The sequence below is a fragment of the Streptococcus sp. Z554 genome, from assembly GCF_053010305.1.
This window is the reverse complement of the sequence record NZ_JBRKNV010000001.1, coordinates 344,902-402,572: the sequence shown is the minus strand read 5'-3', so window position 1 is coordinate 402,572 and position 57,671 is coordinate 344,902. Positions and strand designations below refer to the sequence as shown.

The 57,671-nt window shown below is 38.3% G+C and carries 56 protein-coding genes, 1 tRNA gene, 1 riboswitch and 1 other annotated feature (1 of these 59 running past the window's edge); of the genes, 46 read left to right on the top strand and 11 right to left on the bottom strand.

Annotated features, from left to right (window positions below):
* Positions 1–33 precede the first annotated feature (33 nt).
* The 5 genes from rplL (at position 34) to ACVC7R_RS02065 (ending at position 5,127) form a co-directional block, all read left to right on the top strand.
* Positions 34–402: a 50S ribosomal protein L7/L12 gene (gene rplL, locus ACVC7R_RS02085; RefSeq protein WP_001196963.1), complete on the top strand. Its 369-nt coding sequence runs from the start codon at positions 34–36 to the stop codon at positions 400–402.
* Positions 403–774: 372 nt separating this feature from the next.
* A complete protein-coding gene (locus ACVC7R_RS02080) occupies positions 775–1,341 on the top strand; it encodes a hypothetical protein (protein WP_447263321.1) in 567 nt (188 codons plus the stop codon).
* A 332-nt stretch (positions 1,342–1,673) separates the two neighbouring features.
* The gene (gene glyQ, locus ACVC7R_RS02075) at positions 1,674–2,591 is read left to right on the top strand and encodes a glycine--tRNA ligase subunit alpha (protein WP_316108606.1); all 918 of its coding nucleotides are present in this window, start codon (positions 1,674–1,676) and stop codon (positions 2,589–2,591) included.
* Positions 2,592–2,803: 212 nt separating this feature from the next.
* Positions 2,804–4,840 carry a glycine--tRNA ligase subunit beta gene (gene glyS / locus ACVC7R_RS02070; RefSeq protein WP_447263320.1) on the top strand — a complete coding sequence of 679 codons (2,037 nt, stop codon included), beginning with the start codon at positions 2,804–2,806 and terminating at the stop codon, positions 4,838–4,840.
* Between the two features lie 29 nt (positions 4,841–4,869).
* Positions 4,870–5,127: a DUF896 family protein gene (locus ACVC7R_RS02065; protein ID WP_447263319.1), complete on the top strand. Its 258-nt coding sequence runs from the start codon at positions 4,870–4,872 to the stop codon at positions 5,125–5,127.
* Between the two features lie 84 nt (positions 5,128–5,211).
* On the opposite strand, the gene ACVC7R_RS02060 is transcribed toward ACVC7R_RS02065, so the two are convergent.
* From ACVC7R_RS02060 to ACVC7R_RS02050, 3 genes are read right to left on the bottom strand one after another with little or no spacing between them, the layout of a single operon-like run.
* Entirely contained in the window at positions 5,212–6,450 is a 1,239-nt protein-coding gene (locus ACVC7R_RS02060) for an NAD(P)H-dependent oxidoreductase (RefSeq protein WP_447263318.1), read from the bottom strand.
* An 18-nt stretch (positions 6,451–6,468) separates the two neighbouring features.
* Entirely contained in the window at positions 6,469–7,074 is a 606-nt protein-coding gene (locus ACVC7R_RS02055) for an NADPH-dependent FMN reductase (RefSeq protein ID WP_447263317.1), read from the bottom strand.
* A 33-nt stretch (positions 7,075–7,107) separates the two neighbouring features.
* On the bottom strand, positions 7,108–8,028 hold the full coding sequence (locus ACVC7R_RS02050) for an FAD:protein FMN transferase (RefSeq protein ID WP_447263316.1): 921 nt from the start codon (positions 8,026–8,028) through the stop codon (positions 7,108–7,110).
* A 317-nt stretch (positions 8,029–8,345) separates the two neighbouring features.
* On the opposite strand from ACVC7R_RS02050, the gene nox reads away from it, so the two are divergent.
* Positions 8,346–9,725: a H2O-forming NADH oxidase gene (gene nox / locus ACVC7R_RS02045; protein WP_447263315.1), complete on the top strand. Its 1,380-nt coding sequence runs from the start codon at positions 8,346–8,348 to the stop codon at positions 9,723–9,725.
* 61 nt (positions 9,726–9,786) lie between these two features.
* On the opposite strand, the gene ACVC7R_RS02040 is transcribed toward nox, so the two are convergent.
* Positions 9,787–10,647, bottom strand: coding sequence for a YitT family protein (locus tag ACVC7R_RS02040; RefSeq protein ID WP_074324730.1), 861 nt, complete (start codon positions 10,645–10,647; stop codon positions 9,787–9,789).
* Positions 10,648–10,709: 62 nt separating this feature from the next.
* Entirely contained in the window at positions 10,710–12,362 is a 1,653-nt protein-coding gene (locus ACVC7R_RS02035) for an Rqc2 family fibronectin-binding protein (RefSeq protein WP_447263314.1), read from the bottom strand.
* 104 nt (positions 12,363–12,466) lie between these two features.
* Here ACVC7R_RS02035 and ybeY point away from each other — a divergent pair, with 104 nt between their 5' ends.
* From ybeY to ACVC7R_RS01870, 33 genes are all read left to right on the top strand, one after another.
* The gene (gene ybeY / locus ACVC7R_RS02030) at positions 12,467–12,964 is read left to right on the top strand and encodes an rRNA maturation RNase YbeY (RefSeq protein ID WP_447263313.1); all 498 of its coding nucleotides are present in this window, start codon (positions 12,467–12,469) and stop codon (positions 12,962–12,964) included.
* A complete protein-coding gene (locus tag ACVC7R_RS02025; RefSeq protein ID WP_447263312.1) occupies positions 12,945–13,340 on the top strand; it encodes a diacylglycerol kinase family protein in 396 nt (131 codons plus the stop codon). Before ybeY ends, ACVC7R_RS02025 begins: the two co-directional genes overlap by 20 nt.
* A gap of 18 nt (positions 13,341–13,358) precedes the next feature.
* Entirely contained in the window at positions 13,359–14,258 is a 900-nt protein-coding gene (gene era, locus ACVC7R_RS02020; protein WP_447263311.1) for a GTPase Era, read from the top strand.
* A 48-nt stretch (positions 14,259–14,306) separates the two neighbouring features.
* Complete coding sequence (gene mutM, locus ACVC7R_RS02015) at positions 14,307–15,131, top strand: DNA-formamidopyrimidine glycosylase (protein ID WP_447263310.1); 825 nt, start codon at positions 14,307–14,309, stop codon at positions 15,129–15,131.
* Entirely contained in the window at positions 15,131–15,724 is a 594-nt protein-coding gene (coaE, locus tag ACVC7R_RS02010) for a dephospho-CoA kinase (RefSeq protein WP_447263309.1), read from the top strand. The genes mutM and coaE overlap by 1 nt, the downstream gene beginning before the upstream one ends.
* Before the next feature lie 84 nt (positions 15,725–15,808).
* Positions 15,809–15,958 carry a 50S ribosomal protein L33 gene (rpmG, locus tag ACVC7R_RS02005; protein WP_042898781.1) on the top strand — a complete coding sequence of 50 codons (150 nt, stop codon included), beginning with the start codon at positions 15,809–15,811 and terminating at the stop codon, positions 15,956–15,958.
* 39 nt (positions 15,959–15,997) lie between these two features.
* Positions 15,998–16,231, top strand: a complete 234-nt coding sequence (gene secG, locus ACVC7R_RS02000; protein ID WP_000282517.1) for a preprotein translocase subunit SecG — start codon at positions 15,998–16,000, stop codon at positions 16,229–16,231.
* Between the two features lie 251 nt (positions 16,232–16,482).
* Positions 16,483–18,825, top strand: a complete 2,343-nt coding sequence (gene rnr, locus ACVC7R_RS01995; protein WP_447263308.1) for a ribonuclease R — start codon at positions 16,483–16,485, stop codon at positions 18,823–18,825.
* Positions 18,788–19,255 carry an SsrA-binding protein SmpB gene (smpB, locus tag ACVC7R_RS01990; protein ID WP_001051741.1) on the top strand — a complete coding sequence of 156 codons (468 nt, stop codon included), beginning with the start codon at positions 18,788–18,790 and terminating at the stop codon, positions 19,253–19,255. The genes rnr and smpB overlap by 38 nt, the downstream gene beginning before the upstream one ends.
* A 12-nt stretch (positions 19,256–19,267) precedes the next feature.
* Complete coding sequence (tehB, locus tag ACVC7R_RS01985) at positions 19,268–20,128, top strand: SAM-dependent methyltransferase TehB (RefSeq protein WP_447263307.1); 861 nt, start codon at positions 19,268–19,270, stop codon at positions 20,126–20,128.
* Between the two features lie 337 nt (positions 20,129–20,465).
* On the top strand, positions 20,466–21,614 hold the full coding sequence (locus ACVC7R_RS01980; protein WP_447263306.1) for a hypothetical protein: 1,149 nt from the start codon (positions 20,466–20,468) through the stop codon (positions 21,612–21,614).
* A 239-nt stretch (positions 21,615–21,853) separates the two neighbouring features.
* Complete coding sequence (locus tag ACVC7R_RS01975) at positions 21,854–22,810, top strand: competence protein CoiA (protein WP_447263305.1); 957 nt, start codon at positions 21,854–21,856, stop codon at positions 22,808–22,810.
* 18 nt (positions 22,811–22,828) lie between these two features.
* Complete coding sequence (pepF, locus tag ACVC7R_RS01970; protein ID WP_447263304.1) at positions 22,829–24,631, top strand: oligoendopeptidase F; 1,803 nt, start codon at positions 22,829–22,831, stop codon at positions 24,629–24,631.
* A 1-nt stretch (position 24,632) separates the two neighbouring features.
* Positions 24,633–25,346: an O-methyltransferase gene (locus tag ACVC7R_RS01965; RefSeq protein ID WP_447263303.1), complete on the top strand. Its 714-nt coding sequence runs from the start codon at positions 24,633–24,635 to the stop codon at positions 25,344–25,346.
* 74 nt (positions 25,347–25,420) lie between these two features.
* On the top strand, positions 25,421–26,410 hold the full coding sequence (gene prsA, locus ACVC7R_RS01960) for a peptidylprolyl isomerase PrsA (protein WP_447263302.1): 990 nt from the start codon (positions 25,421–25,423) through the stop codon (positions 26,408–26,410).
* Positions 26,411–26,623: 213 nt separating this feature from the next.
* Positions 26,624–27,835 (top strand): cell division peptidoglycan polymerase FtsW, encoded by a 1,212-nt coding sequence (gene ftsW, locus ACVC7R_RS01955; RefSeq protein WP_447263301.1) that lies wholly within the window; start codon positions 26,624–26,626, stop codon positions 27,833–27,835.
* Positions 27,836–27,858: 23 nt separating this feature from the next.
* A complete protein-coding gene (gene ppc, locus ACVC7R_RS01950; RefSeq protein ID WP_447263300.1) occupies positions 27,859–30,684 on the top strand; it encodes a phosphoenolpyruvate carboxylase in 2,826 nt (941 codons plus the stop codon).
* Between the two features lie 88 nt (positions 30,685–30,772).
* Positions 30,773–30,994: a binding site (T-box leader), on the top strand.
* A gap of 132 nt (positions 30,995–31,126) precedes the next feature.
* A complete protein-coding gene (gene trpX, locus ACVC7R_RS01945) occupies positions 31,127–32,125 on the top strand; it encodes a tryptophan ABC transporter substrate-binding protein (RefSeq protein WP_447263299.1) in 999 nt (332 codons plus the stop codon).
* 60 nt (positions 32,126–32,185) lie between these two features.
* The gene (locus tag ACVC7R_RS01940; protein ID WP_447263298.1) at positions 32,186–33,052 is read left to right on the top strand and encodes an ABC transporter permease; all 867 of its coding nucleotides are present in this window, start codon (positions 32,186–32,188) and stop codon (positions 33,050–33,052) included.
* A complete protein-coding gene (locus ACVC7R_RS01935; RefSeq protein ID WP_447263297.1) occupies positions 33,049–33,807 on the top strand; it encodes an ABC transporter ATP-binding protein in 759 nt (252 codons plus the stop codon). The genes ACVC7R_RS01940 and ACVC7R_RS01935 overlap by 4 nt, the downstream gene beginning before the upstream one ends.
* A 242-nt stretch (positions 33,808–34,049) precedes the next feature.
* On the top strand, positions 34,050–34,367 hold the full coding sequence (imm40, locus tag ACVC7R_RS01930) for an Imm40 family immunity protein (protein WP_447263296.1): 318 nt from the start codon (positions 34,050–34,052) through the stop codon (positions 34,365–34,367).
* A gap of 279 nt (positions 34,368–34,646) precedes the next feature.
* Complete coding sequence (locus ACVC7R_RS01925; RefSeq protein ID WP_447263295.1) at positions 34,647–34,955, top strand: hypothetical protein; 309 nt, start codon at positions 34,647–34,649, stop codon at positions 34,953–34,955.
* A 223-nt stretch (positions 34,956–35,178) separates the two neighbouring features.
* A complete protein-coding gene (locus ACVC7R_RS01920) occupies positions 35,179–35,610 on the top strand; it encodes a hypothetical protein (protein WP_447263294.1) in 432 nt (143 codons plus the stop codon).
* A 180-nt stretch (positions 35,611–35,790) separates the two neighbouring features.
* Positions 35,791–37,551, top strand: a complete 1,761-nt coding sequence (gene dnaG / locus ACVC7R_RS01915) for a DNA primase (protein WP_447263293.1) — start codon at positions 35,791–35,793, stop codon at positions 37,549–37,551.
* Positions 37,552–37,553: 2 nt separating this feature from the next.
* Positions 37,554–38,663, top strand: a complete 1,110-nt coding sequence (gene rpoD, locus ACVC7R_RS01910) for an RNA polymerase sigma factor RpoD (RefSeq protein WP_447263292.1) — start codon at positions 37,554–37,556, stop codon at positions 38,661–38,663.
* A 16-nt stretch (positions 38,664–38,679) separates the two neighbouring features.
* Positions 38,680–39,009 (top strand): metal-sulfur cluster assembly factor, encoded by a 330-nt coding sequence (locus tag ACVC7R_RS01905; RefSeq protein WP_447263291.1) that lies wholly within the window; start codon positions 38,680–38,682, stop codon positions 39,007–39,009.
* Positions 39,010–39,118: 109 nt separating this feature from the next.
* Positions 39,119–40,162 carry a glycosyltransferase family 4 protein gene (locus tag ACVC7R_RS01900; RefSeq protein WP_447263290.1) on the top strand — a complete coding sequence of 348 codons (1,044 nt, stop codon included), beginning with the start codon at positions 39,119–39,121 and terminating at the stop codon, positions 40,160–40,162.
* A gap of 8 nt (positions 40,163–40,170) precedes the next feature.
* The gene (locus ACVC7R_RS01895; protein ID WP_447263289.1) at positions 40,171–41,487 is read left to right on the top strand and encodes a glycosyltransferase family 4 protein; all 1,317 of its coding nucleotides are present in this window, start codon (positions 40,171–40,173) and stop codon (positions 41,485–41,487) included.
* A 26-nt stretch (positions 41,488–41,513) separates the two neighbouring features.
* Positions 41,514–41,705 (top strand): PspC domain-containing protein, encoded by a 192-nt coding sequence (locus ACVC7R_RS01890; RefSeq protein ID WP_080980049.1) that lies wholly within the window; start codon positions 41,514–41,516, stop codon positions 41,703–41,705.
* Between the two features lie 145 nt (positions 41,706–41,850).
* Complete coding sequence (locus ACVC7R_RS01885) at positions 41,851–42,300, top strand: hypothetical protein (RefSeq protein ID WP_447263288.1); 450 nt, start codon at positions 41,851–41,853, stop codon at positions 42,298–42,300.
* 169 nt (positions 42,301–42,469) lie between these two features.
* On the top strand, positions 42,470–42,604 hold the full coding sequence (locus tag ACVC7R_RS01880; protein ID WP_045615867.1) for a DUF4044 domain-containing protein: 135 nt from the start codon (positions 42,470–42,472) through the stop codon (positions 42,602–42,604).
* Positions 42,605–42,682: 78 nt separating this feature from the next.
* The gene (gene obgE, locus ACVC7R_RS01875; RefSeq protein WP_447263287.1) at positions 42,683–43,993 is read left to right on the top strand and encodes a GTPase ObgE; all 1,311 of its coding nucleotides are present in this window, start codon (positions 42,683–42,685) and stop codon (positions 43,991–43,993) included.
* 9 nt (positions 43,994–44,002) lie between these two features.
* On the top strand, positions 44,003–44,170 hold the full coding sequence (locus tag ACVC7R_RS01870) for a hypothetical protein (RefSeq protein WP_006150597.1): 168 nt from the start codon (positions 44,003–44,005) through the stop codon (positions 44,168–44,170).
* A 43-nt stretch (positions 44,171–44,213) separates the two neighbouring features.
* On the opposite strand, the gene ACVC7R_RS01865 is transcribed toward ACVC7R_RS01870, so the two are convergent.
* On the bottom strand, positions 44,214–46,493 hold the full coding sequence (locus ACVC7R_RS01865) for a Xaa-Pro dipeptidyl-peptidase (protein ID WP_447263286.1): 2,280 nt from the start codon (positions 46,491–46,493) through the stop codon (positions 44,214–44,216).
* A 171-nt stretch (positions 46,494–46,664) separates the two neighbouring features.
* Between ACVC7R_RS01865 and mutY the strand changes: the two genes are divergently transcribed.
* The 4 genes from mutY (at position 46,665) to ACVC7R_RS01845 (ending at position 50,751) form a co-directional block, all read left to right on the top strand.
* Positions 46,665–47,828 (top strand): A/G-specific adenine glycosylase, encoded by a 1,164-nt coding sequence (mutY, locus tag ACVC7R_RS01860; RefSeq protein WP_447263285.1) that lies wholly within the window; start codon positions 46,665–46,667, stop codon positions 47,826–47,828.
* Between the two features lie 65 nt (positions 47,829–47,893).
* On the top strand, positions 47,894–48,598 hold the full coding sequence (gene yycF / locus ACVC7R_RS01855; RefSeq protein ID WP_447263284.1) for a response regulator YycF: 705 nt from the start codon (positions 47,894–47,896) through the stop codon (positions 48,596–48,598).
* Complete coding sequence (vicK, locus tag ACVC7R_RS01850) at positions 48,591–49,940, top strand: cell wall metabolism sensor histidine kinase VicK (protein ID WP_447263283.1); 1,350 nt, start codon at positions 48,591–48,593, stop codon at positions 49,938–49,940. The genes yycF and vicK overlap by 8 nt, the downstream gene beginning before the upstream one ends.
* 1 nt (position 49,941) lies before the next feature.
* Positions 49,942–50,751 carry an MBL fold metallo-hydrolase gene (locus ACVC7R_RS01845; protein ID WP_447263282.1) on the top strand — a complete coding sequence of 270 codons (810 nt, stop codon included), beginning with the start codon at positions 49,942–49,944 and terminating at the stop codon, positions 50,749–50,751.
* A gap of 37 nt (positions 50,752–50,788) precedes the next feature.
* On the opposite strand, the gene ACVC7R_RS01840 is transcribed toward ACVC7R_RS01845, so the two are convergent.
* Together ACVC7R_RS01840 and ACVC7R_RS01835 are read right to left on the bottom strand one after the other, a co-directional pair.
* Complete coding sequence (locus ACVC7R_RS01840) at positions 50,789–51,136, bottom strand: thioredoxin (protein WP_447263281.1); 348 nt, start codon at positions 51,134–51,136, stop codon at positions 50,789–50,791.
* A 109-nt stretch (positions 51,137–51,245) separates the two neighbouring features.
* The gene (locus ACVC7R_RS01835) at positions 51,246–52,964 is read right to left on the bottom strand and encodes a phospho-sugar mutase (RefSeq protein ID WP_447263280.1); all 1,719 of its coding nucleotides are present in this window, start codon (positions 52,962–52,964) and stop codon (positions 51,246–51,248) included.
* Positions 52,965–53,116: 152 nt separating this feature from the next.
* Between ACVC7R_RS01835 and ACVC7R_RS01830 the strand changes: the two genes are divergently transcribed.
* On the top strand, positions 53,117–55,018 hold the full coding sequence (locus ACVC7R_RS01830) for an ABC-F family ATP-binding cassette domain-containing protein (protein ID WP_447263279.1): 1,902 nt from the start codon (positions 53,117–53,119) through the stop codon (positions 55,016–55,018).
* A gap of 62 nt (positions 55,019–55,080) precedes the next feature.
* Here the strand turns inward: ACVC7R_RS01830 and ACVC7R_RS01825 are convergent.
* The 3 genes from ACVC7R_RS01825 to ACVC7R_RS01815 form a co-directional block, all read right to left on the bottom strand.
* A tRNA-Arg gene (locus ACVC7R_RS01825) sits at positions 55,081–55,152 on the bottom strand.
* Positions 55,153–55,259: 107 nt separating this feature from the next.
* The gene (gene mscL / locus ACVC7R_RS01820) at positions 55,260–55,637 is read right to left on the bottom strand and encodes a large conductance mechanosensitive channel protein MscL (RefSeq protein WP_447263278.1); all 378 of its coding nucleotides are present in this window, start codon (positions 55,635–55,637) and stop codon (positions 55,260–55,262) included.
* A 79-nt stretch (positions 55,638–55,716) separates the two neighbouring features.
* Positions 55,717–56,151 carry a GtrA family protein gene (locus ACVC7R_RS01815; protein WP_447263277.1) on the bottom strand — a complete coding sequence of 145 codons (435 nt, stop codon included), beginning with the start codon at positions 56,149–56,151 and terminating at the stop codon, positions 55,717–55,719.
* A gap of 28 nt (positions 56,152–56,179) precedes the next feature.
* Positions 56,180–56,277: riboswitch (PreQ1 riboswitch) on the top strand.
* Between ACVC7R_RS01815 and ACVC7R_RS01810 the strand changes: the two genes are divergently transcribed.
* Positions 56,275–56,784 (top strand): QueT transporter family protein, encoded by a 510-nt coding sequence (locus ACVC7R_RS01810; protein WP_447263276.1) that lies wholly within the window; start codon positions 56,275–56,277, stop codon positions 56,782–56,784. (Overlaps the previous riboswitch by 3 nt.)
* Before the next feature lie 600 nt (positions 56,785–57,384).
* Positions 57,385–57,671, top strand: the start of a protein-coding gene (locus tag ACVC7R_RS01805) for a hypothetical protein (protein ID WP_447263275.1). It continues 355 nt past the right edge of the window; the window shows 287 of its 642 coding nt (coding positions 1–287); its start codon is at positions 57,385–57,387; the stop codon falls past the right edge of the window.

Genomic DNA, 57,671 nt, shown 5'->3' with positions numbered 1-57,671 from the left:
AATTAAATTTAAACTTATTTGGAGGATATAACAATGGCATTGAACATTGAAAACATTATTGCTGAAATTAAAGAAGCTTCAATCCTTGAATTGAACGACCTTGTAAAAGCTATCGAAGAAGAATTTGGTGTAACTGCAGCTGCTCCTGTAGCTGTTGCTGCAGCTGGTGCTGCTGACGCTGGTGCTGCTAAAGACTCATTTGACGTTGAATTGACAGCTGCTGGTGACAAAAAAGTTGGCGTTATCAAAGTTGTACGTGAAATCACTGGTCTTGGACTTAAAGAAGCTAAAGAACTTGTTGATGGTGCACCAGCACTTGTTAAAGAAGGCGTTGCAACTGCAGAAGCTGAAGAAATCAAAGCTAAATTGGAAGAAGCTGGAGCTTCAGTTACTCTTAAATAATAGAGCGACTACATTTGTAGCTTAAAAACATGATTAAACCGCTATTCTTAGGAGTAGCGGTTTTTCTTTATAATTAAAAAGAGAAAATTTATAAAGTGTCTCCAGTTGTTCCATAAGATTTTCATCATAAAGTTCTGGAGTTTGATTAGAGAACCATGTCAATCAAACTCCAGCGCTCGATAAAGCGATGATGTATTTGTGGAAGGAGATTATGTTTGCTAAGGTATTTTTTGCAGAAATAGTGGTACAATATCCTTAGAATAGTTCAAAATTTATCTTTGCTAGGGGAAAGGGAGATTGAACTCCCTGATGCATCCGTCTTAGTATGGGATTAATGTCCTATAAAAAGGAAATGTTATAAAGGTGATATTGATGGAAAGATATGAATTTACAGCGACAACAGCAAAATCAGATATAATAATTGGTATCCTTTTTCCCATGTTCCTCATGCTTCCTGTATTGGGAATACAGTTGGCTACATTCTATTTAAAACTGAATGATTTTTTTAAATCACAACCTCTTTTTCTTTATACGATAGTATTAGTATCTTTTGGTATTAGTTTTCTTTTAATTAAAAAAATACAAGGTAGTCTAGTGAAGAATTTTGTCGTAGAATTATCTGGAAGAAATATTAGGATTCGGTGTGATGGAAAGGAGATTGTATCAGGAGAAGTTATTTTCTGTAGGATAAAAAATAAGGAGCCTAAACTGGGGGCGAGAGCCTTAAATGTAGACATAGACACCAAGGGGGATAACATTAAATTTCGAGTTCGGTCTAAGGAATATGAAAATTTATCATCTTCTACTTGGAATCCTCTCGGGACAAGCAACCCCTCTGATGTAGAAACGTTATTATCTTTGGGCAAAAAAATAAAAAATGTTATGGAAGAAGAAGTTTTGATAGAAGATGAAGCTTCAAAAAAAACTCGATCGTTTTGATTGAGGTTTTTAGCATATTTCTTAAACAATACCTTGTGCAATTTTAAATGTTTTAGTAAAGATTCCTTATAAAAAATTTTACTTCTTAATTACTTTTTGATATAATAAACGGAAGAAAGAATATCTTATCGGTAAATCTTAAGCGAGCCTGAGATAGTGAGAGTCAGGTGATTGAGAGATGAGTGTGGCACTTTTGGTAAATTTTAAAAAATAATGAAGTAATAAATTAGGGTGGAACCGCGTTTCTGACGCCCCTAGGTCACTTGACTTAGGAGCAAAGACTCGGTTCTTTTTGTATCCAAAGTCTCAAGAATTAAAAAAAGGAGTAAAACATGTCCAAAAAATTAACCTTCCAAGAAATTATTTTGACCTTGCAACAATACTGGAATGACCAGGGTTGTATGCTTATGCAGGCTTATGATAATGAAAAAGGTGCGGGTACGATGAGTCCTTACACCTTCCTTCGTGCCATTGGTCCTGAACCATGGAATGCAGCTTATGTAGAGCCATCTCGTCGTCCAGCAGATGGTCGTTACGGAGAAAACCCTAATCGTCTTTACCAACACCACCAATTCCAAGTGGTGATGAAACCATCACCTTCAAACATTCAAGAGCTTTACCTAGAGTCGTTAGAAAAATTAGGGATCAATCCATTGGAACACGATATCCGTTTTGTTGAAGATAACTGGGAAAATCCATCAACTGGATCTGCAGGTCTTGGTTGGGAAGTTTGGCTTGACGGGATGGAAATCACTCAGTTTACCTACTTCCAACAAGTCGGTGGTTTGGCAACTGGTCCTGTTACCGCTGAGGTGACTTATGGATTGGAACGTTTGGCTTCTTATATCCAAGAAGTAGACTCAGTTTATGATATCGAGTGGGCTCCAGGTGTTAAATATGGAGAAATCTTCCTTCAACCAGAATATGAGCACTCAAAATACAGCTTTGAAGTTTCTGACCAAGACATGCTTCTTGAAAACTTTGAGAAATTTGAAAAAGAAGCAGGACGAGCGTTGGAATTGGGTCTTGTACACCCAGCCTATGACTACGTTTTGAAATGTTCACATACCTTTAACTTGCTTGACGCTCGTGGTGCCGTATCTGTTACAGAACGTGCCGGTTACATTGCCCGCATTCGTAACTTGGCCCGTGTAGTAGCTAAAACTTTCGTAGCAGAGCGCAAGAAACTCGGATACCCACTGCTAGACGAAGCAACCCGTGCTCAACTTCTAGCAGAAGAGGAAGAATAGACAGAATTACAGGAATAAATGACTGAAAGTCGACCGTAGGTCGCTAAATAAAACAAGACCGCTGTAGTGAAAGTCGGATAAGAAGTTTCTTATCCGACTGGGGAACTGACGAGACTTAAGGCTTGGCAGTTAGCAATGAAACCGAAGGTTTGCTTACGTCCCCCACTACTAAAGGTCTTGTTGAAGAAAATTAATTTTGTAAAGGAACAAACATGACAAAAAACTTATTAGTAGAACTAGGACTCGAAGAGTTACCAGCCTACGTTGTCACACCAAGTGAGAATCAACTGGGTGAAAAAATGGCAGCCTTCTTGGATGACAACCGCCTTTCATACGAAGGAATTCAAACTTTCTCAACACCACGTCGTTTAGCTGTTCGTGTACTTGGTTTAGCGGACCAACAAACAGATTTGACTGAAGATTTTAAAGGACCTTCTAAGAAAATTGCTTTGGATGCAGAAGGAAATTTCTCTAAAGCTGCCCAAGGATTTGTCCGTGGAAAAGGCTTGACGGTAGATGACATTGAATTCCGTGAAATCAAAGGTGAAGAATACGTCTATGTAACCAAACATGAAGCTGGAAAACCAGCTGAGGAAGTATTGACAGGAATTCCAGAAGTCTTGGCTAGCTTAAGTTTCCCAGTAACCATGCACTGGGCAAACAATACTTTTGAATATATCCGTCCAGTCCACACTTTGATAGTGCTTTTGGATGATGAAGCTCTTGACCTAGATTTCTTAGATATTCATTCAGGCAGAGTCAGTCGCGGACACCGTTTCCTTGGTCATGAAGTAGAAATTCGTCATGCTGATAGTTATGAAGAAGACTTACGCAAAGTCTATGTCATTGCTGATAGCATTGAACGTGAAAATATGATTCGTGAACAAATTAAGGAAATTGAAGCAGAACAAGGCGTTCAAGTACAGATTGATGAAGGACTTTTAAACGAAGTCTTAAACTTGGTCGAATATCCAACTGCTTTTATGGGTAATTTTGATCCTAAATACCTAGAAGTTCCAGAAGAAGTTTTGGTTACTTCAATGGAAACTCATCAACGTTATTTTGTAGTGCGTGATCTTGATGGAAATCTAAAACCAAACTTCATTTCAGTTCGTAACGGAAATGCTGAACATTTGGAAAATGTCATTCGAGGAAATGAGAAAGTCTTGGTTGCCCGCTTGGAAGATGGAGAATTCTTCTGGCGTGAAGACCAAAAACTCAAGATTGAAGATTTAGTTGCTAAACTTTCACACGTTACCTTCCATGAAAAGATTGGTTCACTTCGTGAACACATGATTCGTACAGGGCAAATTGCTATCCTGCTAGCAGAAAAAGCTGGTCTATCAGTTGATGAATCTATTGATCTTGCTCGTGCTGCAGCCATCTATAAATTTGACCTCTTAACTGGTATGGTTGGGGAGTTTGATGAGCTTCAAGGAATTATGGGTGAGAAGTACGCCCTTCTTGCAGGAGAAAATGCTGCAGTGGCTCAAGCTATTCGTGAGCACTATCTTCCAGATTCAGCTGAGGGAGCTCTTCCTGAATCTAAAGTTGGAGCTATTCTTGCACTAGCTGATAAATTAGATACTCTCTTATCTTTCTTCTCTGTCGGTTTGATTCCATCTGGTTCAAACGACCCTTATGCCCTCCGTCGTGCAACACAAGGGATTGTTCGTATCTTAGAAGAATTTGGTTGGAATATTCCAATGGACGAGTTGATTGCAAGTCTTTATGCCTTATCGTTTGATAGTTTAACCTACGATAACCAAGAAGAAGTGCTTAACTTCATCAAAGCTCGTGTTGATAAGATGATGGGGGCTACAGCCAAAGATATTAAAGAAGCTGTTCTAGCAAGTTCAAACTTTGTTGTTTCTGATATGATTGAAGCTGCAGAAGCTTTAACTGAAGCTGCAAAATCTGAAGATTACAAATCATCAGTTGAGTCTCTATCTCGTGCCTTTAACCTAGCAGAAAAGGCAGAAGGTTCAGTCAAAGTTGATGCAAGTCTCTTTGAAAATGAACAAGAAAAAGAACTAGCCCAAGCAATAGAAAGTCTTGAATTGAAAGGTTCGGCTAGCGATAAATTAGCACAACTATTTGCTCTTAGTCCTGTTATTGATGCATTCTTTGACAATACAATGGTTATGGCTGAAGATGTTGATGTTAAGAATAATCGTTTGGCTATTCTAGCTGAACTTGTGAATAAAGCAAAAACAGTGGCTGCTTTTAATCTTCTTAATACAAAATAGAAATTACAAAGTAGATTGGAGGTTCAAACATGACACCAGAAAAAATTGCTCGTATTAATGAGCTTGCTAAAAAGAAAAAGACAGAAGGCTTGACTCCAGAAGAAAAAGTAGAGCAAGCCAAACTTCGTGAAGAGTATATCGAAGGCTATCGTCGTGCAGTTCGTCACCATGTTGAAGGTATTAAAATCGTGGATGAGGAAGGAAATGACGTGACTCCTGAAAAACTTCGTCAAGTGCAACGCGAAAAAGGCTTGCATGGTCGAAGTATTGATGATCCAAATTCATAAATAAAACAAGACCTCGGTTAGTAAATGATAACCGAGGTTTTTCTTATAAAAAAGGAACCAAGAATGGTTCCTTTTTGTTACTTATTAGTTACTTGCGCCTGAAGTAGCGTCTGCATCTCCATGGCCACCATTAGCTGAGTCAGAAGCGCCTGAAGTAGCATCAGCGTCGCCATGACCACCAGCAGCTGGAGCAAAAGGTCCGCTACCACCTACCAAGCGTTGACCTGTTTCTTTCAAGTACCAATCAAGCCATGGTTGGAAGTTAAAGACAATTTCATTAATACCAGCATATGAACCATCAGGATAGTACATTGCTTGGTAGTTGTGAGTGTTGATAACACCAGCAGGTGAACCTGGAACAATTGTACGTACGTAATCTTGGTTACCGTTTCGAAGTGTTCCAATAACCCACTCAACGTTTTTCATACGTGCTGGTGGAAGTGAATCGTGAATGGTTGACATACGGCTACCAGATTGAGATGGTACACGTTTTGCAAACATTGTATCAGGGTCTTGGTGAGCGTTGTTGTAGTAGAGGAATTGGTTGTTATCGTCAGCGTATGTCAATTCAAAAGGCATAGCTTTCAAGAACATATCAATTTGGTTAACTGTAAGGATACCATGGTCAAGCTTAACGTACGTATCACCGGATACAGCCCCTGTAATTTCTGCAACTTTTTCTACCCATTCTGGATCATCAGGGTCAACTTCTGTAATCGTTGTAGCGATTGGTTTTCCACAATCCAAGTCTTCTGGTTCAATTGGTTTTGGTTTTTTCAATTTAGAAACGACTCCTACGTATTTGACAAAGTTATCTAAGCAAGTTTCAAGGAACTTAACGGTTCCTTCATTAATAATATCTCCATTTGCATCAAAAGCTTCTTTAGCTTTTCCAAGGAGGAATTCATTACCAGGTAATGTGTAGGCATTAACGCCTGGTGCATCAAGAATTTTACGAAGGTGAACTTGAGCACGTGATGTTCCTTGGTCATAGTATGAAGCACCCACAATCATGACTGGTTTATTTTCAAATGGATGTACTTCGTATGAAAGCCATTCAAGTACAGACTTAAGTGAAGCTGAAATAGTGTGGTTATGCTCAGGAGTAGCAATAATGACACCATCAGCACGAGTAATTTTATTGTAAAGAAGGCGCAACTGGAAGCTATCGTCCCATTTTTCATCTTGGTTAAACATTGGAACTTCATCGATTTCCAAAAGCTCTAGTTCAAATTTAATTTTAAACTGACGGCGGATGAATTCCAAGAGTTTGCGGTTATATGATTGATCGTAGTTTGATCCAACAAGTCCAACAAATTTCATTCTATTTTGTCTCCTATCTTACAAATTTTCCCAGTCAAATTCTTCTGCATCTTTGCGAAGAAGCTCTTGTGCGTTACGCAATTTTTCAGTAACTTTAACAAAGATGCGGAAGTCATCAAAGATGGCATCCAATTTATTAATGACATCAAGATCTACCAAGTCACCGTTCTTATCAAATGCTTGAAGAGAGTGAGAGAGTAAGAATTCATCAGGAAGAACTGTTGCTTTAATCTCAGGAGCATTCAAAATTTGACGAAGTTGCAATTGAGCGCGTGAAGAACCAAGTGTACCATATGAAGCACCTGTAATCATAACAGGTTTGTTCAAAAGTGGGAATACTCCGTAAGAAATCCAAGCTAGGGCGCTCATAAGAACAGCTGGAATTGAGTGGTCGTATTCAGGAGTACCGATGATCACACCATCAGCTGCTTCGATTTTAGCTACGATTTCCATAGCTTCAGCCGGAATTTGTTTGTCGGCTGGTTTGTTAAATACAGGTAGGTCTTTGATTTCTACCAATTCGATTTCTGCTTTATCAGCAAAGTGTTTCTGCATATATTGAAGCAGTTGACGGTTTGTGGAACGTTTAGAGTTAGTTCCTACAATAGCAATAAGTTTAAGCATGGGCTTTCCTTTCTCTTTTGCGTTATTAATTATTTACTGTTGGATACCAGATGAACAAAAAACGTGTCCATCTTTGTCAATGAGGATGGCTTCAATACCTTCAATATTTTCGACTTGCCACATAATAGAAGCGCTACGTTCGCCAAATAATCGTGTGGTCCATATCTCCCCGTCAACTGAGCGGTCAGATATTATGGTTAAACTCGCTAAGTCCGTTTCGATTGGATAGCCTGTTTCACTATCAAAAATATGATGATAATCCTTACCGTTGATTTCAAGATGCCGTTCATAAATTCCAGAAGTAACAACTGATTTTCCAGTAATGGATAAGGTCATCAGGTGATTACCACGTGGGTGAGTTGGATCTTGAATACCGATTTGCCAAGGTTGACCGCTTTTTGCTTGGTTATTACCAATTGTGAGGATGTTTCCTCCAAGATTGATAAGAGCAGAAGTAACGCCATTCTCTTTCAAGAAAGTGGCAACCTTATCCGCGCTATAACCTTTTGCTAAACAACCCAAGTCGATTTTCATTCCCTTTTTTTCAAGGTAGACAGTTGAATGAACTGAATCGAGTTTAATCATATGAGGGTCTATTAGTGGTAAAACTGAAGCAATTTCTTCAGGACTTGCAACCTTTGCATCGGAAAATCCGATACGCCAGGTTTGAACCAAGGGACCGATACTGATATTGAGATGACTTCCAGGCGCTAAACTATGGTCTAAACCTAAGGAAATCAGTTCAAATAAATCAGGGTGGACTTTAACTGGAGCAATACCTGCCTGATAGTTAATTTCCATTAATTCGGATTGAGCACTATTCGCATTAAAGCGAAATTCAAGTTCCTTTAGCAAATCAAAAGCTTGACGGAGAAGATTGTCCGCTTGTTCATGTACTAAGGAAATAGTAATTGTAGTTCCCATTAATCGCTCAGATGATGAACTGAGAGGCAAAGAATCAACTCCCTTCAAATCACTCGGAAATAGCTACAAATCTTGTATGTATCACAATTTAAGAATTTATATTTTATTTCCATATAAATAGAATATCATAAAGTCAGCGTTTTCACAAATTATTTTTTACAAAAAGTCAAGAAATATGCTTAAAAAATTAAAAACAGCTCCAAATCAATGAGGACTCTTTGAAAAAAATTGATATATCTTTCAAAAACTTTCTTAAATGACACCAAACGGGTCAAAAGTCTTGAAAACGTTCACAGATAATGGTATACTTGAGAGGTAAATAAAAAAATAAAGGTAGGATTTATCTTATGAGTAAAATCGTAGTCGTGGGTGCTAACCACGCTGGAACTGCATGTATCAACACTATGTTGGACAACTTTGGAAACGAAAACGAAATCGTTGTATTTGACCAAAACTCAAACATTTCATTCCTTGGATGTGGAATGGCTCTTTGGATTGGTGAGCAAATCGACGGTCCTGAAGGATTGTTCTACTCTGATAAAGAAACGCTTGAAGCTAAAGGTGCGAAAATTTACATGAACTCACCTGTACTTTCAATCGACTACGATAACAAAGTTGTTACTGCAGAAGTTGAAGGAAAAGAACACAAAGAGTCTTATGACAAATTGATTTTTGCTACTGGTTCAACTCCAATCTTGCCACCAATCGAAGGTGTTGAAATTGTCAAAGGTAACCGTGAGTTCAAAGCAACTCTTGAAAACGTACAATTCGTTAAATTGTACCAAAATGCTGAAGAAGTTATCAACAAGCTTGCTGATAAGAGCAAACACCTTGAACGTATCGCTGTTGTCGGTGGTGGATACATCGGTGTTGAGCTTGCTGAAGCTTTCGAACGTCTTGGAAAAGAAGTTGTCCTAGTTGATATCGTAGACACTGTCTTGAACGGATACTATGACAAAGACTTCACACAAATGATGGCTAAAAACTTGGAAGACCACAACATCCGTTTGGCACTTGGTCAAACTGTTAAAGCTATCGAAGGTGACGGTAAAGTAGAACGCTTGGTAACTGACAAAGAAACATTTGATGTGGATATGGTTGTTCTTGCAGTTGGATTCCGTCCAAACACAGCTCTTGCTGACGGTAAGATTGAACTCTTCCGTAACGGTGCCTTCCTTGTAGACAAGAAACAAGAAACTTCAATTCCAGGTGTATACGCTGTTGGTGACTGTGCGACTGTTTATGACAATGCTCGTAAAGACACTAGCTACATCGCACTTGCTTCAAACGCTGTACGTACAGGTATCGTAGGTGCTTTCAATGCTTGTGGACATGAGCTTGAAGGAATCGGTGTTCAAGGATCAAATGGTATTTCTATCTATGGTCTTCACATGGTTTCAACTGGTTTGACACTTGAAAAAGCAAAAGCTGCAGGTTACAATGCAACTGAAACTGGCTTCAATGATCTTCAAAAACCAGAATTTATGAAGCATGACAACTATGAAGTAGCTATCAAGATTGTCTTTGATAAAGACAGCCGTGAAATCCTTGGTGCACAAATGGTATCTCGTGATTCAGCAATTAGCATGGGAATTCATATGTTCTCACTTGCTATCCAAGAACACGTTACAATTGATAAATTGGCATTGACAGACCTATTCTTCTTGCCACACTTCAATAAACCATACAACTACATCACAATGGCTGCACTTACAGCAGAAAAATAATTGATGATATGACAATAAAAAAAGTAACTTCAACGATTGAAGTTACTTTTTTATTTTAAATTTAAGAGACCTCGTCTCTTGCTGGGAAAGTAAACCCTTCTCCAAGGATTTCGTGAGCTTCCGTGATAGTGATAAAGGCCATCGGATCAACTGTATGAATCATTTCTTTCATCTTGACAATTTCATTTCTTGCGACAATACAGTAAATAATCTTTAAGTCCTTTTGGCTATAGTAACCTTGTCCTGAGATAAAGGTAACACCACGACCGAGTTCTTCATTAATTTTATCAGCTAATTCCATCGGTTTTTGAGTGATAATCATAAATCCTTTTCCAGCATATCCACCCTCACCGATTAGGTCAATAACTCTTGAAACGATGAAGTCAAATAAGAGAGTATAGGTTACAAGACGTAGGTCTTGGAAGATGATTAAAATCAACATTAGAATCAGAAAATCAAGTCCAAAAAGCAATTTTCCAACAGAGATATTGGTGTATTTATTAAGGATACGAGCGACGATATCAGTGCCACCGGTTGTTCCACCCGCGTTGAAAATAACACCAAGTCCAACACCTAGGAGGACACCAGCTACTAAAGCAACCACAACGAGATCTCCTTCAAGGTTAAACTGAAGAGGAATTTTTTCAAAGATAGCTAACCAGACGGAGACGGCAATGGTTCCAAGTAGACTGGAATATAGTGATCTTAGTCCAAATATTTTCCAAGCTAGTAGAAAGAGAGGGATATTAATCAAGATATTCATCAGCGAAATAGGGATATTAAAGAGATAGTAGGTAATCAAGGTTATCCCTGTTGCTCCACCCTCGAATAAGTGATGCGGAACAACAAAATAAGTAAGTCCGAAGGCGAAGATAGCAGCTCCGAATATAATAGTTATAGTTGGTTTAATATGCCGTAGCATTGAGCTCCCCTCCTATTTTTGTGTAAAAGTGAAGTAATAATATTTTTAAAGTAAGACTGATATTACAACTTCATGGATTCAATTTTCTCGGAATCAGGTGTAACACGAAGAGTTTTTTGACCGGTATAGGTAACAAAACCAGGTTTTCCACCAGTCGGTTTATTGAGTTTTTTAACCTCAATCATATCCACTTGAACGAGATTAGAAAGACGTCCTTTCGAATAGTAGGCTGCGAGTTCTGCAGCATCCGTCTTGACTTCGTCAGAAGGATTGAGGTTTCCTGAGATGACCACGTGGCTTCCTGGGATATCCTTAGCATGGAACCAAAGTTCCTCTTTGCGTGCAATCTTAAAGGTTAATTCCTCGTTTTGAAGATTGTTTCGTCCAACGAGAATAATGGTTTTCCCATCGCTAGCCAGATATTTCTCTGGCTTTTTACGCTTTTGAATTTTTTCGCGTTGGCGTCTTCTAATAAAACCTGTTTGAATTAATTCTTCACGAATTTCAGCAATTTCATCTAGCCCAGCCTGATTGAGGACTGTTTCGACACTTTCCAGATAAAGAATGGTAGCCTTTGTTTCTTCAATTAGATCAGTCAGGTATTTGACAGCCTCTTTTAACTTCTGATAACGTTTGAAGTATTTTTGAGCGTTTTGGTTTGGTGTTAAAGCTTTATCGAGAGAAATCGTGATAGGCTGATTGGTGTAGTAGTTATCTAAGACGACTTGGTCTTGGTCATTTGGAACTTGATGAAGAAAAGTCGTTAGTAACTCTCCTTTTTGGCGAAATTCCTCAGCATTTTCAGTAGCCTGAAGTTCTTTTTCTTGTTTCTTAAGCTTTTGACGATTCTTTTGCAATTCATTTTCAACACGACGAATGAGTTCGCTAGCTTGTTGCTTCACACGATCACGTTCTGCCTTATCTTTATAAAAAACATCAAGAAGTTGAGATAAGCTTGAAAAATGTCCTTCAATTTTAGTTGAAAATGGGACACAAGAAAAAGACTTATCAGTTAAGCATGGGTTGGTTTCTTGCTTAAAAAAGTCACGAAAATTGGAAAGCCTATCATTAGTTAATAAATTCTCTAATTCAATTGCCGTATCACGGCCTAAACCTTGAAAGAGGCTTTGAAGGTTTTTAGCTGTCAATTCCTGTGTTTGTAGGATTTCAAAAAGTTTTTCATCCTTAATGGTAAAAGGATTGAGGGCCTCTGTACTTGGTGGGGCTATGTAAGTTGCACCAGGTAGGAGGGTCCGGTAACTATTTTGAGAGAAACCGATATGTTTAATCACCTCAAGAATTTTGTTGCTAGACTTGTCTACGAGGAGAATATTACTATGTTTTCCCATAATCTCAATGATAAGTGTAGCCTGAATATCATCACCAATCTCGTTCTTGTTAGAAACAGTGATTTCAACGATTCTATCATTTTCAATCTGTTCAATAGATTCAATTACCGCACCCTGTAAATATTTCCTTAAAACCATGATAAAGGTAGAAGGTTGAGCAGGATTCTCAAAGGTCGTGTCTGTTAACTGGATGCGTCCAAATACAGGATGCGCAGAAAGGAGCAAGCGATGACTTTGACGGTTGCTACGGATTTGTAGGACCAATTCTTGGTCAAAAGGTTGATTAATCTTTTGGATACGGCCATTTAGCAGTTCTGTCCGTAATTCCTCAACCATGTGGTGTAAAAAAAATCCATCAAATGACATTGTTTTCTCCTCTTGAATGTATTCCATAGTATTATATCAAAAAGGTAGAATAAAATCATAGAAATATGGTATAATAAAGCCAAGTAAAGAGAATCGAGAAACGCATGTATATTGAAATGGTTGATGAAACTGGCCAGGTTTCTAAAGAAATTCTACAACAAACTCAAGAAATTTTGGAATTTGCTGCTAAAAAAATTGGAAAAGAAGACAAGGAGATGGCAGTCACTTTTGTGACCAATGAACGTAGTCATGAACTCAATTTAGAGTTTCGTGATACGGACCGTCCAACAGATGTTATTAGCCTTGAATACAAACCTGAATTAGAGATTACCTTTGATGAAGAAGATTTGGCGGAAGATCCTGACTTAGCAGAAATGATGTCAGAATTTGATTCTTATATCGGTGAACTATTCATTTCAATTGACAAGGCCCATGAGCAAGCCGAAGACTACGGTCATAGTTTTGAACGTGAGATGGGCTTCCTAGCAGTTCACGGTTTTTTACATATCAACGGTTATGATCACTACACTCCGGAAGAAGAAGCGGAGATGTTCGGTTTACAAGAAGAAATTTTAACAGCCTATGGACTCACAAGACAATAAACGAAAATGGAAAAATCGTGACTTGCTTTCAAGTTTAGATTTTGCCCTGACAGGTATTTATACTGCCATAAAAGAAGAGCGTAATATGAGAAAGCATGCAGTGACCTCTCTCTTGGTTGTTCTTGCAGGCTTTGTTTTTCAAGTTTCCAGAATTGAATGGCTCTTTCTCTTATTAAGCATTTTCTTAGTCATTGCTTTTGAGATTTTGAATTCTGCTATTGAAAACGTAGTTGATTTAGCTAGCCATTATCACTTTTCTATGTTGGCAAAGAAAGCTAAGGACATGGCTGCCGGTGCAGTTCTTGTTGTATCTTTATTTGCTGCAGTGACTGGACTTATCATTTTCATCCCTAGAATTTGGGATTTGCTATTTTAAACTTTAATAGAGGTAACTATGACATTTAAATCAGGCTTTGTAGCCGTTTTAGGACGTCCCAACGTTGGGAAGTCAACGTTTTTGAATCACGTCATGGGGCAAAAGATTGCCATCATGAGTGATAAGGCGCAAACAACGCGCAACAAGATTATGGGAATCTACACGACCGATAAGGAACAAATCATCTTTATCGATACACCGGGAATTCATAAGCCTAAGACAGCCCTTGGAGACTTCATGGTAGAGTCAGCTTATAGTACCCTACGTGAAGTGGATACTGTTCTCTTTATGGTTCCAGCAGATGAGCCTCGCGGAAAAGGGGACGATATGATTATCGAACGGCTCAAGGCTGCTAAAGTACCAGTCATTCTCGTGGTCAACAAGATTGATAAGGTTCATCCAGACCAACTCTTGGCCCAAATTGACGACTTCCGTAATCAGATGGACTTTAAGGAAATTGTACCGATTTCAGCTCTTCAAGGAAATAATGTTTCGCATTTGATTGATATTTTGAGCGAAAACTTAGAAGAAGGTTTCCAATACTTCCCGGCTGATCAAATCACAGACCACCCAGAACGTTTCCTAGTATCAGAGATGATTCGTGAGAAGGTCTTGCACTTAACTCGTGAAGAAATTCCACACTCAGTTGCGGTGGTGGTAGACTCTATGAAACGAGATGAGGAGACCGATAAAGTTCATATCCGAGCAACCATCATGGTCGAGCGTGATAGCCAAAAGGGAATTATCATCGGTAAAGGTGGTGCTATGCTCAAGAAAATTGGAACCCTTGCCCGTAAAGATATCGAACTCATGCTAGGAGACAAGGTCTTCCTAGAAACTTGGGTCAAGGTCAAGAAAAACTGGCGAGATAAAAAGCTGGATTTGGCTGACTTTGGCTATAACGAAAAAGAATATTAAGAAGAGGTGGGCAGTAGCCTGCTTCTTGTTTTTAGAGAAGGAGGAGCTATGCCTGAATTACCAGAAGTTGAAACTGTACGACGTGGTTTGGAAAAATTAATTCTGGGGAAGAAGATTACAACCATTGACATTCGTTACCCCAAGATGATTAAAACTGATTTGGATGAATTTCGGAAAGAATTGCCTAGTCAAGTCATTCAAACAATGGGACGTCGTGGCAAGTATCTGCTTTTCTATTTATCCGACAAAGTTTTAATCTCTCACTTGAGAATGGAAGGCAAGTATTTTTATTACCCAGACCAAGTGCCAGAACGCAAACATGCTCATGTGTTGATTCATTTTGAGGATGGCGGAACTTTAGTCTATGAGGATGTCCGTAAGTTCGGAACGATAGAGTTGCTTGCTCCTGAGCTTTTAGAAGCTTACTTTATTTCAAAAAAACTTGGTCCGGAACCGACTGAGAAGGATTTTAATTTAGGGAGTTTTAAACTAGCCTTGAAAAAATCTAAAAAACCAATCAAATCGCATCTTCTCGACCAGACTTTGGTTGCAGGATTAGGTAATATCTATGTGGACGAAGTACTTTGGAGGGCGAAAGTTCATCCAGCTAGGATTTCTCAAAGTTTAACAGCACAAGAGGCTAGAAAAGTCCATGATGAAACGATCAATGTTTTAGGTCAGGCGGTTGAAAAGGGTGGATCAACCATTCGCACTTATACAAATGCATTTGGAGAAGATGGCACCATGCAGGAAATGCATCAAGTATACGACAAGGCAGGTCAAGCTTGTTCGCGTTGTGAAACCATCATCGAAAAAATTCAACTAGGTGGTCGTGGAACTCACTTTTGTCCTAAGTGTCAAAGGAGGAAGTGATGGGAAAAATAATCGGAATTACTGGTGGTATTGCGTCAGGTAAGTCCACTGTCACAGAATTTTTAAGACAAAAAGGGTTTCAAGTTGTAGATGCGGATGCAGTCGTCCACCAACTACAAAAACCTGGTGGACGATTATTTCAGATTTTAGTGGAGCATTTTGGGGACAAGGTTCTTCTTGAAAATGGTGAACTGAATCGTCCTTTACTTGCTAGCTTTATTTTTTCAAATTCCAAAGAGCAGGAATGGTCTAAGAATACTCAAGGAGAGATTATTCGTGAGGAGCTAGCTGCATTACGAGATCAGTTGGTTCAGACAGAAGCACTCTTTTTTATGGATATTCCTTTACTTTTTGAACAAGGATATGATTCTTGGTTTGATGAAACTTGGTTGGTCTATGTAAATCGTGATGTTCAATTGAAGCGATTGATGAAACGGGACCAAATTTCAAGAGAAGCAGCTGAATCCCGTTTAAACTCTCAATGGCCTTTAAAAAGAAAAATTAGTCTGGCTAGTCACAGTCTAGATAATAATGGAAATCAGGAACAGTTGATAGCTCAAGTAGTTCAGTTGCTTGAAGAAATGTGTCTATAAATTAACATTGTTAGGAAGGAGAATTTTGGTATTGTTTGTTCAAATCATCTTAGATTGAAATAGTATCAAATACAAAAAAATCTAGTGCGTGTAAAAATTAATCTAAAATGCTCCTCTTGTGGTAGCATGAATTATCTAACCAGTAAGAACTCCAAAACCCACCCAGAAAAGATTGAAGTTCTAAAATATTGCCCAAAGGAAAGAAAAGTAACTTTACATCTTGAATCTAAGTAGAATTTATGGTAAAATAATAGGGATTTTAAGGAGTTTGATATGTATAACCTATTATTAACTATTTTATTAGTATTATCTGTTGTGATTGTGATTGCAATTTTTATGCAACCAACAAAAAATCAATCGAGCAATGTATTTGATGCCAGCTCAGGTGACTTGTTTGAACGTAGCAAAGCACGTGGTTTTGAAGCCGTGATGCAACGTTTGACAGGAATCTTAGTCTTTTTCTGGCTAGCCATTGCCTTAGCATTGACGGTATTATCAAGTAGATAAGAAAATAATGGGCGAGACTGGGTCTTTGCCTATTTTTATTTTTATACTCTTCAAAAATCTCTTCAAACCACATCAGCGTCGGCTTGTCGTATATGTGTTACTGACTTCGTCAGTCCTATCCACAACCTCAAAACGGTGTTTTGAGCAACCTGCGCCTAGCTTTCTAATTTGTTCTTTGATTTTTATTGAGTATTAAATGATGTTTGAGAAGGTTTTACGGTAAAAGAAAATAAAAAATCTAGAAAGAAAACATGAAAGATAAAATAAAAGAATATTTAAAAGAGAAGGGACGAGTCACAGTTAATGACTTGGCTCAAGCTCTAGGAAAGGATGGATCCAAGGATTTTCGTGAGTTAATCAAAACACTTTCCTTGATGGAGAGAAAGCACCAGATTCGCTTTGAAGATGATGGAAGTCTCACCTTGGATCAAAAGAAAAAACAGGAAATTACCCTTAAAGGAATTTTTCACGCTCATAAAAATGGCTTTGGTTTTGTTAGCCTAGAAGGAGAAGAAGACGATCTTTTTGTTGGTAAAAATGATGTTAACTACGCTATTGATGGCGATACTGTTGAGATTGTGATCAAGAAGGTTGCAGATAGACAGAAAGGAACAGCTGCTGAAGCTAAGATTATTGATATTTTAGAACACAGTTTGACGACGGTTGTTGGGCAAATCGTTCTTGATGAGGAAAAACCCAAGTATGCGGGCTATATCCGTTCAAAAAATCAAAAAATTAGTCAACCAATCTACGTTAAAAAGCCAGCAATTCAATTAGAAGGTACAGAAGTTCTTAAGGTCTTTATTGATAAGTACCCAAGTAAGAAACACGATTTCTTTGTCGCTAGTGTTCTAGATGTTGTGGGACATTCAACGGATGCGGGGATTGACGTCCTTGAGGTCTTGGAGTCAATGGACATTGTATCCGAGTTTCCAGAGGCTGTTCTCAAAGAGGCAGAAAAGGTTCCTGATGCTCCATCAGAGAAGGATATGGAAGGCCGTCTGGACTTAAGAGATGAAATTACCTTCACGATTGATGGAGCGGATGCAAAAGACTTGGATGACGCAGTTCATATCAAACCTTTGAAGAACGGCAATATCGAACTAGGTGTTCACATCGCAGATGTTTCTTACTACGTAACAGAGGGATCTGCGCTTGACAAGGAAGCCTTAAATCGTGCGACTTCCGTTTATGTAACGGATCGGGTGGTTCCAATGCTTCCAGAACGCCTTTCAAACGGTATCTGTTCCCTCAACCCTCAAGTCGACCGTTTAACGCAGTCTGCTATTATGGAGATTGATAAACATGGTCGTGTTCGTAATTACACGATTACTCAGACTGTTATCAAGACAAGTTTCCGAATGACCTATAGTGATGTAAATGACATCCTAGCAGGCAATGAGGAGAAGAGACAAGAGTATCAGAAAATTGTTCCTAGTATCGAGTTAATGGCTAAGTTACATGAAACTTTGGAAAATATGCGAATGAAGCGTGGAGCTTTAAATTTTGATACCAATGAAGCTAAGATTTTAGTAGATAAAAAAGGCAAGCCAGTTGATATTGTCCTTCGTCATCGTGGTGTTGCTGAACGTATGATTGAGTCCTTCATGCTGATTGCCAACGAAACAGTTGCGGAACACTTTAGCAAGCTGGACCTACCTTTTATCTATCGTATCCATGAGGAACCTAAAGCAGAAAAAGTTCAGAAATTTATTGATTACGCTTCAAGTTTTGGATTGCGTATCTATGGAACTGCTAGTGAGATAAGTCAGGAAGCCCTTCAAGACATCATGAGTTCTGTTGAAGGCGAGCCATATGCGGATGTATTGTCCATGATGCTTCTGCGTTCCATGCAGCAGGCTCGTTATTCTGAGCATAATCATGGCCACTATGGATTAGCTGCAGACTACTACACTCACTTTACCAGCCCAATTCGTCGTTATCCTGACCTTCTTGTTCACCGGATGATTCGTGACTATGGACGTTCTAAGGATGTAGCAGATCATTTTGAACAAGTCATCCCTGAGATTGCGACCCAGTCTTCTAACCGTGAGCGCCGTGCGATCGAGGCAGAGCGTGAAGTCGAAGCTATGAAAAAAGCTGAATACATGGAAGAGTACGTCGGTGAAGAGTATGATGCAGTTGTTTCAAGCATTGTTAAATTTGGTCTTTTTGTTGAGTTGCCAAATACAGTTGAAGGATTGATTCACATCACAAATCTTCCTGAGTTTTATCATTTTAACGAGCGTGATTTGACACTTCGTGGGGAGAAATCAGGAATTACTTTCCGTGTGGGACAACAGATTCGCATTCGAGTTGAAAGAGCGGATAAGATGACAGGAGAGATTGATTTCTCCTTTATTCCAAGTGAATTTGATGTCATTGAAAAAGGTTTGAAACAGTCTGGTCGCAAGGATAGAAGTCGTCGTTCCGATAAGAAAGAAGACAAGAGAAAAGCTGGTCGTTTAGGTGATAAGCGCAAGCATTCTCCAAAAGACAAGAAGAAAAAGAGCAAGAAACCTTTTTATAAGGAAGTAGCAAAGAAAGGAGCTAAGCATGGCAAAGGGCGAGGGAAAGGTCGTCGCGCAAAATAAAAAGGCGCATCACGATTATACAATCGTAGATACGCTAGAAGCAGGAATGGTCCTGACAGGAACTGAAATTAAGAGTGTTCGAGCAGCTCGCATCAATCTGAAAGACGGTTTTGCCCAAGTGAAAAATGGGGAAGTTTGGCTGAGCAATGTTCATATCGCTCCTTATGAAGAGGGCAATATCTGGAACCAAGAACCAGAACGTCGTCGTAAACTCCTCCTTCATAAAAAACAAATCCAGAAATTAGAGCAAGAAACTAAAGGGACAGGGATGACGCTGGTTCCCCTTAAAGTCTATATAAAAGATGGTTATGCTAAGTTACTTTTAGGACTTGCAAAAGGGAAACACGATTACGATAAACGGGAGTCTATTAAACGCCGTGAGCAAGATCGTGATATTGCGCGTGTCATGAAAGCTGTCAACCATCGATAGAAGGGTTATAAAATGGAAAAACTAGTTGCCTACAAACGCATGCCAGTCTGGAATAAAGACACCATGCCAGAAGCTGTTCAAAGAAAACACAATACTAAGGTGGGAACCTGGGGTAAGATTACCGTATTAAAAGGGATTCTTAAGTTTATTGAGTTGACCGAAGAAGGAGAAGTTATAGCTGAGCATCTTTTTAAAGCAGGTGCTGATAATCCTATGGCGCAACCTCAAGCCTGGCACAGAGTAGAAGCTGCCACAGACGATGTGGAATGGTACTTGGAATTCTATTGTAAACCGGAGGATTATTTCCCTAAGAAATACAATAGCAATCCAGTTCATTCGGAAGTTTTAGAAGCTATGCAGACGGTCCAACCATGTAAAGCACTAGACCTAGGATGTGGCCAAGGAAGAAATGCCCTCTTTCTGGCTCAACATGGCTTTGATGTTACAGCAGTAGACCAAAATGAGCTTTCTCTTGAAATCTTACAAAGCATTGTAGAGCAAGAAGATTTAGAAATACCTGTTGGGCTTTACGATATCCATTCAGCGAGCATTGGGCAAACTTATGATTTTATCGTATCGACTGTTGTTCTCATGTTTTTACAAGCAGATCGTATTCCGGCTATTATCAAAAATATGCAGGAACAAACTTCTATCGGTGGCTACAATTTGATTGTTTGTGCTATGGATACAGATGATTATCCTTGTTCAGTTAATTTCCCATTTACTTTTAAAGAAGGAGAATTGGCAAATTACTACAAGGACTGGGAATTAGTGAAGTACAATGAAAATCCTGGCCATCTCCACCGTCGTGATGAAAACGGAAATCGTATCCAACTACGTTTTGCGACCATGTTGGCTAAAAAGGTAAAATAATTGAAAAAGAGGCTGGGACAAAAGTCCTAGCCTCTCAATTGTTTTTGGATTGTCGAGCAAGACGCAGTGGTTGAGTGGACTCTACTACGCTGATTTCATCAGCTTTTACAGCCCTACTCAACTGTGCGGAGGTGGGACGACGAAATCGAATTCTAACGAATGACCGATTTCTGTCCCACTCTCTTTTTTATTCCCTAAATAATCATTGGAAAGTCTTATTTTATGCTATACTAAAAGTATAAGGTACCTATAGACTTTATAAGTTTCTGGTTGTTAAAAAAGGATTCATATCAGCTGCCAAATCTTTTAAACCGTTTATGCTCTAGGAGGTCGCAATATGCCTAGTCTTTTAATTGAACTTTACGATACACATGCGATTGAGAAAAATGTCTATCAGGCTTTTGTCAGTGATTGTGATGAGATTTTATACCTTTCTACAAGAAAAATTGCTGAGGAAGAAAAGCTATCCTTGAAGCATTTTCTAATGGAACAAGTTCCACACTTAAAACAAGTACATTTTCGACAATTCAACCTAGAAAAAATCTGCCAGGAATTAGATGTATTTATCAATGATTTTGAGACAGTGACCATCGATGTTTTTGGCGGAGATAATCTATTAGCAATAGTTCTATATCAGTATGGTTTGGAGAAAGGTATTCCCATTATTGCTATGGATGTTGACCAAGGAAAGCAGTATGCCTGGGAAAGGGGTAAGATTTGTGATAAACAGTTAGAGATTCCCAGTTTATCCATTGAGCAGTTGATAGCCTTACGTGGTGGAAAACTCCTTAAATCAAGAAGACCTCAGCATAAGGCTGAGCAAAATGAAGCGATTAAAAAACTGGCTCATTATGCGATTGAAAATCCAGAAAAATGGTATCAGGTTACTCAGTATTTCGCCTTGGCAAAAACTGGAGATTTTCATGCTGAAACAGCCAAAGTTTTAGAAGGTAACGGGAAAACTTATTCCTATCCCTCTACCTTGATTCCGTTATTCATAGAAGCTAATCTACTAAAAATAGAAGAGGAAACATCTGATAGCGTCTCTTATTCATTTCCGAGTTCAGAAGCGCAGTTGCTTTGTAGAACCAAGGGGCATATCTTAGAGCTCTATATTTATCTACTGGCTTTAGAATCAGAGTATTTTGATGAATGTATGATTGGTGCTGAAATTGACTGGAATGGAATTTTTCCAGAAATAGATAATGTCCAAAATGAAATAGATGTAGTCCTTCGAAAAGATTACTCTGTAGTATTCATATCCTGTAAAATGACTGATTTATCAGTTGAAGCTATTAACGAGCTCGAAGTTTATGCCAATCATTTTGCAGGAGATAATTGTTTAAAATTGATTGTATGCTCCGGCAGGATTAACCCTGTTTTTAGCAATCGTTGTCAAGAATATGGCGTATCCATCATTAAACCGGATCAGATATCAAATCTCATTCCCATGTTGCAAGAGTATATGAAGAACAAACGGAAGTGATACTAGATGTCATGTGAAGAAGAGTCTGGGATAATAGTTCTAGACTCTTAATTGTCTTTGGATTGTCGAGCAAGACGCAGTGGTTGAGTGGGCTCTACTACGCTGATTTCATCAGCTTTTACAGTCCTACTCAACTGTGCGGAGGTGGGACGACGAAATCGAATTCTAACAAATTACCGATTTCTGTCCCACTCTCTTTTCTTATCCTTTTCGAATAAAGTAGAAAAGGGGGGGTATATATGTTTATAGCCAGAGATAAAAAGGGTAACCTCATTAACGCTTTAGAGAAAGAGCCGAGAAAGCAAGAATATTATTGCCCAGCTTGTGGAACAAGTGTTCGCTTGAGAAAAGGGAAAAATGTGCGTACTCATTTTGCGCATACATCCATCAAACAGTGTGACTACTACTATGAAAATGAGAGTTTAGAGCATCTGGAAAATAAGGTAGCGCTTTTTAATTGGGCTCAGAATGATGCCTTGGTAGAAATGGAATATCCGATACAGGAACTAAAGCAAATTGCTGATATTCTCATCAATCAGCAATTAGCTATTGAGGTTCAATGTAGCCCCTTGTCTTCTAAACTGTTGCAGGAGAGAAGTAATGGTTATAGAAATTCAGGAATTCAAGTATTGTGGTTACTCGGAGAAAAGCTCTGGCTAAAAGAACGTCTAACTAAACTACAGAGAGATTTTCTTTACTTCAGTAATAATATGGGATTTCATCTTTGGGAGTTAGACCATAAAAAACAAGTTTTGAGGCTTAAATACCTACTCCACCAAGATTTAAAAGGAAAACTCCATTATCAGGTCAAGGAATTTTCTTATGGCAAAGGAAATCTACTTGAAATCTTACGGACTCCTTATCAGCAACAAACTCTGATCACTTTTTCAGTTGAGCAAGATACGAAGATTTGTCATTACATTCAAAAACAACTCTATTATCAAAATCCCTATTGGATGAAACAACAAGCCCAAGCCTACTTAAGAGGAGAAAATCTTTTGAATCTTAAAAAACAGGATTGGTATCCACAGATAAGGCCTATAGAAAATGGTTCTTTTTGTCAAATAGGTATAAATCTAAATGATTATTACCGTAACTTTAAGGCCTATTATGAACGGAATCCTCAAAAAAATCAACAAAAGCTCTATCCACCTGCCTTTTATCAGCAATATTTCTCGAAAAATATGGTAAAATAGAAAGGATGGAGGAAATTTATGGTATTACAACGAAATGAAATCAATGAAAAAGATACTTGGGATCTATCAACGATCTTTGAAACAGACCAAAAATGGGAAGAAGAATTAGTCCTATTAACCGAGGATACAAAAGAAGCAGCTAGTCTTGAAGGACATCTCTTGGATAGTGCAGAAAGCCTTCTTAACATTACAGAGCGTTATCTGGACTTGAGTCGTCGTCTTGAGAAACTCTATGTCTACGCACATATGAAAAACGACCAAGATACACGAGTCGCTAAGTATCAAGAATACTATGCAAAAGCAATGACTCTTTATAGTCAACTCGACCAGGTATTCTCTTTCTATGAGCCAGAATTTATGGCAATTACTGAAGACCAGTACAAAAACTTCTTATCAGAAGAACCAAAACTTCAACCGTATAAACACTATTTTGATAAACTCTTGCAAAATAAGGACCATGTCCTTTCACAACGTGAAGAAGAGTTATTAGCAGGTGCTGGTGAAATCTTTGGAGCAGCTAGTGAAACTTTCGCTATCTTAGACAATGCGGATATCGTCTTTCCATTTGTTAAAGATGAAGATGGTAACGAGGTACAGTTGTCACACGGTGTCTATATGCGCTTAGTAGAATCTAAGAACCGTGAGGTACGTCGTGGAGCTTATGAAGCCCTCTACGCTACTTATGAACAATACCAGCATACTTACGCTAAAACCTTGCAAACCAATGTCAAAGTGCAAAACTATCGTGCTAAGGTTCGTAATTACAAGAGTGCGCGTGAAGCAGCACTTACAGCCAACTTTGTTCCAGAAAGTGTCTATGACAACCTAGTATCTGCTGTTCGTAAGCATTTGCCACTCTTACATCGTTATCTGGATCTTCGCTCAAAAATCTTGGGTATTCCAGACCTTAAAATGTACGATGTCTATACTCCATTGTCTTCAATAGAATACAGCTTTACTTACGAGGAAGCCTTGAAGAAGGCAGAAGAAGCTTTGGCAGTTCTTGGTGAGGATTACTTGAGTCGTGTCAAACGTGCCTTCAGTGAGCGTTGGATTGATGTGTATGAAAATCAAGGCAAGCGTTCAGGTGCATATTCTGGTGGATCATACGATACCAACGCCTTTATGCTTCTTAACTGGCAGGATAACTTAGATAATCTCTTTACTCTTGTTCATGAAACTGGTCACAGTATGCACTCTAGCTATACTCGCGAAACCCAGCCTTATGTCTATGGAGATTACTCAATCTTCTTGGCAGAGATTGCTTCAACAACTAATGAGAATATCCTAACAGAAAAACTGTTAGAGGAAGTTCAAGATGACGCAACACGCTTTGCCATTCTAAATAACTTCTTGGACGGTTTCCGTGGTACAGTCTTCCGTCAAACTCAGTTCGCTGAATTTGAACACGCTATCCACCAAGCTGACCAAAATGGTGAAGTCTTGACAAGCGAGTTCCTAAACAATCTCTATGCTGACTTGAACCAAGAATATTATGGTTTGAGCAAGGAAGACAATCCTCAAATTCAGTACGAGTGGGCTCGTATCCCTCATTTCTACTATAACTACTATGTGTACCAATATTCAACAGGTTTTGCAGCAGCTTCAGCTTTGGCTGAAAAGATTGTTCATGGTAGTCAAGAAGATCGTGATCGTTATATTGAATACCTTAAGGCTGGTAAGTCAGACTATCCTCTAAATATCATGCGAAAAGCTGGTGTTGATATGGAAAAAGAAGACTATCTTAATGATGCCTTTGCAGTCTTTGAACGCCGTTTGGATGAGTTCGAAGCCCTTGTTGACAAATTAGGACTGGCATAAGATGGTTGAGTCATACAGTAAAAATGCTAACCATAACATGCGACGGCCTGTTGTTAAGGATGAGATTGTGGAATTTATGCGCCACAGACAAGAGCAGGTGACTGGTTCTTTAAAAGAACTAGAAAACTTTGCTCGCAAGGAGAATATTCCTATCATTCCTCATGAAACAGTCGCTTATTTCCGTTTCCTAATGGAAACAATTCAACCAAAAAATATTTTAGAGATTGGGACGGCGATTGGTTTTTCGGCACTTTTGATGGCTCAACATGCCCCAGAGGCTAAAATAACAACCATTGATCGTAATCCTGAAATGATTGGTTTTGCCAAGGATAATTTTGCAAAATTTGATAGTCGTAACCAAATTACCCTCTTAGAAGGTGATGCGGTAGATGTCTTGTCAACTTTAACAGAAACCTATGATTTTGTATTTATGGATTCTGCAAAATCCAAATACATCGTATTTTTGCCAGAAATCCTCAAACACCTTGAGGTTGGTGGAGTAGTTGTCTTAGATGATATTTTCCAAGGTGGAGACATTGCTAAGGATATTATGGAAGTCCGACGCGGGCAACGCACCATTTACCGTGGTTTGCAGAGACTTTTCGACGCAACTTTGGACAATCCAGATCTAACAGCAACTCTAGTTCCACTTGGGGACGGAATTCTCATGCTGAGAAAAAATCAAGCAGAAGTAGAACTGCCTGATGTTGACTAATTTTAGAAATTTTTAAGACAATTTAGTAAAATAGATAAGGTAAACATTTATCTAGTGTATAAAAAGGAGTAAACATGAAGAAAAAATTTTTGGCTGGTGCCATTACATTGTTGTCAGTAGCTACTTTAGCTGCATGTTCAACTAGTTCTCAAGGAGCTGATTTAATCAGTATGAAAGGTGATGTAATCACTGAACATCAATTCTTTGAAGAAGTTAAGAATAATCCAACTGCTCAACAAGTCTTGCTTAACATGACTATTCAAAAAGTTTTTGAAAAACAATATGGTTCTGAAGTAAGTGATAAAGAAGTTGAAGAAGCTGTAGCAGAAGAACAGAAGAAATATGGTGATAGCTATCAAATCGTTCTTTCTCGTGCTGGTATGACAGCAGAAAGCCGTAAAGCTCAAATTCGTACAAATAAATTAGTTGAATACGCTGTTAAGAAAGCAGCAGAAGCTGAATTGACAGATGAGAACTACAAAAAAGCTTACGATGAGTACACACCAGAAGTAACTGCTCAAGTGATTAAACTTGACAGTGAAGATAAGGCTAAGGAAGTACTTGCTAAAGCACAAGAATCTGGGTCTGACTTTGCCCAATTGGCTAAAGATAATTCAACTGACGAAAAGACAAAAGCAAATGGTGGTGAAATCACTTTTGACTCAGCATCAACAGAATTGCCAGACGTTGTTAAAAAAGCTGCATTTGCCCTTAATGTTGATGGAATCTCAGATGTGATCACAGTTCCAGGTACAAAAGCTAATTCAAACAGTTTCTATATTGTGAAATTGACCAAGAAAACAGAAAAATCTTCTAACTGGGAAGATTATAAAGATAAATTGAAGACAGTTATCTTGACTCAAAAACAAAATGATGCTGCTTTTGTTCAAGGTGTCATTAGTAAAGAGTTGCAGGCAGCAAATATCAAGGTCAAAGACCAAGCCTTCCAAAATATCTTTACTCAGTACATCCAAAGTGATACATCTACCGAAACAACAACAACTACATCAGCAGCGACTGAAACAACAACAGCCACTGAGACTACAACAACATCTTCAAATTAAAGATGAATACTCTATCTTTCAACTCTTGAAAGGTAGAGTTTTTTTGAGGTTTTCATTGCTAAAAGTTGAAAATATAACTAAATGGTCTGTGAATTCTTAATGTTGAAATTCTAAGCTTTAACGGGTAAGAGTTTTTTTCTAGTCTAAAAAATGGTATAATAGCTTGTAAAACTAGTATTAATAGAAAATTAAAAATTTAGTAGATGGTGAAATATGAAAATTAGTAAAAGGCACCTGTTGAATTATTCTATTTTAGTGCCCTATATTCTCTTATCCGTTCTGGGTTTGATAGTGGTCTATTCGACAACGAGTGCATCCTTGATTCAAGAGGGGACGAGCGCCTTTCAATTAGTTCGAAATCAGGGCTTGTTTTGGTTGGTTAGTTTATTACTGATTGCAGTAATCTATAAGTTGAAGCTGGGATTCCTTCGCAACGAGCGCTTGTTATTCATCGTTATGTTTGCTGAGTTAGTGTTACTAGCTTTAGCTCGTTTGATTGGGATTCCCATCAATGGGGCATACGGTTGGATCAAAGTAGGACCTATTACTGTTCAGCCTGCGGAATACTTGAAAATTATCATCATTTGGTACTTGGCTCAACGTTTTTCAAAACAACAAGAAGAAATTGCCGTTTATGATTTCCAAGTTTTAACTCAAAACCAATGGTTTCCTAGAGCGTTTAACGACTGGCGTTTTGTTCTTCTGGTCATGATTGGTAGCTTGGCTATTTTCCCTGACCTAGGAAATGCTACGATTCTGTTTTTGGTATCATTACTGATGTACTCAATTAGTGGAATTGCTCATCGTTGGTTTGCAACGATTCTGGCTATACTTACGACTCTAGCCACTGTGACACTAACAGCTATTAAAGTGATTGGTGTTGATAAGGTTTCTAAAATTCCTGTATTTGGATACGTAGCTAAACGATTCAGTGCTTTCTTTAATCCATTTGATGATGTCGCTGGTGCAGGACACCAGTTGGCAAATTCATACTATGCTATGGTAAATGGAGGATGGTTTGGGCTAGGATTAGGAAACTCTATCGAAAAACGAGGCTATCTACCTGAGGCACACACGGACTTTGTTTTCTCTATTGTAATTGAAGAGTTTGGATTTGTTGGTGCCAGTCTTATTTTAGCTCTATTATTCTTCCTAATTCTTCGTATTATTTTGGTGGGGGTACGAGCAAAAGATCCGTTCAACTCAATGGTAGCCATTGGTATCGGTGGAATGATCTTAATTCAGGTATTCGTTAATATCGGAGGGATTTCAGGATTGATCCCTTCAACAGGTGTAACCTTCCCATTCCTTTCACAAGGGGGGAATAGTCTCCTGGTTCTATCAGTAGCTATCGCCTTTGTGTTAAATATTGATGCTAGCGAAAAACGAGCAAAACTCTATAGTGAATACGAATCACAGCTTTAAGAAAAAGTGATAAGGAGAAAAATATGTCTCTTCAAAAACTAGAAAATAATAGGAACAAAACTGTCGTCCAGGAAGAAGTTCAAATCTTGACAGATTTGCTTGAAGATATTACGAAAAATATGCTTCCTTCTGAGACCTTTGATAAGATCATTCAGTTGAAGAAGTTGTCATCAAAATTAGACTATCAAGGGCTTGATAAAGTAGTTGCGAGTCTTACTAATGATGAAATGGTCTATATCTCTAGATATTTCTCTATCTTGCCACTTTTGATTAACATTTCTGAAGACGTCGACCTGGCATACGAGATTAACCATCTAAACAATATCGGTCAAGATTATCTTGGTAAATTGTCAACAACCATTAAAATGGTGGCTGAAAAGGAAAATGCTGCTGAGATTCTTGAATATCTAAATGTGGTGCCAGTTTTGACAGCCCACCCAACTCAGGTTCAACGTAAGAGTATGTTGGACTTGACCAATCATATTCATAATTTGCTACGTAAATATCGTGATGTGAGAATGGGTCTGATTAATAAAGAAAAATGGTACAATGATCTTCGCCGTTATATTGAGATTATCATGCAGACGGATATGATTCGGGAAAAGAAACTAAAAGTAACGAATGAAATCACAAACGTGATGGAATACTACAATAGTTCCTTCCTTCAGGCTGTACCAAACTTGATGTTAGAGTATAAACGCCTTGCAAAAGAACAAGGAATTGACCTAAAACAAGCAAAACCAATTACCATGGGAATGTGGATTGGTGGAGACCGAGATGGAAACCCATTTGTAACTGCTGAAACACTCATGCTCTCGGCTACCATTCAAAGTGAAGTGATTTTGAACTACTATATCAGCAAGATTTCTAGTCTCTATCGTACTTTCTCTCTATCTACCAATTTATCTAAGACAAGCAAGGCTGTTGAAGAAATGGCAGCTCAATCTCGTGATACATCTGTCTTCCGTGAGAAAGAACCTTATCGTCGTGCCTTCCATTTGATCCAATCAAAATTGATTCAAACTCTCTTAAATTTGAAAGAGTGGGCTCTTGTTGGGTCATCGGCAGATGAACGTCATCATATAGAACGACTCTTTGGTTCTCAAGGACATCAACAAGATGTGATTACTGACTATATTAGTAATCGTCTCTCAGGAGCCGTTCAAGAGTTGGCTGAAGATCGTCCTCCTTACTACGAAACAGTTGAGGAATTTAAGCAAGATCTAGCTATCATTAAGGAGTCATTACTTGAGAATAAGGCAGAAGCCTTGCTTACCGGTGAATTTGCTGAGCTTTTGGAAGCAGTAGAAGTCTTTGGTTTCTTCTTGGCTTCTATCGATATGCGTCAAGATTCTAGTGTGCATGAAGCCTGTGTTGCAGAATTATTAGCATCTGCTGGAATTAATGATCACTATAGTGATTTATCAGAAGATGAAAAATGTGAGTTGCTTCTACATGAATTGTTAGAGGACCCTCGAATCTTGTCTGCGACTCACGCTGAGAAGTCTGAACTTCTTGAGAAAGAATTGGCCATTTTCCAAACGGCTCGTGAATTAAAAGATCGTTTGGGAGAAGATGTCATTCGTCAAACCATTATCTCTCACGCAACTAGCGTGTCTGATATGCTTGAATTGGCTATTATGCTTAAAGAAGTAGGACTTGTTGATAATGAAAAAGCGCGTGTTCAAATCGTTCCGCTCTTTGAGACGATTGAGGACTTGGACCATTCTGAAGAAACAATGAGAAAGTATTTCTCTCTACCACTTGCTAAAAAGTGGATTGCTTCTAAAAACAACTACCAAGAAATTATGCTTGGTTACTCTGATAGTAACAAGGATGGCGGATACCTCTCATCTTGTTGGACCCTCTATAAGGCACAAAAACAATTGACTGCTATCGGTGACGAGTTTGGTGTCAAAGTAACCTTCTTCCACGGTCGCGGTGGGACTGTTGGTCGTGGTGGTGGTCCTACTTATGATGCCATTGCTTCTCAACCCCTTAAGTCTATCAAGGATCGCATCCGCTTGACGGAACAAGGTGAAGTTATCGGAAACAAATACGGAAACAAGGATGCAGCCTACTATAATCTTGAAATGTTGGTATCTGCGGCTATCAATCGTATGATTACGCAGAAGAAGAGCGATACCAATACTTCAAACCGTTATGAAGAGATTATGGACCAAGTAGTAGAACGTAGTTTCGATATTTACCGTGAACTCGTATTTGGAAATGAGCTTTTCTATGATTATTTCTTTGAATCTAGTCCAATCAAAGCTATTTCAAGTTTCAATATCGGTTCTCGTCCCGCAGCCCGTAAAACCATTACTGAGATTGGTGGTTTACGTGCCATTCCTTGGGTATTCTCATGGTCACAAAGTCGTGTCATGTTCCCAGGATGGTATGGTGTTGGTTCAAGTTTCAAGGAATTTATTGACCAAGATCCCAAAAATATTGAAACGCTTAGAGAAATGTATCAAAACTGGCCATTCTTCCAGTCTCTTCTTTCCAACGTGGATATGGTCTTGTCAAAATCAAACATGAATATTGCTTTCGAGTACGCTAAACTTTGCGAAAGCGAAGAAGTGCAAGCAATCTACTACACTATTCTTGATGAGTGGCAATTGACAAAGAACGTTATCTTGGCTATTGAAGGACATGACGAGCTTTTAGCAGAAAATACCTATTTGAAAGAGAGTCTGAACTATCGCATGCCGTATTTCAACATCCTTAACTATATTCAGTTGGAGTTGATCAAGCGTCAACGTCGTGGCGAACTATCTCCTCATGAAGAAAAATTAATCCATACAACTATTAACGGAATTGCTACAGGACTACGTAATTCAGGTTAATACAAGCAATGTTTTCCCAAAACCGTAGGAATTTTCATAATTTTTTAAAATAATTCATGAAAATCCTTGACAAGTTTTAGTAAAATGATATAATCGTATCATTCAGAAAGTAATCATTGAAGTTTTCTAGAGAGTCTGTGGTTGGTGGAAACAGATAGATGGAAGTGATGAAAATTGGGCTGAATGTTATAAAGAATTTGAAATCATAAGAATTCGGTGCGCACACCTTACAGTGCAACTCGTGAAGCGAGATTGAGAGATAGGGGGATTCCCTATAATTGAGGTGGCACCGCGCATCGACGTCCTCACACAAGTTTTTTGTGTGAGGACTTTTTCTATGGGGAGGAAAAATATGGAAATCAAACGATGGCGACGCTTGGTAAAGTTATATTGAAAGTGACATGAACATTACGAAGTTTAAGTAAAATAAGGAGAAATAGATATGAATAAACGTTTAATTGGTATTATTGCAGCACTAGCACTTGTAGTTGGAGGAAGCTTGGTCTACTCTAACTTAACGAAACAAGATACTAAAACCGAGACAGCTAACAAAACTGCTAAAGTTGGTGTTCTACAGTTCGTCAGTCACCCATCGCTTGACTTGATTTACCAAGGTATCCAAGATGGACTTGCTGAAGAAGGCTATAAAGAAGGCCAAGTTAAAATCGACTTTATGAATTCAGAAGGTGACCAAAGTAAGGTTGCCACAATGAGTAAACAATTGGTGTCAAATGGAAATGATGTTGTTGTCGGAATTGCGACACCTGCAGCTCAAGGTCTAGCAAGTGCAACAAAAGACCTTCCTGTTATCATGGCAGCTATTACAGACCCAGTTGGAGCTAACCTTGTACAAAACTTGGAAAAACCAGGTGGAAACATCACAGGGGTATCTGACCATAACCCTGCTCAACAACAGGTTGAATTGATTAAAACATTGACTCCTGATGTCAAGACAGTTGGAGCTCTTTACTCAAGTAGCGAAGATAACTCAAAATCACAAGTCGAAGAGTTCAAAGCTTACGCTGAAAAAGCTGGTTTGAAAGTCGAAACTTTCGCAGTTCCATCAACTAACGAAATTGCTTCAACAGTTAATGTTATGACTGGTAAAGTAGATGCAATCTGGGTTCCAATTGACAACACAATCGCATCTGCGTTCTCAACTGTAGTATCAAGCAACCAAACAGCTAAAAAACCAATCTACCCAAGTGCGACTGCCATGGTAGAAGCAGGTGGTTTGGCATCAGTCGTTGTGGACCAACACGATCTTGGTGTTGCTACCGGTAAGATGATCGCAAAAGTCTTAAAGGGTGAAAAACCAGCTGACACTCCAGTCAATGTCTTCTCAACTGGTAAATCAGTTATCAACAAAAAACTAGCTCAAGAACTTGGAATCGCTATACCTGAATCAGTTCTTAAAGAAGCTGGTCAAGTGATTGAATAATAATAAAGGAGGAGTTGGAGACATCTCCTCCAATTTTTAAAAGAAGGAAATGAATGTAACATGATAGTATCGATTATTTCACAAGGATTGGTCTGGGCTATTCTGGGGTTGGGAATCTTTATGACCTTTCGAATCCTCAACTTCCCAGATATGACAACGGAGGGCTCTTTCCCATTGGGAGGAGCAGTAGCAGTGACTCTGATTACACAAGGAGTCAATCCTTTTCTTGCTACCTTGGTAGCTGTTGGGGCAGGTTGTCTTGCAGGTTTAGCAACAGGGCTTCTATATACAAAAGGAAAGATTCCAACACTCTTATCTGGAATTTTGGTCATGACTTCCTGTCATTCTATTATGCTCATGATTATGGGAAGGGCTAACCTTGGTCTCTTGGGAACTAAACAAATCCAGGATGTTCTTCCATTTTCAACTGAAGTTAATCAATTGTTTACAGGTTTGATTTTTGTGACTTTGGTTATTTTAGTGATGCTTTTCTTCTTAGATACTAAATTAGGACAAGCTTATATTGCGACAGGAGATAATCCGGATATGGCTCGTAGTTTTGGTATCAATACTGGACGTATGGAACTGATGGGCTTGGTCTTATCAAATGGTGTCATAGCCCTTGCGGGAGCCCTTATCGCTCAACAAGAAGGTTATGCGGATGTTTCTCGAGGAATTGGAGTTATCGTTGTTGGACTTGCTAGCTTGATTATTGGTGAAGTACTCTTTAAGAGTTTGACTCTAGCAGAACGATTGGTTACCATTGTTGTTGGTTCTATTAGCTACCAATTCCTAGTATGGGGAGTTATTGCTCTTGGCTTTAATACAAGCTATCTCCGCCTATACAGTGCTCTTATCCTAGCAACTTGTCTAGTCATTCCAACACTTAAGGATAAATACTTGAAAGGAGTCAACTTAAGCAAATGACAGCAATTGTAGAATTAAAAAATGCCACAAAAATTGTGAAAAATGGCTTTGACGAAGAGAAGATTATCCTCAACGATGTTTCGCTTGATATTTATGAACATGACTTCATCACAATCTTGGGTGGAAATGGAGCAGGGAAATCAACCCTCTTTAATAGCATAGCGGGAACTTTACCTTTAACCAGTGGTAGTATTCGCATCATGGGAGAGGATGTGACTCATTTCAGCCCTGAAAAAAGGGCCAAGTACCTTTCTCGTGTCTTTCAAGATCCAAAGATGGGAACAGCTCCACGTATGACCGTCGCAGAAAACCTTTTGATTGCCAAGTTTCGTGGAGAAAAACGCGGTTTATTTCCAAGAAGACTCTCAGCCTACAAGGAAGAATTTCAAGCAACCATTGAGAAGGTTGGAAATGGCCTAGAGAAACACTTGGATACACCGATTGAATTCTTGTCAGGTGGACAAAGACAGGCTTTGAGTCTTTTGATGGCAACCCTAAAACGTCCAGAGCTCCTCTTGTTGGATGAACACACAGCAGCTCTGGATCCTAAAACAAGTGTAGCCTTGATGGAGTTGACAGATGATTTTGTCAGCAAAGACCATCTAACAGCATTAATGATTACCCACCATATGGAAGATGCTCTCAAGTATGGAAATCGTCTCATTGTTATGAAAGATGGACGTATCATCCAAGATTTAAACAAGGATGAAAAAGCTAAGATGAAGATTTCTGATTACTATCAACTGTTTGAGTAGATAATTTTTAAAACATGTATCATTAAAAACTTAGAAGTAGAAAACCTATTTCTAAGTTTTTTTGATTTTTACTACTTTTCTTATAACAGAACTAAGAGTAGCTTCAATGATTTTATAGTATAATGAAGTATATGGAAAAGAATTCATAAAATTGGAATAGGTATATTTAACTTCATTGACTTAAATAGTTTTTGTACAAGAATAAGCTAATGTAACTTTGAAAACAGAGGGAGTCCCATCATATGGAACTAGGTAAATTTAATTTTGAAAATAGAGGTCACTCGCTAGCAGAATTGGGTGTTGCAAGTTATGCATATACATATCAAGATATGTTGGCCTATATAGACTGGATAGAATCAAAAAAGTTTGTTATTCTTGGTGGAGATGTGTATTCAAGACAAGGTGATATGTTTGATTTAACTTATGATAGCTGGTATTATTCTCCTAAAAATAATGACAATGATTCACTAAAGTCGATTTCTGTGGCAAAAAATTATATTAAACAGTATACAAATAGTAATGGAAAACATTTTTATTTTGCAATAGTTGCTTCAAAATAGATGGGATTGATAGTATAATAGCAAATAGAGGTCATTAATATGAGTAAAACAGGAATGGGATTAGGTGCTTCAATAGTGTCTAATAATATTTTAAAAAATAAGGCGAATATAAAATGAATATTCCGAGAGGATTCCGTATTATAGATTTACGACATGCCTATTGGAACAGAACTTACACTTTTTTACGAAGATGAGCAGAGTTATTTTATAGATATAAATACTGGAAGTAAAATTTAACTCTAAGACAGTAGCAGCAACTAGATAAGGAAGGAGATTAAAGTGACGATAGAAACAGAATTAAAAAAAATTAGTAAAAGTCTATCTTTAATAAATAACAGCCAAACCTTTAACAAGATATCCTCTACTAATTTAGAAAATATAGATGATATTCTAAATGATTATTTACCTCTTCATTTGAAATGGATAGAGAAAGGAAATTCTGGAATAATTAAGTCATTAAGCGAAAGTCGTCAATTAGATAGACAAGCACTTTCTCAGTTACTTGTAGGTGTTAGAAACTTATATCTGGATTTAGAAGAACTTCAAGATTTGCTTATTGAGGTATCAAATGATATAGACGGAAATTAGATGTTTAAAAACGTTAAAATGGAATAATGTAGGTATAAATGAAATCAGAAAAGGTGAATGTATATAAACGAATAACAAAATTAGAGAAAATATATTTAATGTTTGCTTCTAGGTTTTTTAGTTGTTTTTAAATATTATTTATATTTCTCTTTTCGTCTATTTTACTTTATAATAGAATCAATCTAAGAATCTTAAACTTTAATAGAAGTAAGGAGATAAACACATGGCATACACACAAGAAGATTTTCAGGAATGGATTTTTCAGATTGGATTTAAGATGGATTATTTCACAAGGGAGTTTGCGGAGAAAGAAGGGCTAAATTTAGACTATAGTATGCAGTCCTTGGATGATTTGGAGGCTTGGATCTTGGCTCACTACGATGACCACCATGCTTTGATAGCAGACCGCAAGATGTTGGATTATTTGACCGTTTATATCGGCGAAACCTTTCGCAAACACCTAGGAGGTAAATGGTATATTGACCTTAAAAATAAAAAGAACGCCTATTATTCTATGCCTGTATTGACTGATCCATCCTATAGAGGAGTGGTATACAAAGCACCATTGACTTATGCAACAGCTTGTATCAGTAGAAAAGATGGTCAGTATATTAGCAGAATATTGAAAAATAATCTCGAAAATCAGGTGAAATAGTCTTTTATTTTTTCTATTTTCCTTTCAAATATTAGAATAATTTGCTCAAAAGATTCAGTTTTTCATGATAGCTGGAAACTTATGAAATAGAAGCATGTAAAGTGTATGAAATGGTTTACTTTTTTTCAGAAATAAGCTATACTATATAAAGTAAACTGTGATAAAATGGAGGTATTGTCTATGGTTGACAAGAGAGTCATCGAAGAAATCAAAAACAATACCAATATTGTCGAAATCATAGGAGAAGTGATTTCTTTACAAAAATCTGGACGGAACTTTTTGGGGCTCTGTCCTTTTCATGGTGAAAAGACCCCTTCCTTTAACGTGGTCGAAGATAAGCAATTTTACCACTGTTTTGGTTGTGGTCGTTCTGGAGACGTCTTTAAGTTTATTGAGGAGTATCAACAAGTAACCTTTGCGGATGCAGTAAGGATTTTGGGCGAACGTCTCGGAATGCACCTTGAAACTCCTGCACATAACCCTGTCCCACACACGTCACCCCATCAAAATCTCTATGAGATGCACGACAAGGCTGCACGCTTTTATCATGCCATCCTCATGACGACGAAGATGGGTGAGGAGGCGAGAAACTATCTCTATAAACGTGGCTTGACTGATGATGTTATTAAACACTTTATGATAGGTCTAGCTCCTCCTGAACGTTCTTATCTCTATCAACGTTTGCGAGATGATTATAGTGAGAAGGACTTGCTGGATTCAGGTCTGTTTTATCTTTCTGATAGTAATCAATTCTTTGATACCTTCCATAATCGTATTATGTTTCCACTGTCAAATGACCAAGGTAAGGTTATTGCTTTTTCTGGTCGTGTTTGGCAAGAAGCAAATTCTCAAACTGCCAAGTATAAAAATAGTCGTGCGACGGCAATTTTTAACAAGAGTTACGAATTATATCATTTGGATAGGGTCAAAAAAGGATCGGGTAAAGTTTCTGAAATTTACCTGATGGAAGGCTTTATGGATGTCATTGCAGCCTACCGTGCTGGTATTGAAAATGCAGTAGCATCCATGGGAACAGCTCTGACCAGTGAACATGTTGAGCATCTCAAACGCTTTACTAAAAAAGTGATTATCACTTATGACGGAGATAAAGCGGGGCAGGCTGCAACTGCCAAAGCCCTAGATGAACTTGGCGATTTTCCTGTGCAGATTGTTCAAATCCCTGATGCAATGGATCCAGATGAGTACTTGCAGAAAAATTCTACAGAAGACTTGGCTTATCTCTTGGCCAATACTCGTATCAGCCCCATTGAGTTTTATATTTATCATTATAAACCAAACAATAGTGAAAATCTCCAAGCGCAAATTGATTTCATTGAGAAAATTGCCCCTCTGATCGTTAAAGAACCTTCTATCACAGCCCAAAATACCTATATTCATTTACTGACTGATCATTTACCTTCTTTTGATTATCAACAAGTCGAGCATATCATCAATGAAAGTCGTGTCAGACAGAGACAAGAAAAGGTCAAACAGGTATCTAACCCGACGCCTATCACGATGACTGTAACAAAACAGTTAACCGCTGTGATGAGAGCTGAAGCTCATATTCTCTATCGGATGATGGAGCATCCATTAGTTCTCAATGATTATCGCTTAAGAGATGATTTTGTCTTTGAGACACCTGAGTTTCAAACCTTGTATGGTCTGTTGATTGATAATGGAACGATCTCTTCAGAAGATTTGGCAAATCAGACCAGAGAAGTTGAGAATGCTTGGTATCAAGTATTGTCTTTGGATTTACCTTCGGAAATGTCTCCAGAAGAGCTAAAAGAAGTAGAAGAGTCTCGAAAACGTGCTCTTTTGAATCAACAAAACTTGCAAATCAAAAAGAAAGTTCAGGAAGCTAGTCACGTAGGTGATACAGATACTGCTTTAGAAGAGCTTGAACGCTTAATTGCCCAAAAAAGAAGAATGGAGTAAGAATGGCAACAAAACAAAAAGAAGTAACAACCTTTGATGTCCAAGTCGCAGAGTTTATTCGTAACCATAAAAAAACTGGTACTGCAACTGATGATGAAATCAATAACGCCCTCGTAATTCCTTTTGCCTTGGACGTAGATGGGATTGAAAATCTTTTGCAACGCATTCAAGATGCTGGTATTGCAATTACAGATAACGAAGGAAATCCAAGTGAACGTGTCTTAAGTACGGAAGAAGAGCCAGAGCTTAGTGATGAGGATTTGATTGGTTCTACCTCTGCAAAGGTTAATGATCCCGTCCGTATGTATTTGAAGGAAATCGGTGTCGTACCTCTTCTTACTAACGAAGAAGAAAAAGAGTTGGCTCTTGCTGTGGAAGCGGGAGATATCGAAGCCAAACAACGTCTAGCTGAAGCCAACCTTCGTTTGGTTGTATCTATTGCAAAACGCTACGTTGGGCGTGGCATGCAATTTCTTGACTTGATTCAAGAAGGAAATATGGGCTTGATGAAGGCCGTTGATAAGTTTGACTATTCGAAAGGGTTCAAATTTTCAACTTATGCGACTTGGTGGATTCGTCAGGCTATTACACGTGCTATTGCTGATCAAGCTCGTACCATCCGTATCCCAGTTCACATGGTAGAAACCATCAACAAGCTTGTTCGTGAGCAGCGCAACCTTCTTCAAGAATTGGGACAAGATCCTACTCCTGAGCAAATTGCTGAACGTATGGATATGACACCCGATAAGGTTCGTGAAATCTTAAAAATCGCTCAAGAGCCGGTATCTCTTGAAACACCTATTGGTGAAGAGGACGATAGCCATCTTGGTGACTTTATCGAGGACGAAGTGATTGAAAATCCAGTAGACTACACAACTCGTATCGTCTTGCGTGAGCAGTTGGATGAAGTGCTAGACACCTTGACTGACCGTGAAGAAAATGTTTTGCGTCTTCGTTTTGGTCTTGATGACGGAAAGATGCGCACTCTAGAAGATGTTGGTAAAGTCTTTAACGTTACTCGTGAGCGTATTCGTCAGATTGAGGCAAAAGCTTTGAGAAAACTTCGTCAACCAAGCCGAAGCAAACCGCTTCGTGACTTCATTGAAGATTAAGCTGAGGAGAGTGAAAATGGCTTATACAGATGAACAGATTGAAAACATCAAAACTCGAATTTTGACCGCTCTAGAAGAAGTTATCGACCCAGAATTGGGGATTGATATCGTCAACCTAGGTCTGATTTATGAAATTCGATTTGATGGTGATACCGGTGAGACTGAGATTGATATGACTTTGACGACTATGGGTTGTCCATTGGCAGATCTCTTAACCGACCAAATCTATGATGCTATGACAGATGTTCCAGAGGTTACCAACGTTGAAGTAAAATTAGTTTGGTATCCTGCTTGGACCGTTGAAAAAATGAGTCGCTATGCTCGTATCGCTTTAGGTATTAAATAGAATCCAATAAAAAAGAGAAATAGTGTAGACGCCAGGAAATTCCCAGCTTTTATGCTATCTCTTTTTTAATTTGCTGATTTTCTTTCAATAAAATGATATAATGGATAGTATGGAAAAAGAGAAATTACGCATCAACATGCTAAGTTCGAGTGAAAAGGTAGCAGGACAAGGTGTTTCTGGAGCTTACCGTGAACTTGTGCAACTTTTGAAACGTGATGCGAAAGACCAACTAATTGTAACGGAGAATCTTCCTGTAGAAGCTGATGTTACTCATTTTCATACAATCGACCTTCCTTATTATCTGTCAACTTTCCAAAAGAAGCGTTCAGGTCGTAGGATTGGTTATGTCCACTTCTTGCCTGACACCTTAGAAGGTAGTTTGAAGATTCCATTCTTTCTAAAAGGGATTGTTAAGCGCTATGTGTTTTCTTTTTATGACCGTATGGAACACTTGGTTGTGGTCAATCCTACTTTTATCGAAGATTTGGTTGCAGCTGGTATTCCTCGTGAAAAGGTGACCTATATCCCTAACTTTGTTAACAAAGAAAAATGGCACCCACTTTCTGCAGAAAAAGTAAGTCAACTTCGACAAGATATGGGGTTGAGTGAAAATCAATTTGTAGTAGTAGGAGCTGGGCAGGTTCAGAAGCGCAAGGGAATCGATGATTTCATCACTCTTGCTGAGGAACTACCGGACATCACCTTTATTTGGGCTGGTGGTTTCTCATTTGGTGGGATTACAGATGGTTATGAACGCTATAAAAAAATCATGGATAATCCTCCAGAGAATCTGATTTTCCCTGGAATTGTTGAGCCAGAAAGGATGAAAGAACTGTATGCTTTGGCAGATCTGTTCTTACTTCCTAGTTATAATGAGCTCTTTCCGATGACTATTCTAGAAGCCGCGAGTTGTGAAGCTCCCATTATGCTTCGGGACTTAGATCTTTATAAGGTGATTCTAGAAGGAAATTACAGACCAACCACCGATGTGGAAGAGATGAAACACGCTATTATGGAATATAGAGAGCATCCAGAAGCTTTGAAAGAGTTAAGAGAAAAGGCCAAGGCTATTTCAAGAGAATACTCAGAGGAGCATCTCCTTGAAATATGGCTAAAATTCTATCGGGAGCAAGCGGCTTTAGGAAAAAAATGAGGTAGTATATGCGAATTGGATTATTTACAGATACTTATTTCCCACAGGTTTCGGGTGTTGCAACCAGTATTCGAACCTTAAAAACAGAGCTTGAAAAGCAAGGACATGCAGTCTTTATCTTCACGACAACCGATAAGGATGTCAATCGTTATGAAGACTGGCAAATTATTCGTATTCCTAGTGTTCCTTTCTTTGCCTTTAAAGACCGTCGTTTCGCTTACCGTGGATTTACGAAAGCTCTTGAAATTGCTAAACAATACAAACTCGATATTATTCATACCCAAACTGAATTTTCTCTTGGTTTATTGGGAATTTGGATTGCTCGAGAACTGAAAATTCCAGTCATCCATACATATCATACCCAGTACGAGGATTATGTCCACTATATCGCTAAGGGGATGTTAATTCGTCCAGGTATGGTCAAGTATCTTGTGAGAGGATTTCTTCATGACGTTGATGGAGTCATTTGTCCGAGTGAAATTGTGCGCGACCTTTTATCTGACTATAAGGTAAAAGTTGAAAAGCGTGTTATTCCTACCGGAATTGAACTTGCCAAATTTGAACGCCCTGAGATTGGTCCTGAACACATTAGTGACTTAAGGGATAAACTAGGGATCCAACAAAACGAAAAGATGCTTCTAAGTCTTTCTCGAGTTTCTTACGAGAAGAATATTCAAGCAGTTCTTAAAGCTTTACCAGATGTCCTAAAAGAAGAACCAAATGTTAAACTGGTTATAGCTGGAGATGGACCTTATTTAGACAATCTTAAGGAGCAAGCAGAAGATTTAAAAATTCAAGATTCTGTTATCTTTACAGGTATGATTCCGCCAAATGAGACGGCACTCTATTATAAGGCAGCTGATTTCTTCATATCGGCTTCTACAAGTGAGACTCAGGGATTGACTTATTTGGAAAGTTTAGCTAGTAAGACACCTGTTATTGCCCATGGTAATCCTTATTTGGATAATCTCATCAATGATAAAATGTTTGGAACCCTTTATTATGAGGAAAGGGACTTGGCAGGAGCGATTCTTGAGGCTTTACTTGCTACACCGTCAATGGATGAAAAACACTTGGCTGAAAAATTATATGAAATTTCTGCTGAGAATTTTGGTAGAAGAGTCCATGAATTTTATCTAGACGTCATTATTTCAAATAATTTTGCCAAAGAAACAGGGGCTGACGAACCTGTTACAAAACGTATTTTAAAGACAGTCTTCTATATTCCGCAACAGGCTGTTACTATGCCAGTTAAAGGTTCGAAGCGTATGCTTAAGGCATCTAGAAAACAATTAAGAAATTTAAGAAAATATTTAAATGATTAATCAAATCAAAGAAAGGAAATAAAAATATGAAAAAGAAATTTATGAGAAGTAGTAGAGATCAAAAAATCGGTGGTGTATGTGCTGGTTTAGCTAATTATTTTGATATTGACCCTACAATTGTACGTGTGATTTGGGGAGTTCTAGCTTTCTGTTATGGTGCTGGACTTATTGCTTACTTGATCTTGTGGGCAATCGCTCCTGTTTCAGATGAGTTTTAAGAAAAAGATTAGAGTAAAAGTGAGACTAATATTATTCAATGATTTGAAACTTCAAATCGGTGAAATGGGATTCATTTGGGGTTGATTTCTGGTGCGGGATATTAAATTTCATTAAATAGATTTGACAGTTAAAGGAGTTAAGATAATGAAAAAGAAAAGATGGGCCATAATCAGTGCGCTGGTAGGTATTGTAGGAGGAGCATTTTTAATGGTATCTCCCATGGGATTACTCGCGGCAGGAATCGGAGCAAATGACCAGATTTTTGGTTCTATATTTATTCTAATACTGTGTACGAATTTGGCGATTTTCTGTGTAGCTTTGAAGAGTAAGCTTTACTATAAAGGCGATGACAGAGTCTCTAAGTCAGTGACCAATACGTTTTTAATAGCAGGGACGATTGGATATGCCCCAATCTTTATTTGGATTCTAGGCTATATTCCCTTCTTAAATGACTTGTTATATTGGTTGTTTAGTGCGGTTTTTTCTGGACAGGGTGCCTTCTCTCTATTGTTTCTAGTGGTAGAGTTTGTCGCCATCCTATCGATTGTCAGTGGCATCGGGTATGGCGTTAGCTTGAAAAACTTCAGAAAATAATGTAAAGAGGATTTTTTCGAGGCTTTTTGATAAGGGGTTCGGAAATTACAAATAGAGAGGAAATGCGAATGTGACAGATATAAAATGGGAAATTTGATGTGTTTTTGTTGGTGATACATCTGTATCAAATGAATTTTAAAATGAGAGTATTAATAGTAAAGGAGAAAACATGGCATTCGGTGATAATGGTAAACGTAAAAAAACATTCTTTGAAAAACTTACAATGTTTGTCGTATTAGTAATGTTATTTGTAACATTGGCAGGTATTTTTGCTACTGCCATTGGTGTATTTAGCAGATTCTAAAAAGCTAGTCATTCTATTGATTAGCAATGAGTTAGGTGACTGGGATTTTCCCAGCCCTTTTTAAAGTGAGAAAAGAATATGAGTATGTTTTTAGATACAGCCAAGATTAAAGTAAAGGCTGGTAATGGTGGCGATGGTATGGTTGCTTTTCGCCGAGAAAAATACGTCCCTAACGGCGGTCCTTGGGGGGGAGACGGTGGCCGTGGTGGTAACGTTGTTTTTGTCGTAGATGAAGGCTTACGCACTCTAATGGATTTCCGTTACAATCGTCATTTTAAAGCTCAATCAGGTGAAAAAGGAATGACAAAAGGAATGCATGGTAGAGGAGCAGAAGATTTGATTGTCCGTGTGCCTCAAGGAACTACTGTGCGTGACGCTGAGACCGGAAAAATCATCACAGATTTGATTGAGAATGGGCAAGAGTTTATCGTAGCCCATGGTGGGCGTGGTGGTCGAGGAAACATTCGTTTTGCCACACCAAAAAATCCTGCTCCTGAGATCTCTGAAAATGGGGAGCCTGGTCAGGAACGTGAATTGCAGTTAGAACTAAAAATCCTTGCTGATGTTGGTCTAGTTGGCTTCCCTTCTGTTGGGAAATCAACTCTACTGAGTGTCATCACATCTGCAAAACCTAAAATCGGAGCCTACCACTTTACAACAATCGTACCAAATCTTGGAATGGTTCGTACCCAATCAGGGGATTCATTTGCTGTAGCTGATCTTCCTGGTTTGATTGAGGGGGCTAGTCAAGGTGTTGGTTTGGGAACACAGTTCTTACGTCATATTGAGCGTACACGCGTGATCCTGCATATCATTGATATGTCTGCTAGTGAAGGACGTGATCCTTATGAAGATTATTTAGCTATCAATAAAGAGTTAGAATCCTATAATCTTCGTCTGATGGAGCGTCCACAGATTATTGTTGCTAATAAGATGGATATGCCAGATAGCCAAGAAAATCTAGAAGAATTCAAGAAAAAATTGGCTGCAAATTATGATGAGTTTGAGGATTTACCGCCAATTTTCCCAATTTCAGGTTTGACTAAGCAAGGTCTTGCACCTTTACTAGATGCAACAGCCGAGCTTCTTGATAAGACTCCAGAATTCCTTCTTTATGACGAGTCAGAGATGGAAGAAGAAGCGTATTATGGCTTCGATGAAGAAGAAAAACCATTTGAGATTGGTCGTGATGACGATGCTACTTGGGTTCTTTCAGGTGAAAAACTCATGAAACTCTTTAACATGACGAACTTTGACCGTGATGAGTCTGTTATGAAATTTGCTCGTCAGTTGCGTGGTATGGGAGTTGATGAAGCTCTTCGTGCTCGTGGCGCCAAAGATGGAGATTTAGTTCGAATTGGTAAGTTTGAGTTTGAATTTGTAGACTAGGAGATAGCTATGGGTGATAAACCAATATCTTTCCGAGATGCTGACGGAAATTTTGTTTCAGCAGCTGATGTTTGGAATGAGAAGAAGTTGGAAGAACTTTTTAATCGCCTCAATCCAAATAGAGCATTGAGACTAGCTAGGACTAAAAAACAAGCAGAAGGAAAAAAATCAGAATAAAAGAACCCGTGATATGCTTATCACGGGTTTTCTGATTCACTAACTACTGTTGATATGGAATTTCTAGACTAGACTTAGCAAGGTCTACAGTTAATTGATAATCTGTATTGTCACGGACAGTAATTTCGAAGTCAGTAGTATAAAGAACGAGACGGAGAGTATCGCCTTCTTTTAGTTTGTAAATTGTTGGTTGCAATTCAAATTGGAATTCCATCCATTCATCAGGTTTGACTTCTTCAATTTTTAGTAAATCATGTCGATTTTGAAGATTGAGATAACCTTTGGTGATAACACGCTGTGCATTTGGGTTAAATGGTAGCTCGCAAAGGTTTTCCAGCATATGGTAACGACCATTATCAATAGTACGAGCAGACAAGACTGCAGGATAAGGTTGTAGATATTTCTTTTGACCAAGTTCGAGAAGTTGGGCAGATAACAAGCCTTTATTAGTGCTTGATTTGAGACGAAGGTTTAGTTTAACACGCCCATTGAGATGAAGGTCTTCAGTCACTGGAATATCAACGGTAATCTGATTGACCTTGTCTTGATAAAGTTCATTATTAAAGGTTTGGTAGGTTTTTCCAAAACGTTCAAAGTCAGAATCTTTATAGTGGTTTTTAATCACTTTTTCTTCAGTTCCAAGCGAGAATGTTCTGTGTTCACCTTGATTTCCAAAATCATCAAGAGTATGCCATGTTTGGGGAGCAGTGTTGTCTTGCCAAACGACTTTTGGAAGTTGGTAGTCAGTGATTTGACCCAATAATTTTTGTGTCAAAAGGGCGTTCATAGACTCACGAAAATCAATAGACTGCCAGTTGTTCATATAAACATGAGCGCCATTATGATAAAAGAGGTGCTTTTTAATATGGCTAGGAAGAGAATTGAACATTTGATAGACATGAAGTGGTTTTACATTCCAGTCTTGCGAACCGTGGGTAAAAACAACTTCAGCCTTAACTTTTTGACCATTGAGTAGATAGTTTCTATCATGCCAAAATTGGTTATAATCACCAGTTTTACGGTCTAGATTTTTCTTGAGTTCTTCTATAGAATCTTTATGAGCCTCGTTTCCACGAATAAAGTCACCAGCTAAGAGATTGCGAGAATAAGTTAATTCATCTAATGAATCAAAGTCCTCACCTGGATAACCACCAGGACTTGTCACTAGACCATTTTCACGGTAATAGTTGTACCAAGAAGAAATACCTGCTTCAGCAATGATGACCTCTAAACCATCAACTCCTGTAGTAGCAAGACCATTAGACATTGTTCCTAGATAAGAAAGGCCAGTAGTTGCGACTTTACCATTTGACCAGTCAGCATTTACTTGACGCTTACGACTATGGTCTGTGAATGCACGACAACGACCATTAAGCCAATCAATAACATTTTTATAAGCTTCAACTTGTCGGTAGTCACCATTGGTCATTAGGCCTTGGGAATCCTTGGTGCCAAGACCAGATACATAAATATTGGCAAAACCTCTTGGAAGGAAGTAATCATTAAGTGTGTAGCTGCTATTGATATGAGTGAGCTTTTCTTCAGCTTCTGGAACTAGCTCAGCTTCTCCAACGGGTTCAACTAAATCTAATGTTGGTTGCTCTAGTGAAATTTCATGTGGTTCCTTGACTGCTAGCTCAGCTTCCATCTTGTAAAGAGCCTTATCGCTTGCTTTATCATTGGTTCCTTGGTGGTATGGACTGGCTGTCATGACAGCTGGAATCTTTCCTTTGTATATTGGACGAATAATGTTTACCTTGATGAGGTCAGGTAGATCATCCTTATCAGAATCAACACGAGTCTCTACATAAACTACCTCACGAATGACATTGTTTGCAGAGAAGGTTGCCAAACTCTTTCCATTGAAGTAGTGGTAATGATTGTCCTCAGAAATGAATCCATCACTAACTAACTGATCAATTAAGGTATTTCCCTTTTTAGTGCGTGTATTTAGAAGTTGGTAGAGATTGTCGATTAAATCTCCGTAAACGATTGGAAATGCTGTTTCTTTATGAAAAGCAAGACCATCTTCAAAGTCTACTAAGTAACTGAATCCAAGCAATTGAAAGGCAACAGTATAGAAAACTTCCGCTGCCAATTCACGGTCTGAATTGAAGAAAGTGAGTAAATCCGTTTGCTTATCAACTGCTAAAGTAGTGAGGGGATAATCTGTATTTTTATAATTAAAAAAACAAGTTCTAACAAATGCTTCAAACTGTTCTTTTGCTGAAGTTGATTGATCAAACTTGAAGCCCAGTTCAGATAATTCTTGCAGAGCTTCTTGGTTTGTAACGGGATAATAACTAAATTGATTAAAACGCATGGATATCTCCTTTAAAGATTCATTCAAAAGTTATTATATCAAAAAAACATAGAAAATAACAGAAAGAGCGGAGATATCAGTTAAAGATTAGCACTATTAGGAATTGGATATTGGAATAGTCTACTATTTTCATTTTTTGAGTATCCTAGAAGGATATGCTATACTAGATATATGTTAGATTTGGAGAAATATGGCGTGTCCATGTGGGAAGAGGAGAAAATTCTCTCTTTCCGTCAAAAACTGTTAGCTTGGTATGATGAAAATAAGCGAGATTTACCTTGGAGAAGAAGCAAAAATCCATACCATATCTGGGTTTCTGAAATCATGCTGCAACAGACAAGAGTCGATACAGTTATTCCCTATTATGAACGTTTTTTAGAAAGCTTTCCAACTGTAGAGAGCTTAGCAAATGCACCTGAAGAGCGTTTATTAAAGGCATGGGAAGGTCTGGGCTATTACTCTCGTGTTCGCAATATGCAAGCAGCAGCTCAGCAGATTATGAATGAATTTAATGGAGAGTTTCCATCAACTTACGAAGGTATTTCAAGTTTGAAAGGGATTGGTCCCTATACGGCTGGAGCTATTTCAAGTATTGCCTTTAATCTACCACAACCTGCAGTAGATGGGAATGTCATGCGTGTTTTGGCTCGCCTCTTTGAAGTCAATCATGACATTGGAAATCCATCAAATCGTAAGATCTTTCAAGCAATGCTGGAAATATTAATTGATCCAAATCGTCCAGGTGATTTTAACCAGGCTTTGATGGATTTAGGTTCTGATATAGAATCGCCGGTCAATCCTAGACCTCAAGATAGTCCAGTGAAGGATTTTAGCGCAGCCTATCAGCACGGGACTATGGATCGCTATCCCATTAAAGCTCCAAAGAAAAAACCAGTTCCCATATATCTAAATGCTTTAGTTGTAGAAAATGATAAGGGACAGTTTTTGTTAGAAAAGAATGAAAGTGAAAAGTTGCTCTCTGGCTTCTGGCACTTCCCTTTGATTGAGGTTGATGAATTTTCAAAGAATCAAGAGGAACTAAATCTTTTTAATCAGGTAGCTGAATCATCCTTGCAATTTGGGCCATCACCGAAAGAAAGTTTTGAACAAGACTATGACCTGGATGTTGATTGGCTGGATGATAGATTTGATGAAGTGAAGCATGTCTTTAGCCATCGGAAGTGGTATGTTCGGATAATAGCTGGGAAGGTGGCCGACAGTAAAGAATACAGCGATAAAGAGGTTGTTTGGTTAACTCCCCAAGAGTTTGACCTCTATCCACTAGCAAAACCTCAACAAAAGATTTGGCAAGAGTATTTAAAAAGAGACCAATAGCATTAGTGTATCGTGTCTTCTTTTTGATTTTTTGGTATAATTGATATAAGGAAAAAGGTGACTATATGAAAAAAATATTGATTGTAGATGATGAAAAACCAATCTCGGATATTATTAAGTTTAATATGACAAAAGAAGGCTATGAAGTAGTGACAGCCTTTAATGGACGTGAAGCGATTGAATTGTTTGAGGCTGAAAAACCAGATATTATTATTTTGGACTTGATGCTTCCAGAGATTGATGGTTTGGAAGTTGCTAAAACGATTCGTAAGACAAGTAGTGTTCCGATTATCATGCTTTCAGCCAAAGATAGTGAATTTGATAAGGTTATCGGTCTTGAACTTGGTGCGGACGATTATGTGACAAAACCATTTTCAAATCGCGAGTTACAAGCGCGTGTTAAGGCCCTTCTCCGTCGTACGGAGTTATTAGCAGTGGACAACCAAGAGGAAGATACCAAATTACAAAGTCTTAAAATCGGAGATTTAGAGATTCTCCCAGACGCTTATGTAGCGAAAAAATATGGAGAAGAATTAGACTTAACTCATAGAGAGTTTGAGTTATTGCACCACTTAGCTTCTCATCTTGGTCAAGTTATTACCCGTGAACATCTCCTTGAGACTGTTTGGGGTTATGATTATTTTGGTGATGTTCGTACTGTCGACGTTACCATTAGACGTCTACGTGAGAAGATTGAAGACACACCAAGTAGACCTGAATATATCTTAACTCGTCGTGGTGTGGGTTATTATATGAGAAATAATGATTGATATAATTAAACAAACGATTCTGACAAGAGATTTCATCTTTGTACTAATCTTAATTGGCTTTATCTTGCTTGTCAGCTTTCTCTTGCTTGAAGGCCGTAGAGATAATATTCGGCTCAAACAATTAAACCAAAAGATTAAAGATTTAATTGCTGGTGATTATTCCCAGGTATTGGATATGCAAGGAAATTCTGAAATAACCAAAATCACCAATAATCTAAACGATTTATCAGAGGTCATTCGTTTAACTCAGGAGAATCTTGAGCAAGAAAGTAAGAGACTGCATAGCATCTTGTCATATATGACGGATGGAGTTCTAGCAACCAATCGTCGTGGTCAAATCACGATGATTAACGATATGGCTAAAAGACAACTTGGGGTTGAAAGCGATGATGCGCTCAATCAGAACATTTTAGAGTTGCTCAAGATTAAAGATGAGTATGAACTCAGAGATTTGATTACTCAAAGTCCCGAATTGATGATTTATTCCCAAAATGTAAATGGGGAGTACGTCAGCTTGCGTGTGCGTTTTGCCTTGATTCGTAGAGAATCTGGCTTTATCTCTGGTTTGGTTGCAGTTCTACATGATACGACTGAACAAGAGAAAGAAGAACGCGAGAGAAGACTATTCGTTTCAAACGTTAGTCATGAATTGCGAACTCCCTTAACCAGTGTAAAATCTTACCTAGAGGCCTTGGATGAGGGTGCACTATATGAACCTGTTGCTCCTGATTTTATCAAAGTATCTCTAAATGAGACTAACCGCATGATGCGGATGGTGACGGATCTCTTGCATCTTTCGCGTATTGATAATGCAAGTGGCCATTTAGATGTTGAATTGATTAACTTTACAGCATTTATCACTTTTATTCTCAATCGTTTTGATAAGATGAGAAGCCAAGATGAGGACAAGAAGTATGAATTAGTCAGAGACTACCCTATTAATTCTGTTTGGATTGAGATTGATACAGATAAGATGACTCAGGTAATCGATAACATTCTAAATAATGCTATCAAGTATTCTCCAGATGGTGGTAAAATTACGGTTAGTATGAAAACAACAGATGACCAGATGATTTTATCTATTTCGGATCAAGGACTTGGGATTCCTAAAGAAGATTTACCAAAGATTTTTGACCGTTTTTATAGAGTTGATAAGGCTAGAAGCCGCGCACAAGGTGGTACTGGTTTAGGTCTTGCGATAGCAAAAGAAATCATCAAACAGCACAATGGATTTATCTGGGCTAAGAGTGAGTACGGTAAGGGTTCTACCTTTACCATTGTTCTTCCTTATGATAATGATGCTGTAAAAGAAGAAGTATGGGAGGATGAAGTAGAAGACTAGAATGAGTGAAACAGGCTTTAAATATAGTATTTTAGCATCGGGTTCTAGTGGGAATTCCTTCTATCTAGAAACCCCCAAGAAAAAGATTTTAGTAGACGCAGGATTATCTGGCAAAAAAATCACAAGCTTATTGGGGGAAATTAACCGTAAGCCAGAAGATTTAGATGCTATTTTGATTACGCATGAGCATGCTGACCATATACATGGTGTTGGAGTTTTAGCTCGTAAGTATGGCATGGATCTTTACGCCAATGAAAAGACTTGGCAAGCCATGGAAAATAGTAAGTATTTGGGAAGTGTTGATTCTTCTCAAAAACATATCTTTGAAATGGGAAAAACCAAAACTTTCGGAGATATCGACATTGAGAGTTTTGGTGTGAGTCATGATGCAGTCGCTCCCCAATTCTACCGTTTTATGAAGGATGATAAGAGCTTTGTTATGCTGACAGATACAGGTTATGTCAGTGACCGTATGGCTGGTATTGTCGAGAATGCAGATGGCTACTTGATTGAATCTAATCATGATGTGGAAATCCTGAGAGCAGGATCTTATGCTTGGCGACTCAAACAACGGATCCTGTCTGACCTTGGCCACCTCTCAAATGAGGATGGGGCAGATGCTATGATTCGCACACTAGGTAATCGTACCAAGAAGATTTACCTAGGACATCTATCTAAAGAGAATAATATCAAGGAGCTAGCCCACATGACAATGGTCAATCAGTTAGCTCAAGCAGACCTAGGAGTAGGAGTGGACTTTCAAGTTTACGATACATCTCCTGATACTGCAACACCACTGACAGATATATAAAAAAGAAGGCCTATTGCCTTCTTTTTTATTGTGAATTTTACAACCCAGCAAATTCTTTGATTTCTTGAGCTGACATTGAAGAGTCACAACGGACCTTGATTTGACCATTTGAAATATGAACGAATCCTGGTACAGTAGGGATTTCATAGCGTGAACGGAAATTTTGTAATGCTTCAAGTTGGCTTGGTTCTTCACTATTAATGAAATAGATGTGAGCTTTAGTTTCAGCTACAACACCCGCCAATGTGCCAGCAAATTTTCGGCAGTAAGGACAAGTTTTGCGCCCGATAAAGAATGTTGCAGTTTCATTTTTATCAAGAGCCTCTTGAGCACGAGCAACAGTTGTCACTTCAAGATCTTTAATATTTTCTAAAAATTGTTCCATGAGATTACCTCGCTTTCATTGATAAATCTAGTATGCCATAAAGTCTTTAAAAATGCTTAGATTTGATACGGAAAAAAGATGAGATAAAGTTATCTCATCTTTTCATTCATTATTTTACAAAGTCATTGATTTCAGCTTCGATGTTAGCAATCTTAGCTTGTGATTCTTCGTTAGTTTCACCTACAACTGCAATGTAGAACTTGATTTTTGGTTCTGTACCTGAAGGACGAACGGCAATCCATGAACCATCTGCAAGAGTGTATTTCAAGACATCACTTGGAGGAGTTTTCAAGTTTGTAACAGTACCGTCAGCGGCAGTAGATGTTTGTGCTTTGAAGTCTTCAGTGATTGAAACGGCTGTTCCATTCCATTCTTTTGGAGCATTGTTACGGAATTTAGCCATAATCTCTTTGATTTGCTCAGCACCGTCAACACCAGAAAGAGTTACAGAAATAGTTTTCTCAGCATAGTAGCCATACTCTTTGTAAATTTCTTCGATACCGTCAGCAAGTGTTAAACCACGAGAACGGTAGTAGGCAGCAAGTTCAGCAACTACAAGGACTGCTTGGATGGCATCTTTATCACGTACGAATGGTTTGATCAAGTAACCGAAGCTTTCTTCAAATCCCATCATGTAAGTATGATTGTGTTTTTCTTCGAATTCTTGAATCTTTTCAGCGATAAATTTGAAACCAGTCAAGACGTTGAACATAGTTGCGCCATAGCTTTCAGCAATCTTAGTTACTAAGTCCGTTGAAACAATTGATTTGCAGAGGGCTGCGTTTTCAGGAAGTGTTCCAGCATTTTTGTGTGCTTCCAAGATGTACTTGGCCATGATGGCACCGATTTGGTTACCTGAAAGGTTAAGGTAGCTGCCGTCTTTTTGTAGGACTTCAACACCGACACGGTCAGCGTCTGGGTCAGTTGCGACAAGAACATCTGCACCAACTTGACGACCAAGTTCTTCAGCGAGGGCAAAGGCCGCTTGGCTTTCTGGATTTGGAGATTTAACGGTAGAGAAATCTGGATCTGGAGTTGCTTGAGCTTCAACGACTTGTACTGAGTCAAATCCTGCTTGAGCAAGAGCACGACGAGCCAACATTTCACCAGTACCGTGAAGTGGAGTGTAGACAATCTTCATGTCTTTACCAAATTCTTCAATCAAGGCAGGGTTGATGTTAACGTCTTTTACTTCTTTGAGATATTCTGCATCGATTGCTTCACCAATAACTTCGATTAAACCAGAAGCTTTTTCAGCTTCAACATCAGCGACTTCCACAGCAAATGGATTTTCGATGGCACGAATAAAGGCTGTCAAAGCATCCGCATCGTGTGGAGGCATTTGTCCACCATCTTCACCATAAACCTTGTATCCGTTAAATGGAGCTGGGTTGTGGCTAGCAGTGATCATGATACCCGCGAAGCAGTTGAGGTGACGAACAGCAAATGAAAGCTCTGGAGTAGGACGAAGACTTTCAAAAACATACGACTTAATGCCGTGTTTAGCAAGAACTGCAGCAGACTCAAAGGCAAACTCTGGAGAGAAGTGACGGCTATCATAAGCGATGGCTACACCACGTTCTTTTTCGTTTCCACCTTTTGATTCGATCAAACGAGCCAAACCTTCAGTTGCTTGACGGACTACATAGATGTTAATACGGTTGGTACCGGCACCAATCAATCCGCGCATACCAGCAGTACCGAATTCTAGATTTGTGTAGAAGGCATCTTCTTTAGTTTTTTCATCCATGTTTTCCAAATCACGACGAAGGTAATCTGGTAGATCAGCAAAATCAGCCCATTTTTGGAAGTTTTCTTGATAAGTCATAGGAAATCTCCTTTAATATATAATCTAATCGCTTAAATTATACCACGATTTGAAGTTTTAGTAAAACGTTAGCATGAGTTTCTGAAAAAGTTATGAAATGTACCTAAACCACAAGTCTTGAACGGCTTATCGAAACATGCTATACTAACTGTATGATTATTTTACAAACTAATAAAATTGAACGCTCATTTGCAGGAGAAGTTTTATTTGATAATATCAATCTCCAAGTGGATGAAAGAGATCGTATCGCTCTCGTTGGAAAAAATGGGGCAGGGAAGTCTACTTTACTCAAGATATTGGTCGGAGAAGAAGAACCGACATCTGGTGAAATCAACAAGAAAAAAGATATTTCTCTTTCTTATCTAGCACAGGATAGTCGCTTTGAATCAGAAAATACCATCTATGACGAGATGCTTCATGTCTTTGACGACTTACGTACTACTGAAAAACAGCTTCGCCAGATGGAGCTAGAGATGGGGGAAAAGACTGGTGCAGAACTAGATAAGCTCATGTCTGACTATGATCGCCTATCAGAAAATTTCCGTCAGGCTGGAGGATTTACCTATGAAGCTGATATTCGCGCCATTTTAAATGGTTTTAAGTTTGATGAGTCTATGTGGCAGATGAAAATAGCCGAGCTTTCTGGAGGTCAAAATACAAGATTAGCCCTAGCCAAAATGCTCCTTGAAAAGCCAAATCTCTTGGTTTTGGATGAGCCGACCAACCACCTGGATATTGAAACCATTGCCTGGTTAGAAAACTATCTGGTTAATTACAGTGGTGCCTTGATAATTGTTAGTCACGACCGTTATTTCCTTGATAAAGTGGCTACCATCACTTTGGACTTAACTAAGCATTCCCTAGATAGATATGTAGGAAACTACTCAAGCTTTGTTGAGCAGAAAGAACAAAAATTAGCAACAGAAGCTAAAAATTACGAAAAGCAGCAGAAGGAAATTGCTGCTTTAGAAGACTTTGTTAACCGAAATCTCGTTCGAGCATCGACAACTAAGCGTGCACAATCACGACGAAAACAACTGGAAAAGATGGAGCGTTTAGACAAGCCTGAAGCTGGTAAGAAATCGGCTAATATGACCTTTCACTCTGATAAAGTATCAGGGAACGTTGTTTTAACAGTGGAAAATGCTGCTATTGGTTATGATGGGGAAATACTATCTGAGCCGATCAACCTTGATCTTCGTAAGATGAATGCAGTTGCAGTTGTCGGTCCTAATGGTATTGGGAAGACAACCTTTATCAAGTCTATTGTGGGCCAGATTCCTTTTATCAAGGGAGAAGTCCGTTTTGGCGCCAATGTCGAAGTTGGCTACTATGACCAGACTCAAAGTAAGCTGACACCAAGCAATACAGTACTTGATGAACTCTGGAACGATTTCAAATTAACTCCTGAACTTGAAATACGTAATCGTCTAGGTGCCTTCCTTTTTTCAGGTGATGATGTTAAGAAATCAGTTGGCATGCTTTCAGGTGGAGAGAAAGCTCGCTTGTTACTAGCTAAACTATCAATGGAAAATAATAACTTTCTGATCCTTGATGAGCCGACCAACCATTTGGATATCGATAGCAAGGAAGTTTTGGAAAATGCCCTAATTGACTTTGATGGAACTCTCCTATTTGTCAGTCACGACCGTTATTTCATCAACCGTGTAGCCACTCATGTGCTGGAATTATCTGAAAATGGATCAACACTTTATCTTGGTGATTATGACTATTATGTTGATAAAAAAGCAGAGCTAGTAGCTAGCCAAGTGGAAGAAGCGGCAGCTGTTAACCAAGAAAAAGAAGTTTCTCCAGTTAATGACTACCAAGCCCAAAAAGAGAGTCAAAAAGAACTGCGTAAATTGATGAGACAAATCGAAAGTCTTGAGGCAGAAATCGAAGAACTGGAAACCCAAGCCCAAGCTATCTCTGAGCAAATGCACACTACCAATGATGCAGATGAACTCATGCAATTACAAGCAGAACTGGATAAGATTAGCCAGCGCCAGGAAGAAGCTATGCTAGAGTGGGAAGAATTATCGGAGCAGGTATAGATATAAATAAAAAAAGCAGTGATACTACACTGCTTTTTAATTATTAATTTTTCTATCAATAATCCACCCTGAGGGAATCGAACCCCCATCTCAAGAACCGGAATCTTACGTGATATCCATTACACTAAGGGTGGAAACTTCCCTCATTATATCAAAAAAGATGGTGTAACTCAAGAGTCATCTAAACATTAATTTTCCCAATAAAAAAGGATTTAGACAATATCTAAATCCTTTTAAATGTTTATTTTTTTTCAAGAAGTGCTTTGATTTCTTGAAGAACTTCCAATTCAGTTGGACCAGCTGGAGCTGCTTCAACTTCTTCTTTCTTACGAAGGTTTTGAGCTTTCTCAATTCCTTTAACTACAAAGAAAAGAACAGTACCAACTACTATGAAGTTGATGATAGCGCTCAAGAAGTTACCGTAAGCAACACCGTTCCATGAAAGTTCAGCAATGCGGTCAACTTTCGCAGCTTTCAAAGCTGGGTTCAATAGTAGTGGAGTGATGATATCGTTAACGAATGAAGTTACGATAGCAGCAAAAGCAGTAGCAATGATCACACCGACAGCAAGGTCTACGACGTTACCGCGGAGCAAAAATTCTTTAAGATCCTTTAACATAATATTTTCCTTTCAAAATTTTATCAAATTTTTACAGACATATTATATCGTAAATTTGCGGGTAAAGCAAGAGAAGTGCTCAATGATTTTTAAAAACAAAAAGCTTGCTAAATAGGTAATTTAAGACAACAATTGTAACTTGAGCAATACCGATTTCAATTGTATTAATTATATTAATATCATCACCTACAAATTGACCTATAATATGAGGAAACTTCGTGACGAAAATATAAGTTAAACCCATATCGAGTAAGAAGGTAAACAGTCGAGCTCCAGAGAATTTTAAGAGACGTTCAAACCAATTTTCTCGTTTTTGTTTAAAAACAATAGTGTCGTTTGTAAAGAAAGCAAATAGGATACCTGTTATATTACCTAGAGCAGTAGCTGTTAATTCTTGCTGAGTCAAGTAAAAAATAATCATTCGAGTCCCTACAGAAACAACAGTAGTAGCAACGCCGAAAAATAAATAGGACAAAATTTCATTATCGAAAAATTTTTTTATGTATCTTTTCATAAGATTAGTATAGCATAAAGGCTTTAAATGTGCTATACTAATAAGGTTGACTTGTTCAACCCTTGGTGCTTAGCTTCTTTCACCAAGCATATTAGACGCGGAATAGCCGCTAAAGGAGAAAATATGAAAAAACTTACTGTCCGTGATTTGGCAGACATTGCCATTGTTGCAGCTATCTATGTGGTTTTGACAATCACACCACCACTCAATGCCATTAGCTACGGAGCTTATCAATTCCGTATTTCTGAAATGATGAATTTCCTAGCTTTTTACAATCCTAAGTACATTATCGGTGTTACTCTTGGATGTATGATAGCTAATTTCTTCAGTTTCGGACTCATTGATGTCGCTGTAGGTGGAGGATCAACTCTTGTCTTCCTAAGTTTAGGAGTTTTGATGTTTAGCAAATACAATAAAGACTATCTTTTTAATGGATTGATTCGTAAAGATCATTTCTTCTTTTCAATTCTATTTTCAATTTCAATGCTCACCATTGCTGCTGAATTGAACATTGTAGCAGAAGCGCCATTCTTCTTTACTTGGTTTACAACTGGTATCGGAGAATTTGCTTCACTAATTGTTGGTGCTATTCTTATTGGAAAAATTGGTAAACGTCTTGATTTGACTAGATAATGAAATCACATCAAATATTCATAAAAAAGTCTGAACTCTGGTCAGTCTTTTTCTTTTTCTATAGCCCCAGACTCTCAACAAAAGTGGTATAATAAAGAAAAAAGGGATTATTTTAATATGTATAGTTATCGTATTTCAGTTTTTGACGTCCTTTGGAAAAATCAGGTCATTAGATTTTTGTTAATTTTTTTAGCACTATTTTATTTCTATCTTTTTTTCCAAAGAGTTAAGACATCCTTAAAAAGTGGTGGGAGTATGTTGGATCCTTTTCATATTGCAAAGGGAAGATTATACATTCACACGATTATTCTTTTTAGAAAAAGGATTGTTCCTCTAGCTGAAATTAGACAGATTGATATTGATTACGTTCGAGGGAGAAGAATGAATGGGGACAGGTATCATCTGTACTTTACAAGGAAAGATGGAAAATCTTTTACTTTTCATTTTGGGAAAAGCAAAAGAAACGAGGAGTTAGTGAAAAATCTTGCCAATGTGGCCAAGAAGTGCCATATTAAAATCTATTATTATTATTAAGAGTCGATTGCTATAATTGAATTGTTGTCACTTGTGACAGTTGTCAAAACGAGGAGAATATCTAATATGAATCAACTACAAGTAATAAGAGAAGATAAACAACTAAGAATTTTATTGATGCAAGAATGTGATATTCTCTTTTATGACCAGTTGAAAGAGGTTGAATTTGCTCAGAACAATGAAGTTTATTCTCTTTCGCCCATAGCCTTTGCTAAAGACGGTAGTGGGGGAGAATATGTAATTCTTGAGGATGAGAGTATCGGCTTTATAGGGAGTGAAGGCCAAGTTGGGAGGGTAGCAGAAAGCCTTGGTGACTTGCTTACTTTCTTACTTCATGCTGGTTCTATCTCAGA

What these genes read in the sequence shown, in the direction of transcription:
- rplL (WP_001196963.1), top strand. Translation starts at nt 34, where the DNA reads ATGGCATTGAACATTGAAAACATTATTGCTGAAATTAAAGAAGCTTCA.
- ACVC7R_RS02080 (WP_447263321.1), top strand. Translation starts at nt 775, where the DNA reads ATGGAAAGATATGAATTTACAGCGACAACAGCAAAATCAGATATAATA.
- glyQ (WP_316108606.1), top strand. Translation starts at nt 1,674, where the DNA reads ATGTCCAAAAAATTAACCTTCCAAGAAATTATTTTGACCTTGCAACAA.
- glyS (WP_447263320.1), top strand. Translation starts at nt 2,804, where the DNA reads ATGACAAAAAACTTATTAGTAGAACTAGGACTCGAAGAGTTACCAGCC.
- ACVC7R_RS02065 (WP_447263319.1), top strand. Translation starts at nt 4,870, where the DNA reads ATGACACCAGAAAAAATTGCTCGTATTAATGAGCTTGCTAAAAAGAAA.
- ACVC7R_RS02060 (WP_447263318.1), bottom strand. Translation starts at nt 6,450, where the DNA reads ATGAAATTTGTTGGACTTGTTGGATCAAACTACGATCAATCATATAAC.
- ACVC7R_RS02055 (WP_447263317.1), bottom strand. Translation starts at nt 7,074, where the DNA reads ATGCTTAAACTTATTGCTATTGTAGGAACTAACTCTAAACGTTCCACA.
- nox (WP_447263315.1), top strand. Translation starts at nt 8,346, where the DNA reads ATGAGTAAAATCGTAGTCGTGGGTGCTAACCACGCTGGAACTGCATGT.
- ACVC7R_RS02040 (WP_074324730.1), bottom strand. Translation starts at nt 10,647, where the DNA reads ATGCTACGGCATATTAAACCAACTATAACTATTATATTCGGAGCTGCT.
- ACVC7R_RS02035 (WP_447263314.1), bottom strand. Translation starts at nt 12,362, where the DNA reads ATGTCATTTGATGGATTTTTTTTACACCACATGGTTGAGGAATTACGG.
- ybeY (WP_447263313.1), top strand. Translation starts at nt 12,467, where the DNA reads ATGTATATTGAAATGGTTGATGAAACTGGCCAGGTTTCTAAAGAAATT.
- ACVC7R_RS02025 (WP_447263312.1), top strand. Translation starts at nt 12,945, where the DNA reads ATGGACTCACAAGACAATAAACGAAAATGGAAAAATCGTGACTTGCTT.
- era (WP_447263311.1), top strand. Translation starts at nt 13,359, where the DNA reads ATGACATTTAAATCAGGCTTTGTAGCCGTTTTAGGACGTCCCAACGTT.
- mutM (WP_447263310.1), top strand. Translation starts at nt 14,307, where the DNA reads ATGCCTGAATTACCAGAAGTTGAAACTGTACGACGTGGTTTGGAAAAA.
- coaE (WP_447263309.1), top strand. Translation starts at nt 15,131, where the DNA reads ATGGGAAAAATAATCGGAATTACTGGTGGTATTGCGTCAGGTAAGTCC.
- secG (WP_000282517.1), top strand. Translation starts at nt 15,998, where the DNA reads ATGTATAACCTATTATTAACTATTTTATTAGTATTATCTGTTGTGATT.
- rnr (WP_447263308.1), top strand. Translation starts at nt 16,483, where the DNA reads ATGAAAGATAAAATAAAAGAATATTTAAAAGAGAAGGGACGAGTCACA.
- smpB (WP_001051741.1), top strand. Translation starts at nt 18,788, where the DNA reads ATGGCAAAGGGCGAGGGAAAGGTCGTCGCGCAAAATAAAAAGGCGCAT.
- tehB (WP_447263307.1), top strand. Translation starts at nt 19,268, where the DNA reads ATGGAAAAACTAGTTGCCTACAAACGCATGCCAGTCTGGAATAAAGAC.
- ACVC7R_RS01980 (WP_447263306.1), top strand. Translation starts at nt 20,466, where the DNA reads ATGCCTAGTCTTTTAATTGAACTTTACGATACACATGCGATTGAGAAA.
- ACVC7R_RS01975 (WP_447263305.1), top strand. Translation starts at nt 21,854, where the DNA reads ATGTTTATAGCCAGAGATAAAAAGGGTAACCTCATTAACGCTTTAGAG.
- pepF (WP_447263304.1), top strand. Translation starts at nt 22,829, where the DNA reads ATGGTATTACAACGAAATGAAATCAATGAAAAAGATACTTGGGATCTA.
- ACVC7R_RS01965 (WP_447263303.1), top strand. Translation starts at nt 24,633, where the DNA reads ATGGTTGAGTCATACAGTAAAAATGCTAACCATAACATGCGACGGCCT.
- prsA (WP_447263302.1), top strand. Translation starts at nt 25,421, where the DNA reads ATGAAGAAAAAATTTTTGGCTGGTGCCATTACATTGTTGTCAGTAGCT.
- ftsW (WP_447263301.1), top strand. Translation starts at nt 26,624, where the DNA reads ATGAAAATTAGTAAAAGGCACCTGTTGAATTATTCTATTTTAGTGCCC.
- ppc (WP_447263300.1), top strand. Translation starts at nt 27,859, where the DNA reads ATGTCTCTTCAAAAACTAGAAAATAATAGGAACAAAACTGTCGTCCAG.
- trpX (WP_447263299.1), top strand. Translation starts at nt 31,127, where the DNA reads ATGAATAAACGTTTAATTGGTATTATTGCAGCACTAGCACTTGTAGTT.
- ACVC7R_RS01940 (WP_447263298.1), top strand. Translation starts at nt 32,186, where the DNA reads ATGATAGTATCGATTATTTCACAAGGATTGGTCTGGGCTATTCTGGGG.
- ACVC7R_RS01935 (WP_447263297.1), top strand. Translation starts at nt 33,049, where the DNA reads ATGACAGCAATTGTAGAATTAAAAAATGCCACAAAAATTGTGAAAAAT.
- imm40 (WP_447263296.1), top strand. Translation starts at nt 34,050, where the DNA reads ATGGAACTAGGTAAATTTAATTTTGAAAATAGAGGTCACTCGCTAGCA.
- ACVC7R_RS01920 (WP_447263294.1), top strand. Translation starts at nt 35,179, where the DNA reads ATGGCATACACACAAGAAGATTTTCAGGAATGGATTTTTCAGATTGGA.
- dnaG (WP_447263293.1), top strand. Translation starts at nt 35,791, where the DNA reads ATGGTTGACAAGAGAGTCATCGAAGAAATCAAAAACAATACCAATATT.
- rpoD (WP_447263292.1), top strand. Translation starts at nt 37,554, where the DNA reads ATGGCAACAAAACAAAAAGAAGTAACAACCTTTGATGTCCAAGTCGCA.
- ACVC7R_RS01905 (WP_447263291.1), top strand. Translation starts at nt 38,680, where the DNA reads ATGGCTTATACAGATGAACAGATTGAAAACATCAAAACTCGAATTTTG.
- ACVC7R_RS01900 (WP_447263290.1), top strand. Translation starts at nt 39,119, where the DNA reads ATGGAAAAAGAGAAATTACGCATCAACATGCTAAGTTCGAGTGAAAAG.
- ACVC7R_RS01895 (WP_447263289.1), top strand. Translation starts at nt 40,171, where the DNA reads ATGCGAATTGGATTATTTACAGATACTTATTTCCCACAGGTTTCGGGT.
- ACVC7R_RS01890 (WP_080980049.1), top strand. Translation starts at nt 41,514, where the DNA reads ATGAAAAAGAAATTTATGAGAAGTAGTAGAGATCAAAAAATCGGTGGT.
- ACVC7R_RS01885 (WP_447263288.1), top strand. Translation starts at nt 41,851, where the DNA reads ATGAAAAAGAAAAGATGGGCCATAATCAGTGCGCTGGTAGGTATTGTA.
- ACVC7R_RS01880 (WP_045615867.1), top strand. Translation starts at nt 42,470, where the DNA reads ATGGCATTCGGTGATAATGGTAAACGTAAAAAAACATTCTTTGAAAAA.
- obgE (WP_447263287.1), top strand. Translation starts at nt 42,683, where the DNA reads ATGAGTATGTTTTTAGATACAGCCAAGATTAAAGTAAAGGCTGGTAAT.
- ACVC7R_RS01870 (WP_006150597.1), top strand. Translation starts at nt 44,003, where the DNA reads ATGGGTGATAAACCAATATCTTTCCGAGATGCTGACGGAAATTTTGTT.
- ACVC7R_RS01865 (WP_447263286.1), bottom strand. Translation starts at nt 46,493, where the DNA reads ATGCGTTTTAATCAATTTAGTTATTATCCCGTTACAAACCAAGAAGCT.
- mutY (WP_447263285.1), top strand. Translation starts at nt 46,665, where the DNA reads ATGTTAGATTTGGAGAAATATGGCGTGTCCATGTGGGAAGAGGAGAAA.
- yycF (WP_447263284.1), top strand. Translation starts at nt 47,894, where the DNA reads ATGAAAAAAATATTGATTGTAGATGATGAAAAACCAATCTCGGATATT.
- vicK (WP_447263283.1), top strand. Translation starts at nt 48,591, where the DNA reads ATGATTGATATAATTAAACAAACGATTCTGACAAGAGATTTCATCTTT.
- ACVC7R_RS01845 (WP_447263282.1), top strand. Translation starts at nt 49,942, where the DNA reads ATGAGTGAAACAGGCTTTAAATATAGTATTTTAGCATCGGGTTCTAGT.
- ACVC7R_RS01840 (WP_447263281.1), bottom strand. Translation starts at nt 51,136, where the DNA reads ATGGAACAATTTTTAGAAAATATTAAAGATCTTGAAGTGACAACTGTT.
- ACVC7R_RS01835 (WP_447263280.1), bottom strand. Translation starts at nt 52,964, where the DNA reads ATGACTTATCAAGAAAACTTCCAAAAATGGGCTGATTTTGCTGATCTA.
- ACVC7R_RS01830 (WP_447263279.1), top strand. Translation starts at nt 53,117, where the DNA reads ATGATTATTTTACAAACTAATAAAATTGAACGCTCATTTGCAGGAGAA.
- mscL (WP_447263278.1), bottom strand. Translation starts at nt 55,637, where the DNA reads ATGTTAAAGGATCTTAAAGAATTTTTGCTCCGCGGTAACGTCGTAGAC.
- ACVC7R_RS01815 (WP_447263277.1), bottom strand. Translation starts at nt 56,151, where the DNA reads ATGAAAAGATACATAAAAAAATTTTTCGATAATGAAATTTTGTCCTAT.
- ACVC7R_RS01810 (WP_447263276.1), top strand. Translation starts at nt 56,275, where the DNA reads ATGAAAAAACTTACTGTCCGTGATTTGGCAGACATTGCCATTGTTGCA.